The 45,346-nt window shown below is 63.7% G+C and carries 33 protein-coding genes and 1 pseudogene; 20 read left to right on the top strand and 14 right to left on the bottom strand.

Going from position 1 to position 45,346, the window contains the following annotated elements; translation table 11 throughout:
- Nucleotides 1-509 precede the first annotated feature (509 nt).
- Together CSZ94_RS18395 and CSZ94_RS18400 are read left to right on the top strand one after the other, a co-directional pair.
- Entirely contained in the window at nucleotides 510-1,232 is a 723-nt protein-coding gene (locus tag CSZ94_RS18395; protein ID WP_258001070.1) for a hypothetical protein, read from the top strand.
- Nucleotides 1,233-1,260: 28 nt separating this feature from the next.
- Nucleotides 1,261-1,524, top strand: coding sequence for a PAAR domain-containing protein (locus tag CSZ94_RS18400; protein ID WP_102122838.1), 264 nt, complete (start codon nucleotides 1,261-1,263; stop codon nucleotides 1,522-1,524).
- Here the strand turns inward: CSZ94_RS18400 and CSZ94_RS18405 are convergent.
- From CSZ94_RS18405 to CSZ94_RS18435, 7 genes are all read right to left on the bottom strand, one after another.
- The gene (locus CSZ94_RS18405) at nucleotides 1,521-2,843 is read right to left on the bottom strand and encodes an aspartate aminotransferase family protein (RefSeq protein ID WP_102122863.1); all 1,323 of its coding nucleotides are present in this window, start codon (nucleotides 2,841-2,843) and stop codon (nucleotides 1,521-1,523) included. The genes CSZ94_RS18400 and CSZ94_RS18405 overlap by 4 nt on opposite strands.
- 76 nt (nucleotides 2,844-2,919) lie before the next feature.
- Complete coding sequence (locus CSZ94_RS18410; RefSeq protein WP_102122839.1) at nucleotides 2,920-3,813, bottom strand: MurR/RpiR family transcriptional regulator; 894 nt, start codon at nucleotides 3,811-3,813, stop codon at nucleotides 2,920-2,922.
- A gap of 44 nt (nucleotides 3,814-3,857) precedes the next feature.
- Entirely contained in the window at nucleotides 3,858-4,142 is a 285-nt protein-coding gene (locus CSZ94_RS18415; protein ID WP_146009843.1) for a hypothetical protein, read from the bottom strand.
- 168 nt (nucleotides 4,143-4,310) lie between these two features.
- A complete protein-coding gene (locus tag CSZ94_RS18420) occupies nucleotides 4,311-6,983 on the bottom strand; it encodes a TonB-dependent receptor (protein WP_102122841.1) in 2,673 nt (890 codons plus the stop codon).
- A 214-nt stretch (nucleotides 6,984-7,197) separates the two neighbouring features.
- Nucleotides 7,198-7,896 (bottom strand): EAL domain-containing protein, encoded by a 699-nt coding sequence (locus CSZ94_RS18425; RefSeq protein WP_102122842.1) that lies wholly within the window; start codon nucleotides 7,894-7,896, stop codon nucleotides 7,198-7,200.
- Nucleotides 7,897-8,087: 191 nt separating this feature from the next.
- Entirely contained in the window at nucleotides 8,088-10,658 is a 2,571-nt protein-coding gene (cphA, locus tag CSZ94_RS18430) for a cyanophycin synthetase (RefSeq protein WP_102122843.1), read from the bottom strand.
- Nucleotides 10,659-10,737: 79 nt separating this feature from the next.
- Entirely contained in the window at nucleotides 10,738-12,915 is a 2,178-nt protein-coding gene (locus CSZ94_RS18435) for a cyanophycin synthetase (RefSeq protein WP_102122844.1), read from the bottom strand.
- Between the two features lie 467 nt (nucleotides 12,916-13,382).
- Here CSZ94_RS18435 and CSZ94_RS18440 point away from each other — a divergent pair, with 467 nt between their 5' ends.
- Nucleotides 13,383-15,665, top strand: coding sequence for a cyanophycin metabolism-associated ABC transporter (locus CSZ94_RS18440; protein WP_258001072.1), 2,283 nt, complete (start codon nucleotides 13,383-13,385; stop codon nucleotides 15,663-15,665).
- 2 nt (nucleotides 15,666-15,667) lie between these two features.
- Nucleotides 15,668-16,138 carry a cyanophycin metabolism-associated DUF1854 family protein gene (locus CSZ94_RS18445; protein WP_102122845.1) on the top strand — a complete coding sequence of 157 codons (471 nt, stop codon included), beginning with the start codon at nucleotides 15,668-15,670 and terminating at the stop codon, nucleotides 16,136-16,138.
- A gap of 136 nt (nucleotides 16,139-16,274) precedes the next feature.
- Here the strand turns inward: CSZ94_RS18445 and CSZ94_RS18450 are convergent, their stop codons facing one another.
- The 3 genes and pseudogenes from CSZ94_RS18450 to CSZ94_RS18460 form a co-directional block, all read right to left on the bottom strand.
- Nucleotides 16,275-18,800, bottom strand: a complete 2,526-nt coding sequence (locus CSZ94_RS18450) for a TonB-dependent receptor (RefSeq protein WP_102122846.1) — start codon at nucleotides 18,798-18,800, stop codon at nucleotides 16,275-16,277.
- A 538-nt stretch (nucleotides 18,801-19,338) separates the two neighbouring features.
- A pseudogene (locus tag CSZ94_RS18455) lies at nucleotides 19,339-19,535 on the bottom strand (IS110 family transposase); the annotation flags it as partial.
- A 113-nt stretch (nucleotides 19,536-19,648) separates the two neighbouring features.
- Nucleotides 19,649-21,163, bottom strand: a complete 1,515-nt coding sequence (locus CSZ94_RS18460; RefSeq protein WP_102122847.1) for an AMP nucleosidase — start codon at nucleotides 21,161-21,163, stop codon at nucleotides 19,649-19,651.
- A 122-nt stretch (nucleotides 21,164-21,285) separates the two neighbouring features.
- Here CSZ94_RS18460 and CSZ94_RS18465 point away from each other — a divergent pair, with 122 nt between their 5' ends.
- Genes CSZ94_RS18465 through CSZ94_RS18475 form a run of 3 tightly spaced genes read left to right on the top strand, consistent with a single transcriptional unit; the run spans nucleotide 21,286 to nucleotide 23,100 of the window.
- Entirely contained in the window at nucleotides 21,286-21,885 is a 600-nt protein-coding gene (locus CSZ94_RS18465; protein ID WP_102122848.1) for a TetR/AcrR family transcriptional regulator, read from the top strand.
- A gap of 14 nt (nucleotides 21,886-21,899) precedes the next feature.
- Entirely contained in the window at nucleotides 21,900-22,703 is an 804-nt protein-coding gene (gene map / locus CSZ94_RS18470) for a type I methionyl aminopeptidase (RefSeq protein WP_102122849.1), read from the top strand.
- Between the two features lies 1 nt (nucleotide 22,704).
- Nucleotides 22,705-23,100, top strand: coding sequence for a hypothetical protein (locus CSZ94_RS18475; protein ID WP_102122850.1), 396 nt, complete (start codon nucleotides 22,705-22,707; stop codon nucleotides 23,098-23,100).
- A gap of 72 nt (nucleotides 23,101-23,172) precedes the next feature.
- Here CSZ94_RS18475 and CSZ94_RS18480 read toward each other — a convergent pair whose 3' ends face one another.
- Together CSZ94_RS18480 and CSZ94_RS18485 are read right to left on the bottom strand one after the other, a co-directional pair.
- Nucleotides 23,173-25,629: an SEL1-like repeat protein gene (locus tag CSZ94_RS18480; protein ID WP_102122851.1), complete on the bottom strand. Its 2,457-nt coding sequence runs from the start codon at nucleotides 25,627-25,629 to the stop codon at nucleotides 23,173-23,175.
- Between the two features lie 80 nt (nucleotides 25,630-25,709).
- Nucleotides 25,710-26,489, bottom strand: coding sequence for an AraC family transcriptional regulator (locus CSZ94_RS18485; RefSeq protein ID WP_102122852.1), 780 nt, complete (start codon nucleotides 26,487-26,489; stop codon nucleotides 25,710-25,712).
- Nucleotides 26,490-26,597: 108 nt separating this feature from the next.
- Here CSZ94_RS18485 and CSZ94_RS18490 point away from each other — a divergent pair, with 108 nt between their 5' ends.
- Both CSZ94_RS18490 and CSZ94_RS18495 read left to right on the top strand, forming a co-directional pair.
- A complete protein-coding gene (locus CSZ94_RS18490; protein WP_102122853.1) occupies nucleotides 26,598-27,491 on the top strand; it encodes a DMT family transporter in 894 nt (297 codons plus the stop codon).
- A 38-nt stretch (nucleotides 27,492-27,529) separates the two neighbouring features.
- A complete protein-coding gene (locus CSZ94_RS18495) occupies nucleotides 27,530-28,126 on the top strand; it encodes an O-methyltransferase (protein WP_102122854.1) in 597 nt (198 codons plus the stop codon).
- 4 nt (nucleotides 28,127-28,130) lie between these two features.
- Here CSZ94_RS18495 and CSZ94_RS18500 read toward each other — a convergent pair whose 3' ends face one another.
- Complete coding sequence (locus CSZ94_RS18500) at nucleotides 28,131-28,640, bottom strand: GAF domain-containing protein (RefSeq protein ID WP_102122855.1); 510 nt, start codon at nucleotides 28,638-28,640, stop codon at nucleotides 28,131-28,133.
- A 66-nt stretch (nucleotides 28,641-28,706) separates the two neighbouring features.
- The gene (locus tag CSZ94_RS18505; RefSeq protein ID WP_258001073.1) at nucleotides 28,707-29,597 is read right to left on the bottom strand and encodes a LysR family transcriptional regulator; all 891 of its coding nucleotides are present in this window, start codon (nucleotides 29,595-29,597) and stop codon (nucleotides 28,707-28,709) included.
- Between the two features lie 83 nt (nucleotides 29,598-29,680).
- Here CSZ94_RS18505 and CSZ94_RS18510 point away from each other — a divergent pair, with 83 nt between their 5' ends.
- From CSZ94_RS18510 to pdeM, 11 genes are all read left to right on the top strand, one after another.
- Nucleotides 29,681-30,673 carry an aldo/keto reductase gene (locus CSZ94_RS18510; protein WP_146009844.1) on the top strand — a complete coding sequence of 331 codons (993 nt, stop codon included), beginning with the start codon at nucleotides 29,681-29,683 and terminating at the stop codon, nucleotides 30,671-30,673.
- A 128-nt stretch (nucleotides 30,674-30,801) separates the two neighbouring features.
- Nucleotides 30,802-31,647 (top strand): CheR family methyltransferase, encoded by an 846-nt coding sequence (locus tag CSZ94_RS18515; RefSeq protein WP_180977530.1) that lies wholly within the window; start codon nucleotides 30,802-30,804, stop codon nucleotides 31,645-31,647.
- 1 nt (nucleotide 31,648) lies between these two features.
- The gene (locus CSZ94_RS18520) at nucleotides 31,649-32,257 is read left to right on the top strand and encodes a chemotaxis protein CheB (protein ID WP_102122856.1); all 609 of its coding nucleotides are present in this window, start codon (nucleotides 31,649-31,651) and stop codon (nucleotides 32,255-32,257) included.
- Nucleotides 32,258-32,363: 106 nt separating this feature from the next.
- Entirely contained in the window at nucleotides 32,364-33,488 is a 1,125-nt protein-coding gene (locus CSZ94_RS18525) for a hybrid sensor histidine kinase/response regulator (protein WP_102122868.1), read from the top strand.
- Nucleotides 33,485-36,895, top strand: coding sequence for a hybrid sensor histidine kinase/response regulator (locus CSZ94_RS18530; RefSeq protein WP_258001075.1), 3,411 nt, complete (start codon nucleotides 33,485-33,487; stop codon nucleotides 36,893-36,895). The genes CSZ94_RS18525 and CSZ94_RS18530 overlap by 4 nt, the downstream gene beginning before the upstream one ends.
- 48 nt (nucleotides 36,896-36,943) lie before the next feature.
- Entirely contained in the window at nucleotides 36,944-37,342 is a 399-nt protein-coding gene (locus tag CSZ94_RS18535) for an MAPEG family protein (RefSeq protein ID WP_102122857.1), read from the top strand.
- A 103-nt stretch (nucleotides 37,343-37,445) separates the two neighbouring features.
- Nucleotides 37,446-39,134, top strand: a complete 1,689-nt coding sequence (locus tag CSZ94_RS18540) for a RecQ family ATP-dependent DNA helicase (protein ID WP_258001076.1) — start codon at nucleotides 37,446-37,448, stop codon at nucleotides 39,132-39,134.
- Nucleotides 39,135-39,224: 90 nt separating this feature from the next.
- Nucleotides 39,225-40,265, top strand: coding sequence for a ligase-associated DNA damage response exonuclease (locus CSZ94_RS18545; RefSeq protein WP_102122858.1), 1,041 nt, complete (start codon nucleotides 39,225-39,227; stop codon nucleotides 40,263-40,265).
- Nucleotides 40,258-41,901 (top strand): ATP-dependent DNA ligase, encoded by a 1,644-nt coding sequence (locus CSZ94_RS18550; RefSeq protein ID WP_102122859.1) that lies wholly within the window; start codon nucleotides 40,258-40,260, stop codon nucleotides 41,899-41,901. Before CSZ94_RS18545 ends, CSZ94_RS18550 begins: the two co-directional genes overlap by 8 nt.
- A 7-nt stretch (nucleotides 41,902-41,908) precedes the next feature.
- Complete coding sequence (locus CSZ94_RS18555; RefSeq protein WP_102122860.1) at nucleotides 41,909-44,374, top strand: ligase-associated DNA damage response DEXH box helicase; 2,466 nt, start codon at nucleotides 41,909-41,911, stop codon at nucleotides 44,372-44,374.
- On the top strand, nucleotides 44,371-45,045 hold the full coding sequence (gene pdeM, locus CSZ94_RS18560; protein WP_102122861.1) for a ligase-associated DNA damage response endonuclease PdeM: 675 nt from the start codon (nucleotides 44,371-44,373) through the stop codon (nucleotides 45,043-45,045). Before CSZ94_RS18555 ends, pdeM begins: the two co-directional genes overlap by 4 nt.
- Nucleotides 45,046-45,346 lie beyond the last annotated feature (301 nt).

Below are 45,346 nucleotides of genomic sequence, written 5' to 3' on the forward strand. Positions count from 1 at the left end.
ATCCTCGGGCTTCTGGTAGTTGGCCAGCAAGCTGTCGGCCAGTTTGAGCAGTTCCGGGTCGGGCTTGGCCCGCTTGTTACGCTTTACAACGGTCATTGTTTCTCCTTGGTGGCGGCAGTGTCCTGCCAAATGACCGTTTACACAAAATTATTTACACCCTCGAAAAATATTCCAAACTGCAAAGCATTGCGTCTATTGCTGTTGGAAATAATGGTTCTGAAACCTTCCGCGGCTACCACCATAAATATATCGAAGATATGTTTGATCGTTTTCATGGAGTGTATTACTCCGACCCAGAGTACTTCTACAACGTTCACTCAGCTGAAAAAAGATCACGTTGGCGCGAGCTTGCAGGCATTCACATTGAGTATGCGCTACCTGAAGGCAAGCTCGACCCTGTGGAAGCAGCCAACTTCGTCCGGGAATATGTTGCCGATACTTTTAGCATCGGCAACATCCACTCTCCCACCCTCTGGACCCGCTCCACCCCACCTGACGTCCGCGTCACCATGGGCGGCCCCAACGCCGGTTTTACTTCACTTTCGGCCGCGCTCGACTACCTGCAAAGCCATCCCAAGGAAACCGTCTGGGCCATGAACTGGGATGCGCCCAGCCGTCCCCTGGACCGGCAGATCAACGAAAACCTGGTACTGCTGGTGCTGGCCGGCCCCGACTACAAGACGGAGCGGGCGCCGCTGGCGTGGCTAGGGTATCCCAGCACGAAACAGGCGGCGGATTTTGAAGCGAAGAAGGGCGAGCCACCGCGCCTGGTGCAGGCGTGGACGGCGGCCATCGAAGAGGCTGCGGCGAAGGCGAACAGGCCTGATACCGACATCGGCTATCTGATCCACGATGCCGGCAATACGCACCCGGATTCGTCCGCACGGCTCGGGGCGCTGGCGCAGACGCTCACTCTGCAATTGCCGGAATTTGACTTTCTCAAGCAAAGCTTCAATTTGACCGCCGTGCTGGGCGAGACAGGCGCGGGCACGGCCCTGACGAACGTGGCGCTGGGCATCGCCTACGCGCACCATTTCGGGAAACCCGTGCTGGTGGCCGGCACCAGCGACCTGTCCACCCCCGTGGCGCTGGTGGTGGCGCCGCCGGCCGTGGTGCGGCCGATCCGGCCCGACAAACCGTGGTTCCGCGCGCGCAGCGGCAACCATGCGTATTTGCCCTGGTGGGGCTTGCGCCACGATGCGCGCGAGTATTACCAGGGGTTTTCGCAATGAGGCGTTTTACCTATTCAAGGAGAAGAGCATGCGTGGCGTGATCCGTTTGAACGACCCCACCAGCCATGGCGGCAAGGTGGTGGGGGCGGCGCCGAACAGTACGGTGCTGGGCGTGGCCGTGGCGCGCAAGGGCGATCCTTGCGTGTGCCCGATCAAGGGCCACGTGCGCTGCGTGATCGCCGAGGGCGATCCGCAGGTGCTGATCGATGGCGTGCCCGTGGCGTTTGACGGGCACAAGACCAGCTGCGGCGCCAGCCTGACGTCCACGGTGGGCAACAGCGGGCGCGGTTAGCGCAGGCTGGCGTCGATAGCCATACCCAGCTTGTCGACGAGCTCATCGACGTGGCTGGCGGCTATGATGTAGGGCGGCGCCAACAGGATGTGGTCGCCGTGCAGGCCATCGATGGTGCCGCCCATGGGATAGCACATCAGTCCGTTTTGCATGGCGTGCGCCTTGATGCGCGCGTGCAGGCGGCGGGCCGGGTCGAACGGCTGCTTGCTGGCGCGCTCCTGCACCAGTTCCAGCCCCAGGAGCAGGCCGCGTCCGCGGATGTCGCCCACGTGCGCATGGCCATCGAAACGTTGGTGCAGGCGCTCCTTGAGCAAGTCGCCCATGGCGCGCACGTTGGCCAGCAAATCGCGCTCCTCGATCTGCCGCTGCACGGCCAGGGCGGCGGCGCAGGCCGTGGCGTGGCCGATATACGTGTGGCCATGCTGGAAGAAGCCCGTGCCGGCGCGGATGGTCCCGTGGATGTCCTTCGATACCATTACGGCGCCGATGGGCTGGTAGCCGGCGCCCAGGCCCTTGGCGATGCAGATCAGGTCGGCCGTGATGGCTTCCTGCTCGCAGGCGAACAGGCTGCCCGTGCGGCCCATGCCGCACATGACTTCGTCGAGGATCAACAGGATGCCGTGGCGCTGGCAGATGGCGCGCATGCGCGCAAAATAGCCGGCGACGGCGGGCAGGGCGCCGGCCGTGGCGCCGACGACGGGTTCGGCGATGAAAGCCATGACGTTGTCCGCGCCCAGTGCGGCGATATTGTCTTCCAGTTCCTGGCCCAGGCGCGCCACGTAGTCGCCATCCGTTTCATAGACCGGCTGGTCGCGGTAAGCATAGCAGGGAGATACATGGGTGCTTTTGACTAGCAGCGGCTCGAATTGCTGGCGGCGCCAGGCGTTGCCGCCCGTGGCCAGCGCGCCCAGGGTGTTGCCGTGGTAGCTCTGGCGGCGGGCGATGACGTGGCGGCGCTGCGGCTGGTCCCGCTCGACGAAATATTGGCGCGCCAGCTTGAGTGCGCTTTCCACCGCTTCCGAGCCACCCGAAACGAAATACACGCTGTCGATGCCGTCTGGTGCCCGGGCGACGAGGAAATCGGCCAGTTGCTCCATCGGCTCGGTGGTAAAGAAGGAGCTGTGCGCGTACGCCAGCGTGGCAATCTGCTGCTGCACGGCGGCGATGACGGCCGCATCCGAATGGCCGAGGCAGGACACGGCCGCGCCGCCGCAGGCGTCCAGGTAGCGTTTACCGTTTGCATCGATCAGGTAAGGGCCATCGCCGCCCGTGGCGACAGGGTAAGTGGCGGTCAGGCTGCGGTGGAAGACATGGCTCATGAGCATCGCTTTCTTGTCGGCAAAGGAGATGGCCGAGTATAGGATGCGCCGCGCCGCAATGCAACGATTGATGTATTTATTTTTTCTTCACATCATTCGATGTTTTTGCGTACGCGCCCAGCGTCCGTAATTGTTTTTCCGCCGCGCCGATGGCCGTCACGGCATCCGGTCCGGCGCGGGCCACCAGCAATTCCACCAGGCTTTCCACGGCCGCGACGCCGGCCACGATGGAGGGGAAGAACGAGGGGCTGTCGACGGCGATGACGATGCTGGCGTCAGCCTGCAGGGCCAGCGGCGACATGGCGCTGTCGCTGATGGCGACCACCAGGCAGCCGGTCTGGCGCGCCGCCTGCGTCACCAGCAGCGCCTCGCTGGAATACGGCGCGAAGCTGACGACGACGACGGCTTCGCCGGCCTGCAAGGCGCGCAAATCCATTTCCAGCGTGCCGCCCTGGCCGCTCAGCAGCTGTACGCTGGGGCGCAGCAGCCGGTACAGATAGTGCAGGGTGTAGGCGATCGGGTGGGCGGCGCGAAAGCCCGCCACGTGCACGCGGGGCGCCGCCTGCAGCAGATTGGCAGCCGCGTCCAGAGCGGCGTGGTTGGCGTTTTCCGTGGTGGCCAGGTTGTGCTGCTGCACCGTGAACATTTCGGCGACCAGGTTGCCGTCCTTGCCGGCCAGCGCACCGGCCTTTGCCGCATACCCGGCCGGTCCCGCGCGCAGGCGTTCGACGAAGATGGCTTTGAGTTCCGGCCAGCCGGCAAAGCCCAGTTGCTGCGCCAGGCGCACCAAAGCGGCCGATTGCACCTGCGCGCGCGCCGCGACGCTGCGCATCGATGACACGGCCACTTCGTCCGGGTGGTCGGCCAGGTAGCGGGCGCCGGCCTGGAATTGCGGGCTCAGTTCCGCATGGCGCGCCTTGATCAGGTCCATCAGTGCCGCATAGGAGTCGTGGGGTGTCGCTGCCTGCATCGCCGTGCCTCAGTTAATAGGTTGCGGCGATGGTACAGGATTCGTCAGCGCGCCGGTAGCGGCAAGCCTTGCGCCTGGGCGGCCGTACGCGGACGCAGGCGGGCAAACAGGTGTGGCCCGGCCGGTGTGCGGCGCGGGCCCGTCGTCAGCACGCGCAAGGCGGTGGGCAGCGGCACGTCGTGGCAATGCAGGAACAGGGCTGCGGCGCCCGTGCCGGCCATTTCCTGCAAGGCCAGCGCATGCTCGACCAGCGCCGCCGTGCGCATGTCGAGCCGCAGCGGGATGTCGGGTTGAAATAACTGTGCATCGACGTGCCGTGCATCGCGCATGCTGTCCCCGCCGGGTTCGCTAGTCAAGCTGCCAGCATAAAAGCGCTCAGGCGGCGCCACTTTGCGCCAGATCACTCCACTGTCGGATAGATTCCTCAATGCAAAAAAACGCCAACCGTTGCCGGCTGGCGCTGAAAACCCTCGCAAGGAAGAAAGGGGGATTGGCTATTAACTCCAGCGTACCGACAGTCCGACGACCTTGTCATAGCGCCGCACATCGCGCACATACTCCGGCGTGTCGTGGTAGTCGCGGTAGGTCGAGTCGAGCAGGTTGTTGGCGTCCAGCGTTAGCGTGGTGTGCGCGTTGAGCTTGTACGATACCGACGCGTCCAGGGTCTTGGTGGGCGCCACGGTCAGGTGGATGCCCTTGCCGCGGTAGTTGTAGTCGTCGAGATATTTATCGCGCCAGCTGTAGGCCAGGCGCGCCGACCATGGTCCCTGCTCGTACAGGCCGACGAGATTGGCCGACCATTTCGACATGCCCGTGAACGGATGTACGCCGCCATCGAGTTCTGCCAGCTCGCCCGTCATGTAGGTGGCGTTGGCCTGCAGGCCCAGGCCGCTCATCCAGCCAGGCAGCTTGTCGTAGAATTGCTGGTAGGCCATTTCCATGCCTTGCAGATGGCCCTTCGAGGTGTTGCGCGGACGCGTGATGTCGTACAAGATGCCGCCATACGTTTCCTTGGCCGAGCCGGAAAGGATATAATTCTTGAAGTTGTGGCGGAACACGGTGGCCGTGACGGAGCCCGTCTGCGCGAAATACCATTCCAGCGCCACGTCGAGGTTCTTGCCTTCCACGGGTTTCAGGTCGGGATTGCCGCCGCTGCCCGTCGGGCGCACCATTTCCAGGCTCTGTCCCAGGCTCACGCCGGTATTGAAGTCGGCGAAGTTGGGGCGCTGCACGGCCTTGCCGGCCGTCAGGCGGGCGATCAGGTCCTGGCGCAGCATGGCTTTCAGGGTCAGGCTGGGCAGCACGTCCGTGTCCGACGTTTTCACGCGCACCGGCGTGACGATGCCGTTTTGCGAGGAATTGCCTTGCAAGTCCTGCTTGGTCTGCACCACGCGCACGCCCATGGTGCCATCGACCGGTACTTGCGCCAGGTCAAAGCCGATGCGCGCCTTGCCGTAGACAGCATTGGTTTTTTCCACATCCTTGTAGTGGGTCATCGGATCGTCCGGGCTGCGTTCGCTGCTGCCCGTAAATAGCTGGCGCAATACGCCCGTGTTGTTGAGCATGAAGTCGCGGCATGGCGTGAGCCAGCTTTGCAGGCCGAAGTTGCCCGTGTTCTGGTGCGAGGTGCAGGCCAGGCCGGGAATCGCGTCCGCGTACATGGTCGACGTCAGGCCGCCCTGGCCATTCTTTTCGCGGATCGATTCGGCCTTGCGCTTGGCCATGCGCACGCCACCCGAGAATTCGCGGAAGAAGCCCGTGCTGTCCATGTCGTAGGTGAGGTCGCCGCGCCAGTCGGTCGAGCTGCCTTCGTCGTGGCTGTGGTTATCGTAGAAGCCGAGCAGCGTATAGTTCTTCGGGTCCGTCATGTTGTAGCCGGGGTAGCTGATTTGCGCGCCGCCGTTGACATTCGTGCTGCCGATCACGCTGGTCGGGTGGGCGAGGAAGTCGAGGATGGGGAATTCGCGCTCGAAGTTGCTCACCGTGCGCGCCAGTTCCGTGGTGGCGCGCAGCTGCGGCGTGATATCCCAGCGCGCGCCGATGGCGCCTTGCGAACCGATCGAGCGGTCGCGCCGCGCCTGGGTCGAACCGAGCGTGAAGGGCGACCATGGGCCGTCGATCTTGCCCACCGTGGCCGCCTGAGTGGTGCCGGGGATCAGCGTGATGTCCGGGTTCTGGCCCCAGGGCAGCGAACCGACGAAGAACTGGCTGTCGAACGCATGCTTGATCAGGGTCGACATGCCTTCCGCATACACTTCCACCTGCGAGTTCGGGCGCCACTGGAAGGCGGCATTGGCCGCATAGCGCTTGCGGTCACCCACGGTCGGGATCATGCCGACGGAATCGGGCCCCGTGATGTTGCCCGCTTCGGGGCGCTTGACGGGTTCGGCGTTCCAGATCGTCTCGTCATAGTATTTGCTGCGCTGGTAGGACAAGCCCAGCAGGGCGCCGAATTCGCCGTATGGGGTTTTCCAGCGGTTCGAGAGCATGCCGCTGACGTTCGGGTCCGTCGAGCCGGACTTGTCGCGGTGTTCGGCGCGCACGTTGCCCGATGCGGTAAAACCCTTGAAATCGAAGGGGCGGTTGGTGCGCACATCGATCACGCCGGCCGTGCCGCCTTCGACCATGTCGGCGCCCTGCGATTTGTACACGTCCACGCGCTGCAGCATGGCCGTCGGGATGTCGGCCAGGTACAGGCTGCGGCCCACGGAGGTGAACATTTCGCGGCCGTTGAGCAAGGTCACCACGCCGGGCAAGCCGCGGATGACGACGGTACCGGCTTCACCGCCTTCGCGGCGCACCTGGACGCCCGTCACGCGGCCGAGGATTTCGGCCACGTTCTTGTCGGGGAATTTGCCGATTTCATCGGCGACGATGGAGTCGACCACCTGGTCGTTGTTTTTCTTGATCGTCTGCGCGCTCTGTGCAGCCCTGCGCACGCCCGTGACGGCGACGACGGCGATGCCGGCATTGTCGGCTGGCGCCGCTGCCTGCGCGGATGCTGCCGGTGCCGATTCTGCCGCCGGTGTCTCCACGGCGGGCGCCTGTTGCGCCCAGACGGAAGCGCTGCTCAGCAGGCCGGCGCCGGCCAGCGCGGCCACCGTGGCCTTCAAGGTCAATCGTGTGTTTTGCTTGGGCGTGCGGGTGCCCGTTGCCATCCATTGCTTCATCTTGTCTCCACCTGTATTTTAGTTATGTTGAGAACGCTGCGGCAGTCGCCGCCAGAGCTGAAACTTGCTCATGAAACATGGTAGGGGGAATGACTTTGCCCCACAAATGACTTCTTTTGCGATGTCAATACCAATTCCGGTATCCCTGCTGCATTCATGCGCCCTGGCGGCGCACTGCGCGTTGTCGAATCCTGCGCGTGCTGCAGCGGAGGTGTCAGGCGGCGCAGGGCGCGTCACTGTGCGCCAGCCATGCCATGAATTGGGCCTGTGGCATGGGCCGGGCAAAATAGTAGCTCTGCAATTCATCGCAGCCGGCGTGGCGCAGCACGTCGGCATCGGCCGCGCTTTCCACGCCCTCGACGGTGACCGTCAAGCCCAGGGTATGGCCAAGGCCGATGATGGTTTTCGTCACCGTCAGGTTTTGCGGCGAAGCGTGGATGTCCTGCACGAAGCTCATGTCGATTTTCAGCTTGTCGAGCGGGAAGCGGCACAGGTAGTTCAGGCTCGAATAGCCAGTGCCGAGATCGTCGATCGACAGTACAAAACCCAGTGCCTTGATGGCGCGCAGGGTGGCGTCCATGCGTCCTTCCAGGATCAGGAACTGGGTCTGCAGGCACAGGGCGCGCGTGCTGTTGATCACTTCCAGCAGTGCGGGAAAGCGCAGGGTCACCTGCGACATGCTGTAGTAGCTGTCCAGGTCCGGGTCGAGGATCAGGTTCGACTGCTTGCCTACCCGCGTGAGCAGTGCATCGCGGATGGCGGCGATGTCGGCATTGCCCGCCATCTCCTTGCGGGAAAAGTCGATGGCGATGTATTTCTCGTTGATGAGGATGGCGGAAATGAAGATCACGGCGGACAGATCGAGCAAATAGATCAGCACCAGTTTGCACCCCACAGTCAATTTCCCGATCATGCACGAGATTCCGTCCAGCCTACCTGCCCCACCTTCTCGTCAGCGCATTTATGTTTTCTTATGAATAATTTCATGCCTGAATTTACAAGCTTGCAAGGGGCTTTTGCACCTTGCGGGTGCGCGAAGGGAGGTGGCGTGCGCCAATAAAAAGGGCGGCCCGCAGGCCGCCCTTGTCTGCAGTCAGACTGCGCTTAGGCTTCGGCGACGCGCTTGGCGATGTGCGCCAGCGCTTCTTCCACCTGGTCGATCAGGATCAGGCACAAATCGCCTTCATTCAAACGCGCCAGGGCCTTGTCGATGGCGACGAATTCGCCGTTGATTTCATCGATATGGCTGGTGCGCTTGGCGCCGTTCAAGCCCTGGCGCAGCAGCGCCACCACTTCGCCGTCGGCGCGGCCGCGCTGGCATTGATCCTGGTACAGCAGCACGTCGTCGAAGGCGGCGCCGAGGATTTCCGTCTGCTGGCGGATGTCTTCGTCGCGGCGGTCGCCCGCGCCGCTGATGACCACCGAGCGGCGCTTGGCCGGCATGCTTTCGACGGCCTGCACCAGCGCCAGGATGGCGTCCGGATTGTGGCCGTAGTCGGCGATCAAGGTGGCGCCCTTGTAGTCGAACACATTGAAACGGCCCGGCGCGTTGTCGGCTTCATTGGCAAAGGTTTTCAGGCCCAGCGCGATGGTGTTCCAGTCCAGGCCCACGGCCCAGGCGGCAGCCAGCGAGGCCATGACGTTGTCGACCTGGAAGCCGATGGTGCCGTTGCGCGTGATCGGCACCTGCGACAGCGCGATTTCGTGGCGCTCCTTGCCCTGTGCGGCGACCAGCTTGCCGTCTTCCACGTACACCACGCGGTTGCCCTGTGCGCGGTGCGTGGCCATCACGGGATGCGTCTTGTCGGCGGCGAAGAAGGTCACGGTGCCACTGCAATTCTTGGCCATGCGCGCCACGGCCGGGTCGGTGGCGTTCAGGACGGCCACGCCGCTGTCGGCCACGTTCTGCACGATCACGCGTTTCAGCACCGCCAGGTCTTCCACGGTGGTGATGTAGTTCAGGCCCAGGTGGTCGCCGGCGCCGATATTCGTCACCACGGCGACCTGGCAGCGGTCGAAGGCCAGGCCTTCGCGCAGCATGCCGCCGCGCGCCGTCTCGAACACGGCCGCATCCACGTCAGGGTGCAGCAGCACGTTGCGCGCGCTGCGCGGACCGCTGCAGTCGCCGCTGTCGATCTGGCGTCCCTCGATGTACACGCCATCCGTGTTGGTCATGCCCGTGCGCAGACCGGAGGTGGTGAGCAGGTGGGCGATCAGGCGCACGGTGGTGGTCTTGCCGTTGGTGCCGGTGACGGCAACGACGGGGATGCGGCCATCGTCGCCCTCGGCGAACATGGCGGCGATGATGGCTTCGCCCACGGGGCGCGGCTTGCCGAACGACGGCGCCAGGTGCATGCGCAATCCCGGTGCGGCATTCACTTCGACGATGCCGGCATTCTGCTCTTCCAGCGGTTTCAAAATGCTCTCGGAGACCACATCGACGCCGCAGATGTCCAGGCCCACCATGTGCGCGGCCGCGATGGCGCGCGCCGCCACTTCCGGATGCACATCGATGGTGACGTCGGTGGCCGAGCCGCCTGTCGACAGGTTGGCGTTGTTGCGCAAAATCACGCGCTGGCCCACTGGCGGTACGGATTCGGCCACATAACCCTGCTTGGCCAGGCTGGCCAGGGCGATGTCGTCAAAGCGGATTTTCGTCAGCGAGGTCGCGTGGCCGCTGCCGCGGCGCGGGTCCAGGTTGACCTGGTCGACCAGTTCGCGCACCGTGTGCTGGCCGTCGCCCACCACTTGCGGCGGGTCGCGGCGGGCAGCTGCCACCATCTTGTTGCCGATGACGAGCAAGCGGAAATCGTGGCCCGGCAGATAGCGTTCGACGAGGATCTCGTCGCGGAATTCCTGCGCCGCGATGAAGCCGGCCGTCAGCTGTTCGCGCGTGGTGACATTGACGGTCACGCCCTTGCCCTGGTTGCCATCCTTCGGTTTGACGACGACGGGCAGGCCGATCTCGCAGGCGGCGGCCCAGGCGTCGTCCACGTCGATGGCGACACGGCCTTGCGGCACGGGCACGCCGGCCGAATCGAGCAGCTTCTTGGTCAGTTCCTTGTCTTGCGCGATGGCTTCGGCGATCGCACTGGTGCCATCCATTTCGGCGGCCTGGATCTTGCGTTGCTTGCTGCCCCAGCCGAACGTCACCAGGCTGCCTTCGGTCAGGCGGCGGAACGGGATGTTGCGCGCCACGGCGGCGTTGACGATGGCGCCCGTCGAAGGGCCCAGGCGCACGTCTTCATCGAGTTCCTGCAACTGGTGCAGGGTGCCGGCCAGGTCGAACGGTGCATCGTCGAGCGCAGCCTGGCACAGCTGCTGCGCCAGTTCCAGGGCCAGGCGGCCGACGGCTTCTTCCGAGTATTCGACGACGACCTGGAAGATGCCCGTTTCCAGGGTCGGCGTGGTGCGGCTGAAGGTGACGGGGCAGCCGGCTTGCGCCTGCAGGCCCAGCGCCGCCAGTTCCAGCACTTGCGCCATCGGCGCGGCGTTGTAGTTGCCCAGCGGTTGCAGCGGGCTCAGTTGCGGAAAGCGCGCGCGCAGGCGGGCTTCGAAGCCGGGCAGCTGGGCGATGTCGAGTTCCTGCGTGGTGCAGGAAACAATGGCTTCCACGGCGGTGTCGTGGCTCCAGAGGTTAGGGCCCCGCAAGGCCCGTACGCGAGATACTTCCATAATTAAACCGTAATCCTGTTGTGTTCTTGTGGGCCCGGCCGTCCTGGCCGGGCTTGAGTGCTGCTTTGCCTGTTGCCGATTAGTTGCCGATGCAGCCGGGGGCCGCGTCAAACGTGCGCAAGCCTGCGCAAATCAAATCGACGGGCAGGTTCATGGCCCAGGCGGCGGCCGCGACGGCCAGCACGCTGTCGACATTGCCGGCCGTGGCCGGTTTCAGCAGGTCCAGGCACAGCAAGACCGTTTCGATGCCGCCTTCGGCCAGTACGATGTGGTTGCCGCGCACGAACACGGCGCGCTGGCCGGCGGCCAGTTGCGCCGCGATGGCCGGCAAGCTGCCATCCTGCGCATACAGGGTCACGCTGCCGTCGCACAGCTCGGCCAGTTCCAGCACCTGCGCGTTGGCCGCGTTCAGCACGGCCACGCCCGTTGGCACGACCACGTCGATCTGGCTGCGTACGGCCTTGTACAGGCCCGCTTCGTCCAGCACGTCGAAATCCTTGACGCTATCGAGGCTGCCCATGTCCGTGACGATGCCGATCTGGCACTTGTCGTAGGCCAGGCCTTCGGCCAGGATCATGCGCGGATTGCTCTCGAACAGGGCCGTCTGCACGGTGCGGTTGAGCAGCAGGCGCTGGCCCGCGTCCCAGTTCACGCAATCGTTGCTGACGACTCTGCGCTGGTCCAGGTACATGCCTTCGCTGCAGACGGCGCCCGTGTGCAGGCCCGACAGGTTGAGCAGTTTGCATAGCATGCGCACGATCAGGCTGGCGCCGCGCGTGCCCGTCACGCCGATCAGCGGAATGCGGCCCGTTTCCTCGGGCGCGAACAGATGGTCGACGATGGCTGCGCCGACAGGGCGGGGCTGGCCCACGCCCGGCTTGATGTGCGCCAGCAGGCCGGGGCTGGCATTGACTTCGATGATGGCGCCGCGCTGCTCGTCCAGCGGACGCGTGATGTCTGTCGTGACCAGGTCGATGCCGGCGATATCCAGGCCCACCACGCGCGCGGCCAGCAGGGCCGCATGCACGACGGAGGGATGCACGTCGTCGGTGACGTCGACGGACACGTTGCCGTTCGGCTGGATCAGCACTTTCTGGCCCGCCTGCGGCACGGACAGGGCGGTCATGCCCTGGCGTTGCAGTTCCAGCACGATCTCGCCCGACTCATGCGGCTTGACGGTGCCCAGCGGGAAGTCTTCGCCTTCGCCGCGGCGCGGATCGATATTGATCTGCGCATTCACCAGTTCCAGCACGGTCGAGACGCCATCGCCATCGACCCACAAGGATTCGCCCTTGGCGGCCGCGATCAGCTTGTTGCCGACCACCAGCAAGCGGTGCTCGTCGCCGGTGATGAAGCTTTCCACCAGCACGGCCGAGCTGTCGCCCTTGCGCGCGGCCAGTGCGTAGGCCGCTTTCACGTCCGCTTCCGTCATCAGATTGAGCGACACGCCGCGGCCATGGTTGCCGTCATACGGTTTCACGACAACGGGCACGCCGATGTCTTGTGCTTCTTCCCAGGCGGCTTCGGCGCTGCGCACCAGGCTGCCTTCGGGCACGCGCACGCCGCACGATTTGAGCAGGAATTTGGTCAGGTCCTTGTCGCTGGCGATACCTTCGGCAATCGCGCTGGTGCGGTCCGTTTCGGCCGTCCAGATGCGGCGTTGCGCGGCGCCGTGGCCCAGTTGCACCAGGTTGCCGTCGTTCAGGCGCAGCGAAGGGATGCGGCGCTCGGTGGCCGCATCGACGATGCTGGCCGTGCTCGGGCCCAGGCAGCGCGCGTCGACCAGGTCGCGCAGGGGCTCCAGTGCCGCTTCCAGATCGTAGGCTTCGTCGTTGATGGCAGCCATCAGCAGTTGGCGCGCGGCGGCCAGGGCGGCGCGGCCCACGTGCTCTTCCCGCGTGCGGAAAGCCATCTTGTAGACGCCGCGCTGGCTGGTCGAGCGCGTCTGGCCGAAACCTGTGCGCATGCCAGCCAGGTTTTGCAATTCCAGCACCACGTGTTCGAGGATGTGGGCCGACCACGTGCCTACACGCAGGCGCTCGAAAAAGCCGCCCCGTTCGCCCACGCCGCAGCGGTGCTCGATCATGCCGGGCAGCCACGCCACCAGGCGTTCGTACAGGCCGGGCAGGGTATTCGATGGATAGTCTTCCAGTTCGCCGATGTCGACCCAGGCTTCAATCACCGGGCGATAGGTCCAGATGTTGGGGCCGCGCAAGTGGGTGACGCGGACAAATTCGATGTTCTTCTTCTTGATCATGTAAGTGGTTTCTTGATAACAAGCCAGGCGTCTGGGCGCCAGATACTTTATGGTGGCTCTACAGAGGCTTTTCAGGCTCTTGCTTGGTTCTTTATCCCGGGTATGCGCAGTGTGCCACTTTTAGCGGTCTTTTGTCGCGTTTGCTTCTCGTATTCTGCTGTTGTTGTCATTGTAATTGTTACTAATTGTTGCCTTACTTGTTATAAAGATACCGACTCTTGGCGAAGCTGGAACATTTGCGCAACAGCGGGCTGTTGTATACTTGTCCCTGGTCGACGGTCGCACATTTTTTGCGCCGTTTTACCATCCAATTCTTACCTGCAGGCATCCATTCGATACAATACAGGAAATTGCCACTGGTGCATCTACCTCGCCACCGCGCAGTACACAAACATTGATCGGGCGTCTGCCCCATCCCCCAAATCCCGCCCTGAAGGGCTTGGCCTCGAGCCGGAGTATGCTTTACGATGACAACTGAACTGAGTGTTCCTGCAACAACTATTCCCCTCACCTCGCTGCCTGCGCCGGTAGCAGAAGCCTGGCTGGCGGAGGTGGAGAGCAAGCTTTCTCCAGGGGAGAACGTTTTAAGTAGCGTTGAGGTTGACCTCGATGCGCGATTACGTTTCACAAAAGGCATAATTGTTGTCACCGAGAAGCGTTTGCTGGCCCGTTCACCGGGCGATAGCGACTGGAAAAGCTGGTCTTTCCGTCCTGGATTGCGCCTGACGCACCACGACCACGCCGGTGTCGGCCACCTGGAACTGTTCGATGACCACGGCCGCCTGGCGGCGTGGCGCTTCACCCTGGGACAGAACCTGCATGCGATCCGCGTGCTGGAACAGTTCGTCGAGCGTCTCGACAGCCACCTGACGGGCCAGCCCGTGCTGCAAGCGGAGCAGGAAGTGTGTTCGAGTTGCAAGGCGCCTCTGGAGCCTGAGCAGGAAGAATGCCCGATCTGCGCCAAGGTGCTGTACACGCCGCCATCCACCTGGACCCTGTTCCGCCTGTGGCGCTTTGCCCATCCTTACCGTGGCCAGCTGGCGCTGGGTTTCATGCTGATGCTGCTGAGCACTGCCGCGCACATGATTCCGCCCTACCTGACGGCGCCGCTGATGGACAATGTGTTGATCCCGTATCAAAACGGCAAGCACATCGATCCGTGGCTGGTGGTGTACTACATGAGCGGCTTGCTCGGTTCGGCCCTGCTGGCCTGGCTGCTGGGCTGGGGCAAGACGTATGTGCTGGCCCTGGTGTCCGAACGCATGGGCGCCGATTTGCGCTCGGCCACGTATGAACACCTGATGAAGCTGTCGCTGGAATTTTTCGGCGGCAAGCGCACGGGCGACCTGATGTCGCGCATCGGCAGCGGCAGCGACCGCATCTGCGTCTTCCTGTCGCTGCATTTGCTCGATTTCGCCTCCGACGTGCTGATGATCATCATGACAGGCGTGATCCTGTGGTCGATGAATCCATGGCTGGCCATCATGACCCTGGCGCCTTTGCCCTTCATCGCCTGGATGATCCATCTGGTGCGCGACCGCCTGCGCACGGGCTTTGAAAAGATCGACCGCGTGTGGAGCGAAGTGACCAATGTGCTGGCCGATACGATACCCGGCATCCGCGTGGTGAAGGCGTTTGCGCAGGAAAAACGCGAAGCGGCCCGCTTCCGCGACGCCAATGCGCACAATCTGGCCGTCAACGACAAATTGAACAAGGTCTGGTCGCTGTTTTCGCCGACCGTCTCCTTTTTGACGGAAATGGGCTTGCTGGTCATCTGGTGCTTCGGCATCTGGCAATTATCGCGCGGCGAAATCACGGTCGGCGTGCTGACTGCCTTCATCGCCTACAGCACGCGCTTCTATGGGCGCCTCGATTCCATGAGCCGCATTGTCTCCGTGACGCAGAAATCGGCGTCCGCCGCCAAGCGCATCTTCGACATCCTCGACCACGTGTCGAGCGTGCCGGAACCGGCGCACCCCGTGAAACTGGAAAAGATTGAAGGCAGGATCGATTTGCGCGAAGTCGGTTTCCGCTATGGCAACCGGGCCGTCAATCGTGGCATCACCCTGAACATCAAGGCGGGCGAGATGATCGGCCTGGTGGGCCACAGCGGTTCGGGCAAGAGTACGCTGGTCAACCTGATCTGCCGCTTCTATGACGTGTCGGAAGGGGCGATTTTGCTCGATGGCGTCGATATCCGTTCGTTCGCCGTATCCGACTACCGCCGCAATATCGGCCTGGTGCTGCAGGAGCCGTTCCTGTTCTTCGGCACCATCGCGGAAAATATCGCCTATGGCAAGCCGCACGCGACGCGCCAGGAGATCATCGCCGCCGCGCGCGCCGCGCATGCGCACGAATTCATCCTGCGCCTGCCGCAAGGCTACGACTCGATGGTGGGCGAGCGTGGCCAGGGCTTGTCCGGCGGCGAACGCCAGCGCATCTCGATCGCCCGCGCCCTGCTGATCGACCCGCGCATCCTGATCATGGATGAAGCGACATCGTCGGTGGATTCGGAAACGGAAAAAGAAATCCAGAAGGCGCTGGACAACCTGGTGCAAGGCCGCACGACGATCGCCATCGCGCACAGGCTGTCGACCCTGCACCGGGCCGACCGCCTGGTGGTGCTGGATCGCGGCCAGGTCGTCGAAGTGGGCAGTCACGATGAACTGATGGCGAAAGAGGGCGCCTATTTCCGCCTCTACGAAGCACAGGCGCGCAACAACGAACTCGCCCTGGATGACAAGGAATAAGCATGGCCAGTACAACTTTTTCATTAAGCCGCGACACCTTCGGCAAGCTGGTGATGACGGCCGAAGACGGCCAGGTCTTTGAAGGCGTGGCGCCCGTGCGCGCCTTCCCCATCCAGTCGCCCGACGAAGGCATTTCGCTGGTGCTGGGCAATGGCAAGGAAGTGGCGTGGATCGAGCGCCTCGACACCTTGCCGGAGCCGGCACGCAGCCTGCTGCAGGAAGAGCTGGAAGGGCGCGAATTCATGCCCGAGATCGCGCGCGTGAAAAGCGTTTCCAGCTTCGCCACGCCATGCACCTGGCATGTGGACACGGACCGGGGCGAGACGCAGTTCGTGCTGAAGGGCGAGGAAGACATCCGCCGCATCGGCGCTGCGTCGCTGCTGATCGCCGACAACCACGGCATCCATTTCCTGATCCGCGACATGTTCAATATCGACAAGACGACGCGGAAGATACTCGACCGCTTCCTGTAGGCGTTAGCATGTCTTGAAAGCCGCTGCATGCAGCGGTTTTTTTTCGTCTGCAGGGCATGAAAAAAGCCGCACATGAGTGCGGCTTTCGGGGGATAGTGCCGGCAGCCCGTTTCAGGCCGCCGGGGATTGCGCTACATTACATGAACTTGTAGCCTGCGCCGAGGTAGAAGTAACGGCCGCGGGCATTGTACAACTGGGCAAAACCCAGGGTGCCGTACTGGTTGCCAGAGCCCATGACGCTGTAGGGCGGCATGCGATCAAACAAGTTCTTCACGCCGGCCGACAAAGTCAGGTTCTTCATCGCCACGTACTGGGCAGTGAAGTCCACTTCCGTGTGCGAAGGAATCGTCCGTGCATTTTCTGGAATTTCGTCGCGACGCTTGTCCGAATCGATCATATCGCCCGTGGTACGCACGATTATGGAACCCGATACATTGTCCTTTTCCAGGCTGGCCGTGAATGTGTTGCGGTACTTCGGATTCATGTACGTCTTCAGGGTGCTTTGCAGCTTATCGGCGGTCGTATCTTGCGTTTCCTGTTTGGTGTACACAGTTGCGGCATTGCGCAGCGTGAATTTACCGAACATCGTTTGCGGCGATGTGTAGCGGATATCCGTATCGACACCCTGAATCTTGGTGGACGCCAGATTCTGGTTGTTCAGCAAGATGCGCGCTTCGCCATCCTTGATCTCATAGTTGCCCAGTTTGATCGCCTTGAGTTCCGTCAATGTGCTGATTTCATTTTTCTTGTCGATACGGAAGTAATCCACGCTCACGGTGAGCGCATTGACTGGCGAGAAGACCAAGCCCAGATTGTAGGTCTTGCCCGTCTCAGGCTTCAGGTTCGGATTGGAACCGGTGACTTGGTAGTAAGGGAAGTTGCTGCAAGCACCTGCCAGCGAAGGGAATGCTGCGCAAATCTCTGGATCTTCCGTCGAATTGGCTCCGGCGTCCATACCGCCGAACATCTGCTTCAGCGAAGGCGCGAGGAAACTGCCTGCATACGATGCGCGGAACATCAGCGTATCGAGTGGCTGGTAGCGCAAGGCCACTTTCGGGCTGGTCTTGCTGCCGACCTTGGAGATGTCGTCGTAACGCAGCGCGAGCTGGGCTTCAACATTTTTGATGAATGGAATCGACAGTTCGCCAAAGACGCTCTTCGTGTCGCGATCCGCCTTGACAGCCGCTTGCTGGATGCTGCCGAACACCAGACCATCGATTTGGTTCTGGTCGGGCTGATCACTCAGCGATTCCTTGTTGTAGGAAACGCCAACAGCGTACGCCATCGTGCCGCCCGCCAGGTCCATGATGGGGGCGGATGCCTTGGCGTTGAAGAAGGTCATTTCCGATTTGCCTTCGCGCGTTGGCGAGATGCGGATTTTGTCCACTTCCGATTGTGGGTTGGTGTTGCTGGCCGGGTTGATCAAGCCGTCTGCAATCGCCTTGTTGAACAGCACGCTGTGTGCGTAGTTCGAGTCGTGATTGCTGGCTTTGCTGATGCCCTTGCCGATGGCGACATCCCAATCGATACCGCGGGTAGTACCTTCCAGGCCAGTCGAGAACTGGGTCAACGTGCCTTTGCGTTTCGTGGTGCGCGGACCCATCTGCATGAAGCGCCCCAATACGTTTTTGCCGCCAGCGACGAAGGCGCCAGGAGCCGGCTGGGCTTCAAAGTCGTCCTTGTTTTCCGAATAGGTCAATTCGGCAAAAGCGCGAATATCATTGTTGACCTTGAAACTGCCGATCAACATGCCGCTGACCCGATCGGCGCCATTGATGGAGGTCAGAATGGTTTTATTGAAGTCGAAGCGGCAGCTACCTTTCTGCAAATCGGCAGGAGCGCACGGCACCAGTTGGCCACCGCCAGTGATGTTGCCGTTCGGCGAGTAGCCGCTGCGGCCATCGATACCGCCAGAGAAGCGGCGGAAGTCAGCCGAGCTGGTCAGGTCGCGGTCCTTGCGATAGATAGGATCGCGCTTGAGCACGTCAACCGTGGCCAATACGTTGAAGCCTTGCTCGTCGTAGTCGCCAAAGCCGTAGACCAGGCTGGCCGTTTTTTCCTTGGCGTCGGAACGCGAGCTTTGGCCATAGCTGGCTTTCGCCTCCAGACCCTGGTAATTTTTCTTGGTGATGAAGTTCATTACGCCAGCGACGGCGTCAGCACCGTAGATGGCCGAGCCGCCATCTTTCAGGACTTCAATGCGTTCCAGGGCGCCCAGCGGAATGACGTTGACGTCGACAGCGGCACCGGCGCCGGAGCCGTCGGCGAGCGCATTGGTTGGCAGGCGGCGGCCGTTCAAGAGGATCAGCACGTTGCGTTCGCTCAAGCCCCGCATCTTGATGTTGGTGGTGCCGGAACCGGAAGGCGAGTTGGCGCTCAGTTCACCTTGGTCATTGATGTCGATCGAGGCCAGGTTCTTGACTAATTCGGCAACGCTGGTGGCTCCCGTGCGTTCAATGTCTTTCTTCGTGTAAATTTCGACGGGGGCCGCAGTTTCCGCATCCACGCGCTTGATGGCGGAACCGGTAACAACCACGCGTTGCAATTTCTCGTCAGCCTTGGCTTCCTGTGCCTGTGCGGCCTGGTGCATGAAACCTGCGCTCATGACCAAAGTGCCGGCAAACATCATGCGCAAGGATTTGCTCAATTTCTTTTCAATCATTGTCCATCCTCCAACTAGGAAACTGTAGTTTCCTTAGGGTTTTTATTGGGTTATCTGAAAGTATTTTCAAAATTACCATGTTTATAAATTTGGCAGCTTAAATTTACAATTCATCAGACCATTTTTCGCCTTCGGCTGTCAAGACGGCTCTGCTTTTTGTGACTGGATTCTTTATTCAAAGAATGACGCTGGATAAATTTGATTTGTGTATGGCAGGAAATCATAAAAGTTCAATTGTTGAATTAATTAAATTCTTATTTTTTCAAAGAAAAGCGTGGATAATTTTGTTTTTTTGTAATGCTAGTCTAGACATCTGTTGTTTTTTTGTGACGCTTTATGTCGTCGTTGCGACGATTACCTGCCGCATTGCGCCACCGCTACAGGCATAGACATAGGGGCGGCCGTAGTCACTGGCCGGTCCCCTGCCACACCACCCGGCATGCGGGTCCGCACCGGGGGGGCGAGTAGTTGAGGTCAGGAGAGACGAGGCATGCGAGTCGATCAACGCAGGTAATCGCGCTCGGCCAGCACGCCGTTGTGCAGGATGCCGGGCGATGAAGTGCGCTCCGGCACAGGCCTCCATGACGATGGTGCAGGGATGAAAAGTGGCGAGAAACGCGATTAGTTGTGGGCGGCTGAACTTCTTGCGCAGCAGTGTTTACCTTGGCGATCCTGTCCGTGGACATGAAAGCTGTGTTTGCCGAGATCGATGCCGATGAGTGTAACGTTTTCCATGATGGCCTCCTTCAGAAGTGAAAACACCCTATAAGTTTAGTAACTTATAGGGTGGAGGGTGACCATCTCATTAGCCGCCTGTGGAGGGCGGCCGGAATGACGGGGATGCTCGCTTACTGAAACGCCACTTCCGCAAAGCTGCGCAATTTGCGGCTATGCAGCCGGTCCACGCCCTGGCGGCGCAGCAGTTCCACGGCGCGGATGCCGATGCGCAGATGCTGGTCGACCCGCTCGCGGTAGAAGTGGTTGGCCATGCCGGGCAGCTTGATTTCGCCGTGCAGCGGCTTGTCGCTCACGCACAGCAGGGTGCCGTACGGCACGCGGAAGCGGAAGCCGTTGGCGGCAATCGTCGCGCTTTCCATGTCCAGCGCGATGGCGCGGCTCTGGCTGAAACGGCGTTCCGGGGTGCGCTGCGGCAGCAGTTCCCAGTTGCGGTTATCCGTGCTGGCCACCGTCCCCGTGCGCATGATGTGTTTTAAATCATGTCCCGTCAGCTGGGTGATTTCCGCCACCGCCGTTTGCAGCGCCTGCTGGATTTCCGCCAGCGGCGGGATCGGCACCCACAGCGGCAAGTCTTCGTCGAGCACATGGTCTTCGCGCACGTACGCATGCGCCAGCACGTAGTCGCCCAGGCTTTGCGTGGTGCGCAAGCCGGCGCAATGGCCGAGCATCAGCCAGGCGTGCGGGCGCAGCACGGCGATGTGGTCGGTGATGGTCTTCGCATTGGCCGGTCCCACGCCGATATTGACCATGGTGATGCCGCTGCCATCGGCGCGCAGCAGGTGGTACGCGGGCATCTGCGGCAGGCGCGGCGGCGCGGCGCCCAGCGCATCGTCGCTTTCGACCGTCTGGCCGACCCGGCGCGTGACCACGTTGCCCGGTTCGACAAAAGCGATATAGCCGTCGTCGTCCGATGGTGCTTGCGCGTCGGGCGCGCGCTCCATCATGGCGTGGCCCAGGCGGATGAATTCGTCGATGTAGAACTGGTAATTGGTAAACAGGACGAAGTTCTGGAAATGCTGCGGCGAGGTGCCGCTGTAGTGGCGCAGGCGCTGCAGCGAGTAATCGACGCGCGGCCCCGTGAACAGGGCCAGCGGCTGCGCTTCGCCATGCGCCGGTTCGTGCGTGCCGTTGGCGATGCCGTCGTCCATGGCCGACAGGTCGGGCAGGTCGAACAGGTCGCGCATGGCCAGGCGGCGGCCCGCATCCATATTGCCTTCGATATGGTCATGCTCGGCGAACGAAAAATGCACGGGAATCGGCTGGGCGCTCACGCCCACTTCCAGGTGGACATTCTGGCCGCCGTTATGGTTTTTCAGCAGCAGGGTGAACTGGTCGAGGTAATAGTCGCTGAACAGGTCGGGGCGCGTCAGCGTGGTTTCAAACACGCCGGGACCGGCGACAAAGCCGTAGGCCAGCGGCGAGTCGGCGCGCGCCACGGTATCGGTCTGGATGCGCACGAAGGGGTAGCAGGCGCGCACTCTTTCGTGCATGTCTTCGCCGGCGACAAAGCGCTGCAGCGCATCGCGCAGGTGTTCGATGCTGCTGCGGTAAATGGCTTGCACTTGTTCCAATGCCAGGCGTGGATCGTCGAAGCGGGAGGAGGCGATGAAGGGGGGCGTAAGCAAGCGGATTCTCCTTTAGCGGTTCGTGCATAGCATTGTAAGGCAGCGGGGCAACTCGCGTTGGACGCGTTTCTTGCCTGGCGGGGCCGCTTGACGGATTCAAATAGAATCTGTATTCTATTTGAATGGTCAGACTTGCCAAATTCAACGAAAACAACTTCATCGACAGCGCGATAGCCGTCGCCGCCCAGTGCGGCGTGGCCGCCGTGTCGATGGCGGCCATCGCCGTCAAGGCCGGCGCGCCCATCGGCTCCGTGTATCACCGCTTCGATTCGCGCAACGCCATCCTGGCGCGCGCCTGGCTGCGCGTGAAGAGCGACTTCCGCGAGGAAGTGGCCAGCCGCTGGCTCGGTGGCGATACCTGGGCCGGCGTGCATGGCTTGCTGGACTGGTGCCGGCGTAAACCCGTGTATGCGCGCTTCCTGCTGCAATGCGCTGACAGCCCTGATTTCAGCGGTGGCCTGAGCGAGGAATTGCTGGCCGCTGTGGAAGAGGAGCAGGCGGCGCTCGACGCCTGCTTTGTGCGCTGCGCCGAAGCCATGCCCGCCACCACGGAGCTCGACCTCGATCACATGCTGCTCAAATTCGTCCTGATCGACGCGCCCGTGGCTGTCGTCAAGCCTTACCTGACCCAGGAGCGGCCGATACCGGCCAGCGTCGACGCCATGCTGCGCGCCTCGCACGACGCCGTGCGCGGCTGGGCCTCACACACCACCACACACTAATAAAGAAGAAATCCATGCGCTATTCCACCCAGCTTGAACACGGCAAGAAAATCCCCCTACACGACGAAGAAGGCTTCGTCGGCATGCGCGCGGCCGGCCGCATCGCCGCCGACACGCTCGACTACATCACGCCCTTCGTGAAACCTGGCGTCTCGACGGCCAAGCTCGACGCCCTGTGCGAAGAATTCATGCGCGCCGCCGGCGCCATCCCCGGCACCATCGACTACCACGGCTACAAGCACGCCAGCTGCATTTCCGTCAATCACGTGGTCACGCACGGCATCCCGTCCGAGACCAAGATCCTGAAGGTCGGCGACATCCTCAACATCGACGTGACGCCGAAGTTCCAGGGCTGGTTTGGCGATACCAGCCGCACCTTCAAGGTGGGCGCCGTCTCCATCCTGGCCAATCGCCTGGTCAACACGGCGTATGACGCCATGATGGCCGGCATTCACACCGTGCGTCCGGGCGCGACCTTGGGCGACGTGGGCGCCGCCATCGAGGCGGTGGCCAAGGCGCAGGGCTTTTCCTCCGTGCGCGACTTCTGCGGCCATGGCGTGGGCCAGGTCTTCCACGACACGCCGCAGGTGCTGCACTATGGCCGCGCCGGCACGGGCATCGTGCTCGAACCGGGCATGATCTTCACCATCGAACCGATGCTCAACGTGGGCAGCTACCAGGTCAAGGTCTTGCCGGACAAATGGACGACGGTGACGAAAGACCGTTCGCTGTCGGCGCAGTTCGAGCACTCGCTGGCCGTGACGGAAACGGGCTTTGAAATCTTCACCTTGACCGGCTTGCCGGAACCGCTGGTCTGAGATGCACAGCGCCAGCCTGACGCAGCGCCTGCTGAACAAGCATCGGCACGGCGCCGAGGATGCGCTGCAGCAGGTGGCGCTGGCCGTGCTGCAGCAGGAAGGCATCCGCAGCGACAGCGTGCTGCGCTTTGAGCGCATCGGAGCCCTGGCGCCGCCCGTCGCCGGCGTGGTGCTGCTGGCGGAATGGCTGGCCTACGTGGACTGGGAAGGCTTTGACAGCGCCCTGTACGCGAATATTGCGGCGGTGGCGGCGCTGATCGCCGGCGAGCTGCAGCTGCCTGACGTTGCCGCCAACTTGCTGCAAACGCGCGACGCGGCCGTGTTCGAGGCGCAGCGCCCCGCGCTGGCGACAGCAGCCTTGCTGTTCATCGAGGGCCACGTCGCGCTCTTTCCCTGACAGCGACCTGCGTCTTGCATCGGCGAGCCTGCGCCGAATCCGATAGCGCTCGCAAGCGCTGGCGGCTGCCGCTTAAGGCTGTCCCTGGGCGACGGCCTTGATCGCGCGTTCCTCGCCCATGGCGGCGGCGATCTTCCAGCGCTGCATGGCGCTGGCGCGGTCCGGGCGCTTCAAGCCCGCGCCTTCCCAATCCATCAACCCCAGGTTATAGATATCGCCTGCGCTGCCCTTGTCGGCGGCCTGGGTGAACCATTTGCGCGCTTCCTTGTGGTTGACGGGGATCTGGTAGCCGCGCACGTGGTACAGGCCCAGCAAATGCATGGCTTGCGCATTGCCCTTGTTCGCGGCTTGTTTCAGCAGATCGAGCCCGCGCGCCATGTTGCGCGGCTCCTGCCAGCCTTCGGCCAGCATCACGCCCTTCGCCGTCAAGGCGTAGCTGTCATTTTTCAGCAGGCCCTTGCCGACCAGGGGCTTGGCGGCGACCTGGCGCGCTTGCCGCTGCTGCGCCGTTGGCGCGACGGCGGGGCCGCTCTGGCCTTCGCCCATCAGTAGCATCCAGCCATACAAGCCATACGCGCCCGCGTCGCCCTTGCCGACCAGGCTTTCCAGCATGGCCAGCGCCTGTACCTTGTCGCCATTTTCATACAGCTTGATGGCTTTCGGCGTGCTGGCATCTTGCGGCACGGCGGCTGGCGCGTGGGGCGCGACGGGGGCCGAGGCCATGGCCGCCTGCGGCGGCGCAGAAAACGGGCGCACGCGCGCGGGCAAGCCATAGCTGGCGGCCAGCACGGCCAGGCTGGCGGGCGCGAGGATCAGCACTTGCGCCAGCTGGTTGCGGCGGCCCTTGCCGGCGATGCGCATGGCCCGTTCGGCCTGCTGCTCGCCGCCCAGCGCCTCGCTCAGCACGGTTTTCACCTTGCGGTTGAACAGCCAGTAGCCGATGCCTGTGACGAGCAGGCCGGTCACGGCGGCGGCCCCGCGCCCGGCGAAGTACCAAGTGGCGATGGCGGCGGCCAAGGCGACCAGCGCGCTTTTCCACCAGAATTGCTTGGCCAGCCGCGTGTAGACCTGGCGCAGGGCACCGAGCACGCAGGTGCGCACATTCTGCGCATAATCGGCGGAGACGACATCGATGTGCGCGTGGTCCGCTTCGCCGCTGAGGACAGATTCGATCACGTCCGCATTCAGTTCCGAGGCCGCCACGTCGCGCAGTGGCGTCAACAAGCCTTGCACGTGGGCCGAGAACAGGCCGTCGTCGGCGCTGCCGGCCAGCGCGTCGCTGAGCGCCTTGAGGTCGCCGCGCAGCAGCTTTTCCACGATGTCATCGAGGGTCAGCCAGCGCAAGTCCGTGCCATACGCCACCAGGTGGTGTTTTTCTGCGTTGCACGCGGCGTCCAGGCGCACGATGCGCAGTTTGGCCGCATACAGGGCGTCGACTTCCTGCGGCTGGTCTTCATTGTAAATGCTCACTTTCGCCAGGGCCAGGTTGCTGGCGATCGCGGCCAGTGAGTGCACGCTCTCCTTGTCGCGGATGCGGCGCGCATCGTCGGGCGCCTGCTTGGGCAGGCTGACGCTGTAGCCCGGCGCCACATGCACGTCGACCCAGGCCGCCTTGCCCACCTTGCCGGAGCCGTCGCAGGGGTTGCAGCGCAAGTCGCCCACGCCGCTACAGGTACGGCAGGTGACGCTGCCGCTGGCGCGGCAAGTGCCGCAATTGATGTTGCCGGAACCGTGGCAGCTGTTGCAACTGACCTTGCCGAAGCTGCAATGGTAGCAATTGCGATGCTCGGTGCGGTATTGCGTGCGCGTTTCGCTGTGGTAGCTGGTATGTGAGCTGCCGTTGCTGCAGGTGGTAGTGGGCACTTGCACCGTCACATAATCGGTGACTTGCTCGGCGACCGTGCCGTTGCCGCTGCAATACGAGCACGACACTTTGCCGCTGCCGTAGCAGCCATAGGCGTCGCAGCTGACGGTGCGCCCGCCATGGCAGTTCCAGCAGGTTTCAGTGGTCGACCCGTGGCAGGTGTGGCAGCCGATGCGGCCTTTGCCGGTACAGGCGCTGCAGGTATCGAGGTGCCAGTACTTGACGGCGTGCGGCAGGTAGACGCCCGCTTCGACGCCGTTGTAGGCGTGGCCCGGCTGGCGCAAGGCATTGTCGAGCTTGCCTGCCGCGCAGCGCAGGCGTTCCTTCTCCTGCGCGTGAGCAAGCGCTCCCACCTCGTGGGAGCCACAGTGGCAGTCATTGCCCGAGGGCGCGAAGTAGCCATTGATGACGCGCTGCTCGAAGCGTGCATCGAGCGCGTAATTGGCTTGCAAGGAAAAATCCTGCAAGACGTCTTCCTCGCCCAGCGGCGTGATGTCCTGCGGCGCGAAACGCGTCTTGTCCTGCACCAGGGTGCGCAGTTTGCCCAGCACGCTGGGTATTTCCTCTTTGTCGAGCTTGAGGGGCGCCGTCACGGCCGTTGCTGATGCCTGGGGCATGTCCTCGCTGCCTTGGGTATCGGTGGCCGTCTCGGTGCTGGGATTCATGCGCGTCCTTTTGCTCTCTGGAAAGATGTATGAATTTTAGCATCTCTATATGACAAAGCGGACAGCGCCGGTCCGCGTTGTCAGCGCAGGCCGCGGCGGAACTGGTCCGGCGTGCCGCCGCTCTGGCGGCGAAACATGGCGATGAAGGCAGAGGCCGTGCCATAGCCCAGTTCCAGCGCGATCGCCTGCACGGTTTCTCCCTTTTCCAGCAAGGGCAGGGCGGCCAGGAAGCGCTGGCGCTGGCGCCATTCGCCGAACGGCATGCCCAGTTCGCGCTGACAGCGGCGCGCCAGCGTGCGCTCCGTGACATGCAATTGCGCGGCCCACTCGGCCAGCGAGTGCTTACTGCCGGGGTGCGCCTGCAGGGCAGCGAGCAGGGCCGCGATGACGGGCTCGTCGCTGCCGGGCAGATAGTTGCGGCTGCACGGCGCCAGCTGCAGCTGGTCGACCAGCACTTGCGCCAGGCGCTGGTCGGCTCGCGTGGCGGGCGTGGTGACGCCCCGTGTGGCAAAGTCGCCGAGAATGGCTTTCAGCAGGGGGCTCAGGACCAGCGCGCACGGCTGCACGGGCAGCTGCGCGCACAGGCTGGCATCGATATAGGCCGAGTGAAATATGACATCCTGGCGGATATAGCCGTCATGCAAAGTCTCGGGCGGTATCCACACGGCATACTGGGGCGGCGACAGGTAGCGCTGGCCCGCCACCATGATTTCCATCACGCCCGTGGAGCAATACGTGAGCTGGCCCCACGGATGGCTCTGATAATCGAATTGCTGGTGCGCGTGGTAATCGTCGAGGCGAAAGTACACGGGGTAGGGCAGGGCGTCGGAAACGGCGGGGAAATGCTGGTTGCTGGCCATCGTGTCTCGTGTTTTGTCCGGTTCTTCGCATCGTTTGTCCGGTATGCATTATATCCATGGAATCGGACCATGCGAAAATGGACGTCATTGAATAGGGGAGTTCTTCGCATGCAAACCAGGCATTATCTGTTCCCCGTGATCGCCGTGCTGATCTGGGCCATCAATACCATCGTCAGCAAGATGGCCGTGGGCGTGATTGACCCAGCCGCCATCTCGTTCTACCGCTGGCTGCTGGCCGGTGTGCTGCTGGCGCTCGTGTTTGGGCGCGCCGTGTGGAAGCAGCGGGCCGTCGTCAAACCGTATCTTGGGAAACTATTTGTGCTGGGCATGCTGGGCATGGTCATGTACCAGTGCCTCGCCTACATCGCCGCGCAGACGACGACGGCCACCAACATGGGCATCCTGGCATCCCTGATGCCCTTGCTGGCCGTGGGTCTGACCGTGCTGCTGTTGAAAGAGGCACCCACCATGGGCGGCGTGTTTGGCGGCCTGGTGTCGCTGCTGGGGCTCGGCTATCTGCTCAGCCATGGCGACCCTGCCGCCCTGATCGCCCATGGGGCTGCCATGGGCGACGCCCTGATGCTGCTGGCTTGCCTGTCATATGCGGGCTATGGCGTGCTGCTCAAGCGCTGGAAGATTCCCCTGAATAACTGGCATTCCTTGCTGATCCAGGTCTGGTGCGCCGTGCCCGTGCTGTGCGTGTATTACCTGAGCCAGTCCGCGCCGCCTGTCACCAGTGCCGGCTTGCCGCTGGTGCTGTTTGCGGGCATCCCCGCTTCCATCATCGCGCCATTCTTGTGGATGCACGGCCTGGCCAAGCTGGGCCCCAGCCGCGCGACGACCTTGATGAATTTGCTGCCCGTGTTCACGGTGATCATCGCCATGCTGTTCCTGGGGGAAACCTTGCACAGCTACGATGTGATCGGCGGTGGCGTGACTCTGCTGGGCGTGGTGATGGTGCAAACCCTGAAGCGCCCCCTGCGCCGCCGCGCCAGCGCCTAGTTTTTTTGCTATGCTGATGCTTTGCACAAGGAGCCGCCATGCCAAGCATCGATACCCTCGACACTCTATTCAGCGAACTCGAAGCATTCGGTAGCAGCAACGATGCGGCGCATACGGAGCGCGCCAGCCGCATGCTCAACATCACGCGCGACACGGGTGAGTTGCTGGCCGTGCTGGTGCACGCGCGCGGTGCGCGCCGGGTGCTGGAAATCGGTACCTCGAACGGCTATTCCACCCTGTGGCTGGCGCGCGCGGCGCGTTCGCTGGGCGGCAGCGTGGTGACGGTAGAAAAAGCGCAGGACAAGTTCGACATGGCGCATGCCAACTTTGCGCGCGCGCAATTGCAGGGCGTGATTGGCCAGTTGCTGGCGGACGCGGGCGACGTGCTGCGCGATGCGGCGGACGGCGCCTACGATTTCATCTTCCTCGATTCCGCGCGCCTGCAGTACGCAGCATGGTGGCCGCAGCTGGACCGCGCGCTGGCGGCCGGTGGCATGCTGGTGGTCGACAATGCCAGTTCGCACTATGCGGACATGGCCGGTTTTATCGAGGCCATCCGCGCCGACAGCCGCTACACGACGTGTCTGGCGACTGTCGGCAAGGGCGAATTCATCGCCGTCAAGTCCGGCAACTGAATACTTACTCTGCGACGATGGCCGCTTCCAGCACGCGCACCAGCGATTCGACGCCTTTCGCGTCGACCTCGTCGAAGCGGCCGACCATGGGACTGTCGAGGTCGAACACGCCGATGATCTGGCCGTTCGCAAAGACGGGCACCACCAGTTCCGAGCGCGAATTGACGTCGCAGGCGATGTGGCCAGGAAACGCGTGCACATCCTGCACGACGATGGACTTGCCTTCAACCACGGTGGTGCCGCACACGCCGCGGCCCTTCTTGATGCGGATGCAGGCCGGCTTGCCCTGGAACGGCCCCAGCACCAGTTCCTCGCCTTTCAGGAAATAAAAGCCGGCCCAATTCAAGCCCGGCATGGTGTTGAAGACCAGCGAACTGAAGTTGGCCGTATTGGCGATGAAATCGGTTTCGCCCGACAGCAAGCCTTGCAGCTGCGAACGCAGGTCCGCATACATGGCTTGCTTGGCTTGCGGGGTATCGGTGGGGTAGGCGGCGTCGCTGATGGTAAACGTCATGGTCGTGGTGGTGGTTGAAATGGGGAAGGCGCCATGGTAGCGCGTCTGGCGCGCCCGCGTGCGGCGTCAGTTTTTCAATTGCTCTGCCGCCAACTGGCGCAGCAGGGGCAGGGCCGCATGGCCGTGCGCTTCCCTCCAGGCCAGGCCGATGCCGGCCGCCAGTTCCTCTCCCTGCAACAGTGGCCGGTAGACCACGCCAGCGAGGCGCAGCGCGCGGAACGAGTCGGCCAGCAGGGCCATGCCCTTGCCGGCCGCCACATCGCTGAGCAGCACATGGTGGTCGGGTGCCTCGCGCAAAAAAATGGGCGCAAAGCCATGGCGGCGAAATACCTGCTGGCAATGGTCGAAAAAGGCGGGCTGGCGCGCCCGTTCGAACCAGTAAATCGATTCTGCCGCGATGTCGTCCAGGCTGAGCTTGCGCTTCTTTGCCAGGCGGTGGCCGGCCGGCAGGGCCAGCATCATGGGCTGGCGCGCCAGTGGCTGCACGGCCAGCTCGAAGGTGGCGCTGGGCAGGGCGAGCAGGGCCGCATCGAGCTGGCCCTTGCGCACGGCAGCCACCAGGCGCGGCGAGGGTGCCGCCGTCAGTTCCAATCGCAGGGTGCCCAATTGCTTGTCCAAGGCCGCCAGCAGGGGCCGGAACAGGCCTGCTTCCACCGAACTGGTCAGACCCAGGCGCAAGCGCACGGGCGCGCTGTCTTGCCGCAGCGACGCTTGCGCCATATCCAGCAAGTCGAGGATGTGCAGCGCCTGCGGCAGCAGGGTACGGCCCGCCTGCGTCAAGGCCACGCCTTGCGTGTCGCGTTCGAACAATCGCGTGCCCAGCCCGTCTTCCAGCAGCCGGATGGCGCGCGACAGGGGCGGCTGGGTCATGTGCAGCTGTTCCGCTGCCTGGCGGAAGTTCAGGCAGCGGGCGACGGCGCAAAACAGGCTCAGGGCATGGGTATCGAGGGTTCTCATACCAGAAAGGTATCACGAAATTGCGCATTCCCTTGCCCGCTGACGCGGCGCAGACTGGCCGTATTGACATGAGGGAGATTAATATGCAACTGCAACAGCGACGCATCGGCCATAGCGGCTTGAACAGTTCGGCACTGGGCCTGGGCTGCATGGGTATGTCGGAATTTTATGGCGCCACGGACGAGGCGCAGTCGCTGGCCACGCTGGAAGCGGCCCTGGCGGTGGGCGTGACCCTGTTCGACACGGCCGACGCCTACGGTTTCGGCCATAACGAGCAATTGCTGGGGCACTTCCTGGCCGGCCATCGCGGACAAGCGCTGGTCGCCACCAAGTGCGGCCTGGCGCGCGAGGCCGGCAGCTATGCGCGCCGCGTCGATAACTCCCCCGCCTATATCCGCCAGGCATGCGATGCGTCGCTGGCGCGCCTGGGCGTGGAGGCCATCGACCTGTTTTACCTGCACCGCCTGAACCTGGAGACCCCGCTGGAAGAGTCGATGGGGGCGCTGGCGCAATTGCTGCAAGAAGGCAAGATTCGCGCTGTGGGACTGTGCGAAGTGAGCGCCGCCACCTTGCGGCGCGCGGCGGCGCTGTGTCCCGTGGCCGCCGTGCAGAGCGAATACTCGCTGTGGACGCGCGAGCCGGAGCAGGGCGTGCTGGCCGCCTGCCGCGAAGTGGGCGCCAGTTTCTTTGCCTACAGCCCGCTGGGGCGCGGTTTCCTGACGGGCGCCATTGCCGGCGCTGCCAGCCTCGACGCCGGGGATTTTCGCCAGTTCAACCCCCGTTTCGCGGCCGATAACCTGGCGCGCAACCAGGCCATCGTCGCGCAAGTCCAGCAACTGGCGCGCGCAAAAGGCTGCACGCCGGCCCAGCTGGCGCTGGCCTGGCTGCTGGCCCAGGGCGACGATATCATCCCCATTCCCGGCACCAAGCGCATCGCCTACCTGCACGACAACCTCGGCGCGTTGGCCGTGCAGCTGGACGCGGCGGAACTGGCGGCGATGAGCGCCGCCTTTCCCTTGGGCATGGCGTCGGGCGCGCGCTATACGGCGGAGGGCATGAAGGGCGTGGATGCCTGAAAAAAGTGGGGCGAGCGTACGCCAGCGTACCTAAGAGACGCTTTAGCTGCGCGAAAATCCCCGACGATCTGCTAGCATTCCCGCTGGCCCCAAGCACGCGTAAGCGGTGCGGGACCGGGAGATGCTGCATGGATAGAAGGGTGGATGTCAAATTGCTAGATGATGATATTTTCGATATCGAATTGAAGTTATTGCTTGAAGGAATCTTGTTGAGATATCAGCATGATTTCCGCGATTATTCGGTGGCGTCGTTGCGCCGGCGCATGCGCCAGGCCATGGAGCGCTTCGGCTGCGCCAGGCTGTCGCAGTTGCAGGACCGCATCTTGCACGAGCCGGCCATGTTCGCGCAGATGTTGCAGTTTTTCACGGTGCAAGTGAGCGAGATGTTCCGCGATCCAGCGTATTTCCGCGCCTTGCGCGAAAAAGTCGTGCCCGTCCTGCATACCTATCCCTCCATCAAGATCTGGGTGGCCGGCTGCAGCAGTGGCGAAGAGGTGTGGTCGCTGGCCATCTTGCTGGAAGAGGAAGGCTTGCTCGAACGCAGCATGATTTATGCGACCGATATCAATGTCGAGGCGCTGGCCGCTGCCGAAGCGGGCATCTATCCGGTCGAGCGCATCGCCCAGTTCAGCGAGAATTACCAGCTGGCGGGCGGCAAGCGCTCCTTGTCCGACTATTACACGGCCGCCTACAAGGGCGCCATCTTTGACCGGCGCCTGCGGCGCCAGTTCGTCTTTGCCGACCATAGCCTGGCGACGGACAGCGTGTTTTCGGAGGTGCACATGGTTTCCTGCCGTAACGTCATGATTTACTTCAATAAAGACTTGCAAGACCGCAGCCTGGGCATGTTCCACGAAGCGCTGGTGAACCGGGGCTTCCTGGGCCTGGGCATGAAGGAAAGCTTGCATTTCAGCCGCCATGCAGCCAGCTTCAACGAGCTGAGCCCGGCTGTACGCATCTTCCAGCGGGCCTGATATGTTGCCGACCTGCGACGTGGCGCCACCGCCCGCCGGCCTGCGCCTGATCGCCATCGGCGCCTCGGCCGGCGGCGTGCAGGCGCTGGGCATCGTGCTGCGCGCCTTGCCGGCCACCTGCCGCGCCACCGTGGTGGTGGTGCTGCATTTGGCGCCGGGCCGCTCCAGCCAGTTGCCGCAGCTGTATGCGGCGCACTGCGCGCTGCCCTTGCGCGAAGCGCAGGACAAGGAACCGCTGGAGGCGGGCGTCGTGTATTTCGCCCCGCCCGATTACCACCTGCAGATCGAGCCCGATGGCTGTTTTTCCCTGTCGCAGGAAGCGCCCGTGTATTTTTCGCGCCCGTCGATCGATGTCTTGCTGGAAACGGCAGCGTATGCCTACCGGCGCGCCATGCTGGCCATCATCCTGACGGGTGCCTCGGCCGACGGCGCGGCGGGACTGGCGCGCGTGCGGCAGCTGGGCGGCAGCGCCTGGGTGCAGGAGCCAGCGGGGGCCAATTGTGGCATCATGCCGTCCGCCGCGCTCAAGCTGGCCGGCGCCGACCGCGTGCTTGATTTGTTGCAGATGGCCGCCAGCCTGGCCTTGCTGGGCGATGGCGAACACAAGTGAATGGGAGTGGGGCAGTGCGTGTAATATATGTGAGAATTGAAACAATGTTTATGACCATATCGACACACGATGGCATCTTGCCGTTGCGATGCCTGAAGATGAATCCGTGACCGCACCTATCCATATCCTCGTCGTTGACGACATCGCGCAAAACCTGGTCGCCGCCGAAGCCGTGCTGGCACGGCCCGGTATTGTCATCCTGAAAGCAAGCTCGGGCGCGCAAGCGCTGGAATTGCTGTTGACGCATGAGGTCGCACTGGCCCTGATCGACGTGCAAATGCCGCAGATGGATGGTTTTGAACTGGCCGAGCTGATACGCGGCAGCGAACGCACGCGCGGCATTCCCCTGATTTTCCTCACGGCCGCGTCGCGCGAACCGAGCTACAGCTTCCGTGGCTACGAGGCGGGCGCCGTCGATTTTCTCTACAAGCCCATCGACGTGAAAGCCTTGCAAAGCAAGGTGGCGGTGCTGGTGCAGCTGTTCCAGCAAAAGCGTGAACTGTCGGCCCAGCTCGATGAACTCAAGCATGCGCTACGCCTCAATGAACTGTTCACGGCCGTGCTGGGTCACGATTTGCGCACCCCCTTGTCGGTGGTGATGAATGGCGCCATGCTGTTGCCGATGATGAGCGAGCACCCGAAGGTGATCGTCACGGCGCAGCGTATCGAAAGCAGCGCCAAGCGCATGGCGCGCATGGTCGACCAGTTGCTGGACCTGGCGCGCATCCGTTCCGGCACGATGGAGTTGCGCAGCAGCACGCACGATTACCTGGCGCTGGCGCGCGCCATCGTCGAGGAATGCGAGACGGCGGGCCAGGCCACGCATGTCGAGCTCAGCAGTGTCGGCGAGCTGCACGGGCAATGCGATGCGGGCTTGCTGTCGCAAGTCATCTCGAATCTGTTATGCAATGCCATCACGCATGGCGAGGCGGGCATGCCGGTGCATTTGGCCCTCGACGGACGCGAAGCCGACAGCATTGAAATGCGCATCGCCAATCGTGGCGTCATCCCCGCCGCCTTGCTGCCGACCCTGTTCGAGCCTTTCCGGCAGGCGGGCGAAAAGCGCAGGACGGGGCAGGGCCTGGGACTGGGCCTGTACACGGTGAACATGTTCGTCAAGGCCCACGGCGGCACGGTCGAGCTCAGTTCCACGTCCACGCAGGGCACGCTGGCGACCGTGCGCATCCCGCGCCAGTGCCAGGTGCGCGTGCAAGCGGGACTGGCCACATGAGCGGCGACATGCGCGCGCCAGCCTGGCCGTCCGGCGGCGGCAGCATGGGCGAACTGGTGCGCCGGCGCGACTGGTCCGCCACCAGCCTTGGCGCCCTCGATGGCTGGCCGGCCCATTTGCGCACCAGCGTCGACATCGTGCTCAGTTCACCGATGGCGATGGTGCTGATGTGGGGCCCGCAGCACGTCATGATCTATAACGACGATTACATCCAGATCGCCGGGGCGCGCCATCCGGCGGCGCTGGGTGGCACGGTGCCCGCCGTCTGGCCCGAAATCTGGGACTGGAACGCGCGCATCCTCGAAGCGGGACTGCGTGGCGAGGCGCAGGTGCACCGCGAATGCTGTTTGCCGCTGTTGCGCGACGGACAGCGCGCGGATGTCTGTTTCGACCTGTTTTACACGCCCGTGCATGGCGCCGATGGCCAGGTGGACGGCGTGCTGTGCACGGCGCTGGAATTGACGGTGCGCATGGAAGAGGGGCGCCAGCTGAAGCTGGCCACGGCCGAGCTGGGCGAACTCAATACCACCTTGCAGGCGGAGAGCGAGGCCGTACGCGCGGCCAACCGCCGCCTGGGCGAAGAGCGCGCGCTGTTGCGCGCCCTGTTCCAGCAGGCGCCCAGCTTCATGGCCCTGCTGCGCGGGCCGCAGCACGTGTTTGAGCTGGCGAATGAACATTATCTGCGCCTGGTGGACCACCGCGATTTACTCGGCAAGACTGTCGAATCGGCCTTGCCTGAAGTCAAGGCGCAGGGCTTCATCGAACTGCTCGACCAGGTCTACCGCACGGGCGAGCCCTTCGAAGGGCGCCAGGTGAAGGTGGATTTGCAGACGGCAGACGGGCAGACGTGCCAGCGCCAGATCGACTTCGTGTACCAGCCCATCAAGGATGACGAGGGCGTGGTCACGGGCATCCTGGTCGAGGGCATCGATGTCACCGAGCGCATGGAAGACGAGGAGCGGCTGCGCCTGGCCCAGCAGGCTGGCGGCATCGGCACCTTCGAATGGTTCCCCGAGACGGGCGCGATGCTGGTGTCACCCATGTTCCGCCGCCTGTGGGGCATTGCCGACGAGGAGGAAGTGACGGAACGCTTGCTGGTGAGCCTGGTCGATGCGCGCGACCAGCAAAAGGTTGGGCCCAGCAAGCTGGACCTGGCGCAAAATCCCCTCGAATATGCGGAGTACCGCATCCGCCGCCCTGCCGATGGCGCGTTGCGCTGGATCGCGCGCCAGGGCGAGGTGGTGGCCGGCTGCGTGCCGGGCCAGCGCCGCTACGTGGGCGTGTCATTCGACGTGACGGAGCGGCGCCAGATCGAGGATGAACTCACCGCCAGCCAGGAGCGCATGGCGGCCATTTTCGGCCAGGCCTCGGTGGGCTTGTCCGAGCTGGGCCTCGATGGCCGTTTCCAGCGCGTCAACGGCGCCCTGTGCCGCATGCTGGGCCGCTCGGCTGAAGAGCTACTGAGCCTAAACATGAACGACATCATGCATCCGGCGGACGTGCCTGGCAACGGCGTGCTGTTCCAGCGCCTGGTGGAAACGGGCGAGTCGTTCTCGCTAGAAAAGCGCTACCTGAAGCCAGACGGCTCGCAAGTGTGGGTGTCGAGCAATGTCAGCCGTCTGCTGGACGAGCAGGGACAGACGCGTTCCCTGATCGCCGTCAAGACGGACATCACGGACCGGCGCCGCGTGGAAAAGGCGCTGCATGAATTGAACGAAACGCTAGAACACCGGGTCGAACAGGAGGTGAATGAGCGTACCAAGGCCGAGGATGCCTTGCGCCAGGCGCAAAAGATGGAAGCCGTGGGCCAACTGACGGGCGGCATCGCGCACGACTTCAACAATGTGCTGCAAATCATCTCCGGCAATTTGCATTTGCTGCAGCACCTGACGGGCACGGATGGCGTGATGCGCCAGCGCCTGGACACGGCGATTGCCGCCGTCGAGCGGGGCGCCAAGCTGTCGTCGCACCTGCTGGCCTTTGCGCGGCGTCAACCATTGAAACCCGTGGTGGCCGATCTGGCGCGCGTGGTGCGCAACATGGACGCGCTGCTGCGGCGCGCCTTGGGCGAAGCGATCGACATCGTGCTGGTGGGCGGCGGCGGGCTGTGGAATACCCTGGTCGACCGTAGCCAGATCGAGAACGTCATCCTCAACCTGGCCATCAATGCGCGCGACGCCATGGATGGCGTGGGCAAGCTGACCATCGAGCTGGGCAATGTGGTGCTCGACGAACAGTATGTGCACAAGCTCGTTGACGTGCCGGCGGGCCAGTACGTGATGCTGTCGGTGACGGACACGGGCAGCGGCATGAGCGGGCCCGTGCTGCAGCGCGCGTTCGAGCCGTTTTTTACCACCAAGCCGGAAGGCGCGGGCACGGGTCTGGGCCTGTCGATGGCGTATGGTTTCGTCACGCAAAGCCGCGGCCATATTCGCATTTACAGTGAACCTGGCGTGGGCACGGGAGTTAAAATCTATTTGCCCCGTTCCCTGATGGCTGAAGCGGACGAGGAACTGGAATTGAGCGGCGTCGTCACGGGCGGCACGGAAACGGTGCTGGTGGTGGAAGACGACGTGGGCGTGCGCACCACCGTGGTCGATATGCTGGGGGCGCTCGGCTATACGGTGCTCAAGGCTGAAGATGGCGAAAGCGCGCTGGCCGTGCTGCACAGTGGCGCGCAGATCGACTTGCTGTTTACGGACGTCATCATGCCGGGCCCCGTCAGCAGCACGGAGATGGCGCGCCAGGCGCGCGAACGCCAGCCCGATATCGCCGTCTTGTTTACTTCGGGCTACGCGCAAGATGTCATCGTGCACGAAGGGCGTCTCGACGCGGGGGTGGAATTGCTCAGCAAGCCGTACCGGCGCGAAGAGCTGGCGCGCAAGCTGCGCCATGTGCTGGCCAACCGCCAGCAGCAGATGCGTGCGCGCCAGTTTGAACGCTCCGGCGCGCCGGTGGGCGGCACTCCGGCGAGCGGCAGCACGGCGGCCAGCGTGCTGGGAAGTGGCACGCCGGGGCTGGACTTGACTGGCCATGCGCCAGAACCGCACGGTGACATGCCGACATCGATGAAAATTCTCGTGGTGGAAGATAATCTCGATTCTCAGCTGATGGTGTGCGAGCTGGTGGGCATGCTGGGCCACACGGTCAGCGGCGTCTCCGATGGCGAGGCGGCGTGGGAATTGCTCAATGAGCAAGACTTTGATATCCTGTTTACCGATGTCAGCCTGCCCGGCATGTCCGGCATCGCGCTGGCACGCATGGTGCTGCGCGAGAAACCGGACATGCGCATCATCTTTTCCACCGGCTATGGCAAGGAGTCGATGGATGAACTGGGCTTTTCCGCCAGTGTCTTGCGCAAGCCCTATGATTTGACAGAGTTGCAAGCAGCACTCGACCAACCCTGACGGGCACGCGCCGGCACGGCCTGCCTGTCTCACCCTGCAGAGGCAAACATGACTCCTGAACTGACCATGCTAGGCTGTACTTTGGTGCTGGCGCTGGTGCAAATCCTGTTGCCCGCGCTGTTACGCACGCGCGAAACAGGCACGGCCTATAACGTGAGCGCGCGCGACGGCGACGGGCCGCCCGTGGGCAAGATCACGGGCCGCTTGCAGCGGGCCCAGGCGAACCTGTTTGAAACCCTGCCCCTGTTCGCCGCCGCCGTGCTGATCGCCCACGTGACGGCGCAGGAAAGCGCGCTGACCCTGTACGGCGCGGCCCTGTACCTGGCCGCCCGCGTGCTCTACCTGCCGCTGTACGCGTTTGGCGTGCCCGTCGTGCGCACGCTGGTGTGGTGCGCGTCGATTGCCGGTTTGCTGATGCTCTTCTGGGCCATCCTGTTCGCTTCTTGAAGTCCTACGCGCACTGTAGCAGCCGTCCTATGGCGGTGCGCCGGGCCCGGCCGTAAAGTGACAGCAAGCTGGCGGCTGGCGCCGGCATGTCAGGGACCGGAGCATGATGATGACCACCATTTCCGCAACGCAAGAGTCGGGCAGCGCCCGGCAGCGCAAGATCCAGCGCCTGCTGCGCGCCGTATTTGGCGTGGCGCGGCTGCGCGCGGGCCAGCAGGAAGTGATCGACAGCGTGCTGGCCGGGCGCGACACGCTGGCCATCATGCCCACCGGCAGCGGCAAATCGCTGTGCTACCAGCTGCCCGCTGCGCTGTTGCCCGGCGCCACCCTGGTGGTGTCGCCGCTGATCTCGCTGATGAAAGACCAGCTGGAAAAGCTGCAGCAGTTGGGCATCACGGCCGTGCAGCTCAACAGCAGCCTGTCGCGCGCCGAGGACGATGCCGCCATCGCCCGCATAGCCCAGGGTGGCCGGCTCATCATCTTTTGCACCCCGGAACGTCTGACCAATCCCGCATTCCTGTCCCTGCTGGGCGCCGTGCCGCCCAGCCTGGTCGTCATCGATGAAGCCCATTGCATTTCCCAGTGGGGCCACGACTTCCGTCCCGCCTACCTGGAAATTGCCGCCGCCCTGCGCGCGCTCGGGCGCCCGCCCGTGCTGGCGCTGACGGCCACGGCTACCGGGGAAGTGACTGCCGATATCGACGCGCAACTGGAAGCGCGCAAGCTGCAGGTCATCAATACGGGCATTTACCGCGCCAATTTGCGCTACCGCGTGATGCAGGTCACGAATGCCGGGGAAAAACAGGATGCCGTCTTGCGTCTGTTACGCGAGACGGCCGGCGTGGGCATCGTGTATGCGGCCACCGTCAAGGCCGTCGAGGATCTGACGGCGCGGCTGGAAGAAGCGGGCGAGAGCGTCACGTGCTACCACGGCAAGCTGGCGGCGCGCGAGCGCCAGCTCCACCAGGACTTGTTCATGGGCGGCGCACGCCGCATCATGGTGGCCACAAATGCCTTCGGCATGGGCATCGACAAGCCCGACACGCGCTTCGTGATCCATTTGCAGGTGCCGGCCAACCTGGAAGCGTACTACCAGGAATCGGGACGGGCGGGGCGCGATGGCTTGCCCGCCGACTGCACCTTGCTGTATTTTCAGCAAGACAAGCGGGTGCAGCAATTCTTCCTGGCCAAGCACTATCCCACGGAAGGCGAACTGGCCGCCATCGTTGCGGCAGCGCAAGAGCTGCCGGCCACCTTCGCTTTCGCTGCGCTGGCATCGGGCTTGCCGGAGTTTTCAGCTGGCCACTTGAAGGTCTGCCTGAAACTGTTGAAAGACGGCAAGTTGCTGCGCCAGGACCGCAAGCTGGGCTACAGCTTGAAAGCGCCCACGGCCAAGTCGCTGTCATACGCGCAACTGGCGCACATCTATGTCGACAAGCAGGAGCGCGACAGGCAGGCGCTTGAGCAGATGGTGGCGTATGCACAAAGCGGCTTTTGCCGCTGGAAATTGCTGCTCGAGTATTTTGGCGATGCGGGCGATTTCAAGCGCTGTTGCACCTGTGATAATTGCCAGTCGCCACCCGCGCTGGCCGCGCCCATCACCCTGGACGAGTTGCCGCCAGCGCTTGCTCAGGCGCAGCCGTCGTCGCCCCTGCTCGCCGTGGGCAGCCGCGTGCGCGTGCCCCGTTACCAGGTCGGCACCGTGCTGTTGGTGGCGGGCGACCAGGTCACGATTGCGTTTCCGGAAAACACCACGCGCACCTTCATGGCCGAGTTTGTCGCACCGGCTTGAATCCATTGTGCGCTGTCGAACAGTGATCGCGCGCAAGAGCGCTAGAATCAGCCCATTCCACCGCGGTTTTTTTAACGTCAGGAGCTGGACATGGCGGACATGGTAGTGGTGCGCAAGGAAGGCTTGTATTGCGTGCCGGGGCAGTTCTACATCGACCCGTGGCGCCCTGTCGAGCGCGCCATCATCACGCATGCGCATGCCGACCATGCGCGCGTGGGCCACCGGCATTACCTGTGCGCCAGCGACGGCGTCAAGGTGCTGCAGGCGCGCCTGGGTGGCGTTTCCATCCAGGGTCTCGCGTATGGCGAGACCATCGAACACCATGGCGTGCAGGTGTCGCTGCATCCGGCCGGCCACGTGCTCGGTTCTGCCCAGGTGCGCATGCAGCACGGCGGTGAAGTGTGGGTGGCGTCCGGCGACTACAAGCTGCAGCCCGACCCTAGCTGCGCACCGTTCGAGCCCGTGCGCTGCAACACGTTTATCACGGAATCGACATTCGGCCTGCCCATCTACCGCTGGCAGGCGCCGCAGGAAATCCATGACGACATTAATCAGTGGTGGCGCAGGAATGCGGCTGAGGGGCGCACCAGCGTGCTGTTTTGCTATGCCTTTGGCAAGGCGCAGCGCATCCTGGCGGGTCTGGACGCCACCATCGGTCCCATTATCTGCCATGGCGCGGCGCAGGCCTTGACGCAGGTCTACCGCGAGTCCGGCGTGGCCTTGCCGGCCACCGTGATGGTGGGCGAGGCCAACGACAAGGCGGCCCTGAAGACGGCGATGGTGATCGCGCCGCCGTCGGCCGCCGGTTCGCCGTGGATGAAGCGCTTCGGCGACTACAGCGATGCGTTCGCCAGCGGCTGGATGCTGCTGCGCGGCGCGCGTCGGCGGCGCGGCGTGGACCGGGGTTTCGTGCTGTCCGACCATGCCGACTGGCCGGGTCTGATGCAAGCCATCCAGGCCACGCAGGCCGAACGTATCATCGTCACGCACGGCTCGATACCCGTGATGGTGCGCTGGCTGCAGCAGAATGGCTGGCAGGCGGGCGGCTTCGAGACGGAGTATGGCGATGACGACGCCGATGACAGTGCGCCTGGGGCTTCCACGGCGGCGCAGGACGTCAGCCATGCGTGAATTTGCCCGGCTGTACGCGGAACTCGATGAAACCACGTCCACCAGCCGCAAGCTGGCGGCGCTGCAAGCCTATTTTCGGGACGCGTCACCCGAGAACGCGGCCTGGGCCGTGTATTTCCTGGCCGGCGGCAAGCCGCGCCAGGCCGTGCCCACCAAGTTGCTGCGCGCATACGCGACCGAACGCGCTGGTCTCGATGCCTGGCTGTTCGACGAGGCTTACCACGCCGTGGGCGACCTGGCCGAAACCATGGCCCTGATCCTGCCCGCGCCCGCCAGGCGCAGCGACATCGGCCTGGCCGAATGGGTCGAGCAGCGCATCGCACCCTTGCGCGGCGCGGCGCCCGAGACCATCCGCAGCGCGCTGCTGGCGTACTGGGACGAGCTGGAAACGCGCGAACGCTTCCTGTTGATCAAACTGATCGGCGGCGGCTTTCGCGTGGGCGTGTCCAAACTGCTGGTGACGCGCGCGCTCGCCAGCATCGCCGCCGTGGACAGCAAGCTGATCGCGCAGCGCCTGATGGGCTGGACCGATGGCAAGGTCAGCCCCACGGGCGCGGGTTTTCTCAAGCTGACTGGCGCGCAGTCGGATGACGACCATGCGCTGCGCGGCGGCCAGCCTTACCCCTTCTTCCTGGCGCACCCCTTGCAGGCGCCGCCGGAGACACTGGGCGACCTCGCCGACTGGCTGGTCGAATGGAAATACGACGGCATGCGTGCCCAGCTGCTGCGCCGCGATGGCGTCAACTGGTTGTGGTCGCGTGGCGAGGAATTGATCACGGAGCGGTTCCCCGAATTGGCACAGCTGGCCTTGCCCGAGGGCACCGTGCTCGATGGCGAAATTCTCGTCTGGCAGCCGGGCGAGGTGCCGGCGCCATTTGCTGATTTGCAACAACGCATGGGCCGCAAGACGGTGACGCTCAAGCTGCTGGCCGAATTGCCGGCCGTGCTCGTGGCCTACGATGTGCTGGAAATGGATGGCGTGGATGTCCGCCAGCTGCCCCAAGTCGAGCGCCGCGCAATGCTGGAAACCGTGGTGGCCGGCGTGGCTACTCCCGCGCTGCGTCTGTCGCCGCGCATCGCGGCGGCAAGCTGGGACGCGCTGGCGGCCATCCGCAGCGAATCGCGGGCGCGCGGCGTGGAAGGCCTGATGCTCAAGGCCAAGTCTGCCGCATATGGCGTGGGCCGCACAAAAGACGTGGGTACCTGGTGGAAATGGAAGATAGCCCCGTATGCCATCGATGCCGTGTTGATCTACGCCCAGGCGGGCCATGGCCGGCGCGCGTCGCTGTACACGGACTACACGTTCGCCGTGTGGGATAGTGACTGGGAGGGCGGGCATGGTGAAGAACGCAAGCTGGTGCCCTTCGCCAAGGCGTATTCGGGCCTGACGGATGCGGAAATTGGCCAAGTCGACGCGGCCATTCGCAAGACCACCATCGAAAAATTCGGCCCCGTGCGCAGCGTCCATCCGACCATGGTGTTCGAGATCGGCTTCGAAGGCATCGCCGCCTCCAGCCGCCACAAGGCGGGCATCGCCGTGCGCTTTCCGCGCATCCTGCGCCGGCGCGAAGACAAGGCCGTCGCCGACGCGGACACCCTGGCCACCCTGAAGGCCATGCTGGCGACCGGCTCATGAGCAAGCGATGAGCAAAAGCACGCTGGCGCAGCGCATCGATGCCTGGTTTGCCGGGCGCGGCTGGACGATCTTTCCCTTCCAGCGCGCCGTCTGGCGCACCGCCGCACAGGGTCGCTCCGGCCTGCTGCATGCCAGCACTGGGTCCGGCAAGACCTACGCCGTCTGGTTCGGCGCCTTGCTGCGTGCCGAGCGGCTGGCGCGCAAGAGTAAAAGGCAGGGTTTGCGCGTGCTGTGGATCACGCCCATGCGAGCGTTGGCGGCTGACACCGTGCGCGCATTGCAGGCGTCTGGCACGGAGCTCGCGCCTGGCTGGCGCATCGAGGCGCGCACGGGAGACACGAGCGCCGCGCAGCGGGCGCGGCAGGCGAAAGCCTGGCCCGAGGTGCTCGTCACGACGCCGGAAAGCCTGTCCCTGATGCTCAGCCAGATGGACGCGCAGGAACGCTTCAGCCTGCTCGAAACGGTGATCGTCGACGAGTGGCATGAATTGATGGGCAGCAAGCGCGGCGTGCAGGTGCAACTGGCGCTGGCCCGCTTGCGCCGCTGGAGTGGAGAAGTGATGACGTGGGGCTTGTCGGCCACCCTGGGCAACTTGCAGCAGGCGCAGGACGTCTTGCTGGGCGAAGGCAGCGACGGCGTGCTGGTCGAAGGCAAGGTGAAGAAGCGCATCCTCGTCGACAGCCTGATTCCCGTCAACCCCACGCGCTTTCCCTGGGGCGGGCATCTGGGCATCCAGATGCTGCAGCCTTTGATTGCCCAGATCGAGGGCAGCGCCACCACCCTGGTGTTTACAAATACGCGTTCGCAGGCCGAGCTGTGGTATCAGCACCTGCTCGATGCGCGGCCGGACTGGGCGGGATTGATTGCCCTGCACCACGGTTCGCTGGACCGCGAAGTGCGCGAGTGGGTCGAGCAGCATTTGAAAACGGGGCAACTGAAAGCCGTCGTGTGCACCTCCAGCCTGGACTTGGGCGTCGATTTCCTGCCCGTCGAGCGGGTGCTGCAGGTGGGCAGCGCGAAGGGCATCGCCCGGCTGGTGCAGCGGGCCGGGCGCAGCGGCCACGCGCCGGGACGCATTTCGCGCATCACCCTGGTGCCCACCAACAGCCTGGAACTGCTGGAAGCGGCCGCTGCCCGCGCTGCCTTGGCGCAAGGCCACCTGGAAGCGCGCCCCGTGCCGGACAAGCCGCTTGATGTGCTGGTGCAGCACCTGGTGACGATCGCCCTGGGCGGCGGCTTCGAGTCGGCGCCGCTGTACGAAGAAGTGCGCGGCGCCTGGTCCTACCGCCACCTGACGCCGGACGAGTGGCAATGGGCGCTCGATTTCGTTGCCCGCGGCGGACAAAGCCTGACCGTGTATCCGGAGTACCGGAGAGTGTTGCCCGATGATGACGGTGTGTACCGCGTGCCGGACCAGGCCCTGGCGCGGCGCCACCGCATGAGCATCGGCACCATCGTGTCGGAAGCGGCGATCCAGGTCAAATTCCTGGGCGGGGGGCGGATCGGCAGCATCGAGGAATCGTTCATTGCGCGCCTGAAGCAGGGCGACCATTTTTTGTTTGGCGGACGCATCCTGGAATTCGTGCGCGTGCACGAGATGACGGCCTACGTGCGGCGCGCCACGGGCAGCCGGGGCGCCGTGCCGCGCTGGCAGGGCGGCAAGATGCCGCTGTCGTCGGAATTGGCGCATGCCGTGCTGGACCAGTTGCAGCTGGCAAAGGAGGGCCGGGCCAGCGGGCCGGAAATGCGCGCGCTGGCGCCGCTGCTGGCCATCCAGCAGACATGGTCCAGTCTGCCCACGCGCGCCAGTCTGCTGGTGGAAACCTTGTCCAGCCGCGAAGGTCAGCACCTGTTCGTGTATCCGTTTGCGGGCCGTTCGGTGCACCTGGGGCTCGCTTCCCTGCTGGCCTACCGCATCGCGCGCGTGCAACCGGCAACCTTGTCGATCGCCGTCAACGATTACGGCTTTGAATTGCTGGGCGGGGGCGATATCGCATTTGCGCCGCTGTTGACGGCCGCCAGCGGCGCCGATATTGCCCTGTTCAGCACGGACAACTTGCTCGACGACGTGCTGGCCAGCCTGAACGCGACGGAATTGTCGCAGCGGCGCTTCCGCGAAATCGCCCGTATCGCCGGGCTCGTGTTCCAGGGCTATCCGGGCCAGCCGAAAAGCGCGCGCCAGCTGCAAGCGTCGTCCTCGCTGTTCTTTGAAGTGTTCCGCAAGCACGACGCGGCCAATTTGCTGCTCACGCAGGCGCAGCGCGAAGTGCTGGAACAGGAACTGGAACTGACGCGCTTGCGCGCCACCTTGCGCGAGCTGCACGGCCGGCGCATCAGCCTGCAGCCTTTGGAGCGGGCCTCGCCGTTTGCCTTCGGCCTGATGGTCGAGCGTTTCCGCGAGCAGCTGACGACGGAAAAACTGTCGGACCGGGTGGCGCGCCTGGTGAGTGCGCTGGAAAAGGCAGCCGCATGAATAGCCAGCGCTCAGCGCATTGTGTGGTGGAACTGGCCGGCGAGAGCGTTTGGCTGCTGGCGCACAAGGCCGTGTATTGGCCGGCGCGCAAGATGCTGATTATCGCCGACATTCATTTTGGCAAGGCGGCCGCGTTTCGCGCGCTGGGCGTGCCCGTGCCGCGCGGCACCACCACGCAAAACTTGCTGGCGCTGGACGCCTTGCTGGCCAGCCGTGTTTGCAAGGAAATCGTCTTTCTCGGCGACTTTCTGCACGCGCGCGCCGCGCATGCGGACGCCACCGTGGCGACCATGCTGGCCTGGCGCGCACGCCACGCGGATGTGCGCCTGACGGTGGTGCGCGGCAACCACGATGCGCATGCGGGCGATCCGGCCGCCATGCTTGGGATACGCATGGTGGATGAACCGCACCAGGTGGGCCATCTCTCATTCTGTCATCACCCGGATACCGTCGCGCCCGGCTATGTGCTGGCCGGCCACGTGCATCCCGTGTTTCACTTGCGCGCGGACGGGAACGGCTTGCGCCTGCCATGTTTCCTGCTGGGCCGGCAGCGCGCCATCCTGCCCGCGTTTGGCGCCTTTACGGGCGGCCATGCGGTGCGGCCCGTAGCTGGCGAGCGCGTGTATGTGACGGCGGACGCGGCGATTTTTGCTCTACCCGCTAACTGCTGAGTATTTGGTACTTTTGGTGGAAAACTGAAAGTAATTATGCCACCACGGGCGGGACTCATCCTACATGCGCTCTTGCCATCCTCCTATTTCTTGCGTCCCATGTGCGCACTAAGATGAGGCTTCCCTTGCCGTGCGAGGGGGAAGAATTGCATTGTTTGCACTGTTTTCTGATTCGTAACTGTTCAGCCGGGGGCTGGCTGAATCGGGTTTCCAGCGAAGGCGCGTTGCAAGACGGCGAGCATGCCATGGCCTTGTTTCCGTAGCGTGTCGAGGCAGGAGCGAATAACGCAGAAGTTTTGCG

The organism is Janthinobacterium sp. ROICE36 (assembly GCF_002869965.1).
GTDB lineage: Bacteria > Pseudomonadota > Gammaproteobacteria > Burkholderiales > Burkholderiaceae_D > Janthinobacterium.

Excerpts from the sequence above, each read along its gene's own strand:
- CSZ94_RS18395 (WP_258001070.1), top strand. The coding sequence starts at position 510 with ATGGGCGGCCCCAACGCCGGTTTTACTTCACTTTCGGCCGCGCTCGAC.
- CSZ94_RS18400 (WP_102122838.1), top strand. The coding sequence starts at position 1,261 with ATGCGTGGCGTGATCCGTTTGAACGACCCCACCAGCCATGGCGGCAAG.
- CSZ94_RS18405 (WP_102122863.1), bottom strand. The coding sequence starts at position 2,843 with ATGAGCCATGTCTTCCACCGCAGCCTGACCGCCACTTACCCTGTCGCC.
- CSZ94_RS18410 (WP_102122839.1), bottom strand. The coding sequence starts at position 3,813 with ATGCAGGCAGCGACACCCCACGACTCCTATGCGGCACTGATGGACCTG.
- CSZ94_RS18415 (WP_146009843.1), bottom strand. The coding sequence starts at position 4,142 with ATGCGCGATGCACGGCACGTCGATGCACAGTTATTTCAACCCGACATC.
- CSZ94_RS18420 (WP_102122841.1), bottom strand. The coding sequence starts at position 6,983 with ATGAAGCAATGGATGGCAACGGGCACCCGCACGCCCAAGCAAAACACA.
- CSZ94_RS18425 (WP_102122842.1), bottom strand. The coding sequence starts at position 7,896 with ATGATCGGGAAATTGACTGTGGGGTGCAAACTGGTGCTGATCTATTTG.
- cphA (WP_102122843.1), bottom strand. The coding sequence starts at position 10,658 with ATGGAAGTATCTCGCGTACGGGCCTTGCGGGGCCCTAACCTCTGGAGC.
- CSZ94_RS18435 (WP_102122844.1), bottom strand. The coding sequence starts at position 12,915 with ATGATCAAGAAGAAGAACATCGAATTTGTCCGCGTCACCCACTTGCGC.
- CSZ94_RS18440 (WP_258001072.1), top strand. The coding sequence starts at position 13,383 with ATGACAACTGAACTGAGTGTTCCTGCAACAACTATTCCCCTCACCTCG.
- CSZ94_RS18445 (WP_102122845.1), top strand. The coding sequence starts at position 15,668 with ATGGCCAGTACAACTTTTTCATTAAGCCGCGACACCTTCGGCAAGCTG.
- CSZ94_RS18450 (WP_102122846.1), bottom strand. The coding sequence starts at position 18,800 with ATGATTGAAAAGAAATTGAGCAAATCCTTGCGCATGATGTTTGCCGGC.
- CSZ94_RS18465 (WP_102122848.1), top strand. The coding sequence starts at position 21,286 with ATGGTCAGACTTGCCAAATTCAACGAAAACAACTTCATCGACAGCGCG.
- map (WP_102122849.1), top strand. The coding sequence starts at position 21,900 with ATGCGCTATTCCACCCAGCTTGAACACGGCAAGAAAATCCCCCTACAC.
- CSZ94_RS18475 (WP_102122850.1), top strand. The coding sequence starts at position 22,705 with ATGCACAGCGCCAGCCTGACGCAGCGCCTGCTGAACAAGCATCGGCAC.
- CSZ94_RS18480 (WP_102122851.1), bottom strand. The coding sequence starts at position 25,629 with ATGAATCCCAGCACCGAGACGGCCACCGATACCCAAGGCAGCGAGGAC.
- CSZ94_RS18485 (WP_102122852.1), bottom strand. The coding sequence starts at position 26,489 with ATGGCCAGCAACCAGCATTTCCCCGCCGTTTCCGACGCCCTGCCCTAC.
- CSZ94_RS18490 (WP_102122853.1), top strand. The coding sequence starts at position 26,598 with ATGCAAACCAGGCATTATCTGTTCCCCGTGATCGCCGTGCTGATCTGG.
- CSZ94_RS18495 (WP_102122854.1), top strand. The coding sequence starts at position 27,530 with ATGCCAAGCATCGATACCCTCGACACTCTATTCAGCGAACTCGAAGCA.
- CSZ94_RS18500 (WP_102122855.1), bottom strand. The coding sequence starts at position 28,640 with ATGACGTTTACCATCAGCGACGCCGCCTACCCCACCGATACCCCGCAA.
- CSZ94_RS18505 (WP_258001073.1), bottom strand. The coding sequence starts at position 29,597 with ATGAGAACCCTCGATACCCATGCCCTGAGCCTGTTTTGCGCCGTCGCC.
- CSZ94_RS18510 (WP_146009844.1), top strand. The coding sequence starts at position 29,681 with ATGCAACTGCAACAGCGACGCATCGGCCATAGCGGCTTGAACAGTTCG.
- CSZ94_RS18515 (WP_180977530.1), top strand. The coding sequence starts at position 30,802 with ATGGATAGAAGGGTGGATGTCAAATTGCTAGATGATGATATTTTCGAT.
- CSZ94_RS18520 (WP_102122856.1), top strand. The coding sequence starts at position 31,649 with ATGTTGCCGACCTGCGACGTGGCGCCACCGCCCGCCGGCCTGCGCCTG.
- CSZ94_RS18530 (WP_258001075.1), top strand. The coding sequence starts at position 33,485 with ATGAGCGGCGACATGCGCGCGCCAGCCTGGCCGTCCGGCGGCGGCAGC.
- CSZ94_RS18535 (WP_102122857.1), top strand. The coding sequence starts at position 36,944 with ATGACTCCTGAACTGACCATGCTAGGCTGTACTTTGGTGCTGGCGCTG.
- CSZ94_RS18540 (WP_258001076.1), top strand. The coding sequence starts at position 37,446 with ATGATGATGACCACCATTTCCGCAACGCAAGAGTCGGGCAGCGCCCGG.
- CSZ94_RS18545 (WP_102122858.1), top strand. The coding sequence starts at position 39,225 with ATGGCGGACATGGTAGTGGTGCGCAAGGAAGGCTTGTATTGCGTGCCG.
- CSZ94_RS18550 (WP_102122859.1), top strand. The coding sequence starts at position 40,258 with ATGCGTGAATTTGCCCGGCTGTACGCGGAACTCGATGAAACCACGTCC.
- CSZ94_RS18555 (WP_102122860.1), top strand. The coding sequence starts at position 41,909 with ATGAGCAAAAGCACGCTGGCGCAGCGCATCGATGCCTGGTTTGCCGGG.
- pdeM (WP_102122861.1), top strand. The coding sequence starts at position 44,371 with ATGAATAGCCAGCGCTCAGCGCATTGTGTGGTGGAACTGGCCGGCGAG.